Origin of the sequence: Geodermatophilus tzadiensis (assembly GCF_003002915.1) — a bacterium.
In the GTDB taxonomy this organism is placed as follows: domain Bacteria; phylum Actinomycetota; class Actinomycetes; order Mycobacteriales; family Geodermatophilaceae; genus Geodermatophilus; species Geodermatophilus tzadiensis.
The window spans coordinates 1-57,671 of sequence record NZ_PVTG01000024.1 but is presented as its reverse complement, the minus strand read 5'-3'; the positions used below and the strand labels follow the sequence as shown (position 1 = coordinate 57,671).

Here is a 57,671-nt window from a genome sequence, read left to right as displayed (position 1 = left end):
GCGCCGTCGGCGTCGAAGGGCGGGCGACCGGTGAGCAGGGTGAACAGGGTCGCCCCGAGGCCGTAGACGTCGGCCGCCGGTCCGGCGGCCTCACCGGCGATGACCTCCGGCGCCAGGAACGGCATGCTGCCCATGACCAGCCCGGTGCCGGTCAGCGAGGTGCCGCCGGCGCTGTCGGTGAGCCGGGCGATGCCGAGGTCGAGCAGCAGGCACGACCCGTCGGCGGCCAGCATCAGGTTGGCCGGCTTCACGTCCCGGTGCACGATGCCGGCGCCGTGCGCGGCGGCCAGGGCCTCGGCGACCTGCCGGCCGTGGCGGGCGACGTCGTCGACCGGCAGCGGCCCGTCGCGGTGGACCAGGGTCAGCAGGTCGGGGCCGGGGAGCAGCGGCATGACCAGCCAGGCCGCGTTCGCGTCGACGCCGAAGTCGAAGACGCTGACGACGAACGGGTGCTCGAGCGCGGCCAGGGTCTGGGCCTCGCGGCGGAAGCGGGCCATCCCGGCCTCGTCGGCGACGGCCAGGTCGAGCACCTTGACCGCGACCCGGCGGCCGAGGACGGCGTCGGTGGCGGCGTGCACGGTGCCCATGCCACCGCGTCCGAGCACGCTGTCGAGGCGGTAGCGCCCGCCCAGCGTCCGCCCGTCCACCGCTGCCCCCGTCGTCCCCGTGCCGTCCATCGGCTCCGAGCATGCCTGCTGCCGACGGCCGACCGGCGGACGCAGCGCCGGTGCGGGCCGGCCGCTCAGACCTCCAGGACCGCTCCACGGTCGGTCGGCCGGCCCACACCGCGGCCCAGCGGGGTCTTCTCGCCGGCCTCGACGGCCAGCGGGAGCCGGTTCTCGGCCGGGGGCGTCGGGCAGGTGGCCAGGTCGGTGTAGGCGCAGGGCAGGTTGGCCGCCCGGTTGAGGTCGACGAGCACGGAGCCGTCGGCGTCCGGCGGGGGCAGCTGCAGCGAGCGGAAGGGGTAGGTGGTGCGGCCGGAGGTCTCGTCGGAGAAGAGCACCGACAGCGCGCCGGGGGTGTGGCCGGGGAAGGCGGTGAGCGACAGCTGCCGGCCCTCAAGCTCGAACTCGATGCGCCCCGGGGCGTCGTAGACGTGCTGCACGCCCTCGAGGACGCCGGGGACCGGCGTCGGGCGGGGCGCGTCGAACGGGACGAACCGCCCGGGGACCGCCCAGCGGGGGTCTGCGGGGTAGGCCGGGGTGCCCGGGTAGCCCAGTCGCAGCGGGGACTGCGGGTCGCGCAGCCGGACGACGTAGCGGCCGCCGCGCTCGGCGACCTCGACGGCGCTGTCACCGGCGGTGGACAGCACGCTCTCGCGCAGGCCGAGGTGGCCGAACACGTGCTCGCCGGTGACCGGCTGCCCGTCGACGACGAGCTCCTCGCCGTCGGCCAGGGTGACGACGACCCCCTGCTCGCCGGCCGACCAGCGACCGGGCGCACCGGGCACCTCGGTCGGCTGCTCGTCGAGCCAGACCAGCGCGGTGACGGCCAGGAAGCCGTGCGGGGAGGCGAGGACGGCCTCCTTCTGCCGGTGCCACTCCTCCCACTCGCGGACGAAGGTCTCGGTCCCGGGGACGGTGGCGGTCATCGTGTTCCTCCGGAGGGGTCGACGGACGGCGTACCGGGGACAACCGGTGCGACGGCCGTCCTCTTCCGGGCGGGTCAGACCTCGCCCAGCCGCTGCACGCCGGCCGCGTGCCGGCGGGCGAGTTCCTGGTAGATCGACGGGTTGCCGTCGACCCAGACCGCGGCGCCCTCCGACAGCGGGCCGCGCACGCGGGCCGGGGCGCCGACCACGAGCACCTCGTCGGGCACCTCCATGCCGGGTGGGACGAGGCTGCCGGCGCCGACGAGTGCCCGGCGGCCGATGCGGGCGCCGTCCTGCACGGTCGAGCCGTTGCCGATGAGCGCCTCGGCGCCGATGACGCAGCCGTGGACGACGCAGACGTGCCCGATGGTCGCGCCGGGCCCGACCTCGGTGACCGGGTCCTCGCCGCCGTGCAGCACCGAGTTGTCCTGCACGTTGGCCCCGGCGCGGACGACGATCCGGCCGAAGTCGGCGCGCAGCACCGCGCCGTACCAGATCGACGCGCCGGCCTCGACGACGACGTCGCCGACCAGCGTGGCCGTCGGGGCCACCCACGCGTCGGGGTGGACCTGCGGGGATCGGCCTTCGAAGGAGAAGAGCGGCACGGTGCGGCAGCGTAGGCACGCCGTCCCGAGGACCCGGACCCGGCAGCGCCGACGGATGGGGGACGGCACGGCGACGCACGGGGGTCCGTAGCGTGGACCCCCGGTGGAGCGGTCCTCCCCCACGCCGCCCGACGCCCGCAGGAGGAGCCCGTGCCCACGACCGTCAAGGCCTACGCCGCCACGTCCGCCACGGAGCCGTTGACGCCGACGATGATCGAGCGCCGGGACGTCGGCCCGCACGACGTCCGCATCGACATCCGGTACTGCGGCGTCTGCCACTCCGACATCCACACCGCCCGCGGCGAGTGGGGGGCCACGGACTACCCGATCGTCCTCGGCCACGAGATCGCCGGGATCGTCGCCGAGGTCGGCGCGGAGGTGACCCGGTTCCGGGTCGGCGACCGCGTCGGCGTCGGTTGCCTGGTCGACTCCTGCCGCGAGTGCCGGTACTGCCGGCGCGGGGACGAGCAGTTCTGCGCCGAGGGCTACGTCGAGACCTACTCGGGCACCGGCCGGGACGGCCGGCCCACCCAGGGCGGCTACGCCGAGGCCATCGTGGTCACCGAGGACTTCGTCCTGCGCATCCCGGACGCGCTCGCCCTCGACGTCGCCGCGCCGCTGCTGTGCGCCGGCATCACCGCCTACTCCCCGCTGCGCCACTGGGGCGTCGGTCCCGGCACGCGGGTCGCTGTCGTCGGGCTCGGCGGACTGGGCCACATGGCCGTCCAGCTGGCCGCCGCCATGGGCGCCGAGGTCACCGTGCTGTCGCAGTCGCTGAAGAAGCAGGAGGACGGCCTGCGGCTCGGCGCCACCCACTACGCCGCCACCAGCGACCCCGACACCTTCGCCCGCCTGGCCGCCTCGTTCGACCTCGTCGTCAACACCGTCAGCGCGTCGATCGACGTCGACGCGTACCTGTCCCTGGTGGACGTGGACGGCACGATGGTCAACGTCGGCATCCCGGAGCACCCGCAGTCGCTCGACGTGCTCTCGCTGCTCATGCGGCGCGTCTCCTACGCCGCGTCGAACATCGGCGGCATCCGCGAGACCCAGGAGATGCTGGACTTCTGCGCCGAGCACGGCATCGCCGCGCTGGTCGAGACCATCGGCGTGGAGCAGGCCAACGAGGCCTACGAGCGGGTCGTGGCCTCCGACGTGCGCTACCGCTTCGTGATCGACACGGCCACGCTGGCCTGACGCGCCACGACGGGGCGGCTGGAGCGCCGTCCGGCACGGTGGGCCCCGTGGGGATCGAACCCACAACCCGCGGATTAAAAGTCCCAACCAGGGCATGTCGGACGGTGTCGCATGATGCCGTCTTCGCTGGTCAGAGCCATGTCCGGTGTTACCGGTTGCCGCCGCCTGACCACCCCCGTCACGCAGTGCGCGACCACAGCGCGACCACAGCGGTGCCTATCACCCCGGCGCGGGGCTGCGCATTGTCAACGGCGGGCGCCGAACTCAAGCTGCTGCCGCCGTATCGGCAGCAGGTCGGGACCTCGGGGCCGCCTGACTCCGGACGACGGTCGTCGTCCTGCCGTCGCTGGTGGTGCTCGTCGTCGTCATGCGGACCGCGACGGTTCTGCAGGTGGCGTTCGGCGGTGCGGCGTGAGCGCCCCACGGCATAACGTCCTACCTGCGGGCGCCGTCGAGCTGTGCGAGTCGAGGCTGTCGCTCGGCCAAGTTGGGGCCCGGCTGGGGATGTCGCAAACGGCGGTGAAGCACCGGCTGCGGGTGGCCGGCGTACGGCTCCGGTCGCCGTCGTCTCAGGCACCGCCGATGTGCCGGCTGGCGGAGCAGTTGGAGGAATCGATCCTGGCGGCGGAGCGACACCTACACTTGGCGGGCTTGCAGGCGGTGGCCCTGGGTCCGGCACCGGTTCCGTCACGGCAGCATGTGGCCCCTGAGCGGGCCGCTGTGGCGTTCACCGCCGCCCGCGGCTGGAACATGACCAAGGCGCCCCGGGCTGGTTCTGCGACCTGCTCGCCGAGCTCGACCGACCGACATGGTCCCGCCCCAACATGCCCCGGGGCGGCCGCGCCTTGGGTAAGGGCGCCGCGGCGCGAACCCGTCTACGTCGAACTGGGCAACTCTGGGACGGCGGCGCGGGGGCGCGGGGCACCCGCCTTCGATCTGGACGGCCGCCTGAGCTGGGCAAAAAAAGACCCGGCCCACAAGGGGCCGGGTGAGTAAGTGAGACCTAGTTTGCCCCTCTTGGTTCGCGCTGTCTACCCAGACTCGCCCTTGCGAGGTAGGTCACCAGCCCTGGGGTCGCGTGAAGGTTCCGGCGGGGTCAGGCAGCTGCGCCGAGCGGTAGGCGGCGGCGTTGAGCTTCCACCACCAGTGCCCGCCAACGCCATCCGTCGGCTTCCCCTGAAGGTCGCCAGCGGTGTACCCGGCCGAACGCGGATTGATGAGCCCGACGGGAACGCGGTCCCGCGCAGCGCGTATCGGGAAGGCCAGGTCGCTGTCGTTCGACACGACCACGGCCGCGTCGACGGCGTTCGTGAGGACATCGAGGAGGAGATGTGAAGCGACGTTGACGTCGCTGCCCTTCTCCTCGAGGTGCAGGTACTGGACCATGAACCGGGCGTTGGGGACCTTGGCGCCGTTGGCGTCCTGGATCATGATCGGCCAGGCCGAGCTGGCGATCTGCGGCTTCCTGGTCTGGGGGTCCTGAGTCGCTAGCAGGCCGGTCTTCGTGCGAGCGACGTAGTTTCCGTACTCGATCCAGTCCACGCTCCCTGTGGCCCTGAGGGCCTTGAGGTAGACGTCCTGGTCTGCGTGTGCGGACGGGTTGGTAGCCGCGTCGACACGGGCCGTGCAGTACACAACGCGGTGCAGGGAGGCGTTGGTCCAGCCGCCTTGCTTGGCGATGGCCGCGGCCACGAGAGCCCGAATGTCGAGCCACTTCCAGCCGGCACTTCCCCGACCTCCGCAGCAGTCCCGACCGCCGTAGTACAGGTTGTAGCCATCGACGTAGACCCCGACCCGCATCGGCGCAGGTTAGCGCCTCACTAGGACGCCCAGCCCGAGGGCTGGCTCATGCCAGCGACGCTGGGCTTGCGCTACCGCCGCCCACACCGCGGCCAACGTCGGACCCCGATCCGCGGTCATGCCGTCACCTGCCGTGATGGGCGCATACCGCTACCGTCCGGAGCATGGAGCGATGGGAGACCCTGCTCGTGCGTGCCGAGGCCGGGCACAACGCGCAGTTCGTGCTGCTGCCCTCTCAGCCCGACGTCGACGGGATGCAGACACCCAACTACGCCAGCACCGTTGCCTTGCTGAACCAGCTCGGTCAGCAGGGGTGGCGCTTGGTGAGCGCGGACATGTCCGACAACCGCGCCCGCACTGGCGTCTACTGGCTGAGCCGCCGCGTCCCCGAGCCGCCTCAGGCTGGGGGCGGCTGGGTCGCCAGCGTATGACACCTGACCTCGCGCACCCGACCTGGACGGCGCGACCACACTGCGACCACCAGCCAAATCGGTGCAGGCCAGCCGGTGGGCCTGAAAGGAGCTAGTCCCGACCAGGAGGCAGCGGCGCCTCGACGGACGGCCCGCCCGCCATGGAGCCACCTACAGTCCCCCGCCTGCATGACGCGCCTGGATCTCCTGCCAACGGCGACGAGGGGCAACCCCCGGTCGCCTGAGCCCTGGTCGCAACAAGTGAGAGCCACACCTAGGCGACCTCCAGGGCGAGCCAGCGGAAGGTCCCGTATGTCCCGTCAAGGATGCTGTAGTCCCGCCACTGGACCCGGTACGTGCCGGAGAGGGTGCGCGTGTTGCCTGGATACATGCCTTTCGCCCACTGGAGCGTCCCGGTGAGCGTCGTCCCTTCGGGCATGTGGAACTCCCGGTCGTTGCTACAGCGGCGCCTTGAGGGCGACCACAGGTTAGGCTCGTTGGTCAGCATGATGGCCAGGCCGTTCTCGGCGAGGCCCGCACGACAGAACTGCTCCAGCCGGGCTAGGTCGAAGACGAAGTTCCGCCGCGCCAAGTCGGTGGCCGCGTGGTAGCGCAGCCTGAACTCTTCGTCGGTGATGCCGTCCGTCCCCGTCCAGCGACGCGTGAAGTACTTCAACTCGATCGCCGTCCGAGCGCCTGGACGGAAGCACATGAGGTCGAGGTACTGGGAGCCCTTGAGGCCCTCCACCTCCCGCAGGGGGAGCTCCAGCCGGATTTGAACCTCCGGGTCAAGAGTGTCGACCGCGCGGGCGAAGGCGAACTGAAAGTCTGCCTCGGAATGAAACACCGGCCGCCGCCTAGCAAGTTCCTCGATCACCGCCGCGATTTGAACCTGCCCCGCTATCCGCGTCATGACGGAGACAGTCGCACGGTGCGCGGGAGGCCGCCCGGGTGGCCGATAACCGTCAGCGGCGCCAGAAGCGTCTCGGGAGATGATGTATGCGGTGCAAGACCGGGCCCGGGCCACCGCCTGCAAGAAGAGGACCGGAACCCTGCCTCCGGAGGCGAAGCGGCCGGCTCCCTACGTTGGGAGGGCTGGTGTCCCGCCGGACCGCCGGCGGAGGCGCCACCCCCATGGATGCCGCGACCACACCGCGACCACACCCTCAATTTGCGCAGGTCAGATCATGCGCCTGCGGATAGGTAATCCGCAGGCGAGCCCTCACATGGCCCCGCAACCCAGGCTGCGCCCCGGCGACCTCTTACACTGGCGTGCTCTTCGCGTGACGCACTGGGGCTTCGGGGCCACCAATGGGCTCGGGCAAGGCTTCACCCAGCCGCTGACGACTGGTAGCCCCGAACGCGAAGTCGTGGGCCGGGCGGGGACGCTGACCTCCGGCGCTCGCCGGTGCCTACTCGAGCTGCTGCCTGCAGTCATCAACCAGAGCTTCGACCGCTTCGTGCGAAACGCACCTGCCCTCCAGCAGAGCCCCTGACACCGCCGCGATGGCCGCCCAGACCCGCTGCAACTCCATCTGCCAGACGACCTCGGTTTGCCGGTCGAGCTGCCGGACGAGCTCGGGCGGCAACCCGGAGGCCCGCACTTCCGCGCCAGCCCTGCGAACAATCGCGGCGTCGTCCGGCTGCGCCAGCAGCGCGCCATGGACGTGGTCTTCAAAGGTGAGTCCGTCCTCGTCCTCGTCCTCGTCCTCGTCCTCCAGTCCACGATCGCCCCAGCGGTAACGGGCTTCCGCCCAAGGGCCTGCGTAAGCGATGAACGGCTCGTCCCCCGGCTTGCCGCGATGCCTCGTGAGACCTTCCCCGTGGCGGTCGCCGAGGGCGACTGAAACTAGCGTCGACTGCCCCCGCATGACGACGGCGACGGCGTGGCCGGCCTCATGCCAGGCCGCAAGGTGTCTCTCGTTCATGCACCGTCCTCGGTGATGACCCCAGGTCTGCGGGAGCGGACCGCAGACTACTGAGCGTCAGGCGCGCGCGAGCCCGAGCGGACAGCCGACGCCGGGACGGCGCGCCCGCGCCGCGACCACAGCGCCGACTCGCGTAGACGAAACGGTGCCGTGCCGAGATACCTAATCCGCAGGCACCGACCAAGCGAGGAGTCGACGGTCGAGGCCACCCGATGCCCACAAATTGTGTTTGTGCAGCTCGCTGTCGTACGTGGGGATCGGCGATCCTTGGGTCACCGAGCCCCTGGACATCCCCGACCAGTGATGCCGGCTCAGGAACACCGACAAATGCCCAAGGCGCTGGGGCGAACACCACAGGAAGGACACAGCGCGGCGTCCTGGGAGGTTCGACCTGTTCGAGCCGCTGAGGACACGTCATTGACTGGGACCGACGGTACTGATCTCGCGCTCGGGTGCGACCCTCGAGTCGAGGAGCGCAGTTGCCGGAGCACGGCCGCGACCTGGTCCTCAGTCACGGTGATCCCGCGGGAGCGGAGCAGTGAGAACAACTTCGGTACGCCGAGATGAGGATGGGTTGTGGCGGCGCGGCGGATCTTCTCCGTCTTTTCCCGCATCGAGGGGTCTCGCCTCGCGTGGGTACCGGTCCGCAGGGGCGACGTCGGCGCCGTTCTGACCGCGGTCACCTGGGCGGGGCTCACCGGTATGCCCTTCCTCGTGAGACTCGCCGCGAGGGTTTTGGCGGTAGCACCCGGATTGGCTTGAGCGGCGGCAAGGATGGCTTGCCGCAGGGTTCCCGAGATCGGCGGCACCGCCGCTCGTCCTGCCTCCGGCCCTGCGCCGGATCCTCCATACCCTTGCGCTGCCTGCTTCCTCTTTCCACGCGCTGAGGACGATCCCCGCCGCGACTTTGGACTGTTGGGGACGCCGACCTCACGACGCGCCGATCGGGTCGTGACCACGCCCGCCGACTGGACGTCCCAAGGCTGCTGGGCTTCGACAAACTCGTCCTCTGAGGAACCGCTCGGCTCACGCTCATGATCCGCGAACCAGTCCTCGATCGACCTCGCCACTGCGCCTCCCTCGACGGCTTCGACCGTGACCACACCGGTGCGAGAAGCGTTGACATGGTCTCGCTGACCGTCACATAAGGGCCGCTTCACGCAAGCACCCCACGCCAGCGGAACCTAAGTTCTCCCCACCATCGAGGACGAGACCCGCGGACGGTCTGATGACACCGCAGTCAACGTGTCAATCGAAGCAGGTCGAAGGCCTCTCGCCGAACGAGCAGGTGGACACGGCCGCCCTGCACACACCCGGTCAGCGCCAGCACAGGTTGTCGGGATCACTGAGCCCACGTCACGGGATGCGGCCCCACCCTCGCCGGCTGGGTGATGCAGGGGGACGCCTCCACGACATGGACCATCTTCGCCCAGCCGACCGCCGACACCGTCCGCAAGGCCGTCGGCGACGTCACGCGCCGTGGCGACGCCGCGAACCAGCGGTTGCTCGGCGCGCCGCCCGAATCAGCGTCGGTGCCACCCCAGCTGCGCCCGGGACAGCCTCCTTGCCGGGGAAGGCCTGCACTCTCCGGAGTGGCGGGAACGCGGTTGGTGACACGGTCCTGATACTGGCGTCCGAACCGGAGGTCCGTCAGCGGGCCGCATCGGAAGGGATGGCGCGAGTGAGCGGGGACAGCGGGGGCGTGAGCGCGGAGATCGTCCGCCCAGGTGGGGATCCGGATGAACTCGTCCCGGCGGCTGGCGGGATCGGCGCGACAATTCGTGCGCAGGACGACGATGGGGAGGCTTTCGCCCTGGCCTTCATGGGCAAGCTCCTGCGCCTGCGCGGCGTACGCATCGACCGGGAGCACTTCCTCACCGCCGAGCTGCGGAGGAGGCGCGTGGCGGAGGACGTCATCGCGCGAGCCGTCGCCGACCGCCCCGCCGCTGCAGGCGTGGCAGCCGAAGTCCTCGACGACGTAGCCCGCCACTCGATCGCCTTCGAGACGAAGAAATCCGCGACGATGGCGTTCGCCGCGGGACTGCCCGGAGGCTTCGCCCTCGTCGGCACCGTGCCGGCCGACATCGCCCAGTACTACGTCCACGCGTTCCGCGTCATGCAGAAGCTCGCCTACCTCTACGGGTGGCAGTCGTTCCTCGATGACTGCCACGAGGTGGACGACGAGACGCTGGGTGAACTGGGCGCGTTCCTGGGGGTGATGCTGGGTGTCGCCGGTGCCAGCACGGCCCTGACCGGCTTCGCCAACAACGTCGCCCGCCCCGCGCTGCAGAAGCAGCTGGCGGGCAAGGCGCTCACGCAGACCGCCTACTACCCACTGGTCAAGCAGACGCTGAAGCGGGTCGGCGTACAGATCAACAAGCAGATCTTCGCCAGGACGGTGACCAAGGTCGTGCCTCTGGTCGGTGGCATCGTGTCCGGGGGCCTCACCTATGCCAGCCTGCGGGCGGGGTCAGGCCGGCTCATGGAGCACCTGAGGACGTTGCCGCCGGCGTTCCCTGCCCCCGCGACGGAGGCGTAGCTCCAGCGGGCAACATCGACAACGTGCTGGCCTTGCTGTGCCGACCTAGACCCGAGGACGCGGCCGGCGACCTGGCAAGCTGTCGCACTTGGCCCTGCGTCAGGCCACCGGGCGACGCAAGACCTTCGCTGCGCCGTCATGATCGCTGGCACGCCGACCGAGCGTCGAGGTGGCGAGATCAGTCGGCAGTAGGTCGGCGAACTTAAGCTGCTTCAGTGACTCGTCCGACACGCTCGGCTCGACGCCCGCCAGGTCGTCGCTGAACCGCTTCCGCGCCTCGGCGACGGCCTCGCGTACCGCGCCGGCGGTCGCGTCGCCGCGCAGCTTCACGTACCGGTTGTCGTAACGCTCGAGCTCGTCGACCAGCCCGGGAGCCACAGCAGACAGTGCCGCGGCCAGGACGCCGTTCGCCCGGCCACCGGCCCACGTCCACCAGCGCACCAGGCCGCTGTCGTGCTGCAGCACCAGGCTGGTGTCCGTGGACACCGTCGGCTCGATGTCCTCACGCACCACGGCCAGCCGTTCGGTAGCGCGGCGGGTCAGCGACACCCCGGGCATGTCCGCGCCGAGCGCCACCCGACGCATGGCGTCGGTCAGCGCGAACGACAGCGGCTGCCCCAGGCCCGACCACTTCGAGTTCCCGGGCAGGTCCGTCGGCTCGACGAACGTCCGCCGCCGCTTCCAGTCGATGAACGTCACCTTCCACGGCCGCCCGCCGAGCACGAGAACGCGAGGTCCCTCGACCTTTCGAGTCATCACAAGCGGGTCGACGGTCCCGACCTCGACCCGGCCGTGCAGCACGGTGAACTCGGGGTCGGCGGTGAACGCCGACAGCAGTTCCAGAAAGTGCCGGTAGCCGTACCGCCGCTCGGTCTCCGGTCCGACAAAGAGCATCCCCGAGTCGGAGTCCAGGTGCCCGGTCTCAAGCATCCACTCGCTGATCCGCGCGGCCTCCTCCGCGGTGGCCAGTTCCAGCCCGGAGAGGCTCTGCGTCCAAGTCGATCCGCCCACGCGCCCCTTCTGCAGGCACAGCGCCAGCAGCTGCTGCCCCACCAGGTGCCGGGGCGCCGGCGGCGGCACCACCGGCTCGACGAAGCCCTCCGACCACAGCTGCAGCAGCCCGGCCGCCTGCAGCAACTGGTCGTCCTCGGTGGCCAGGAACAACATGCTGCGCGTCGTCCCGGGACGGCGACCGGTGCGGCCGAGCCGCTGCAGCAGCGAGGCAACCGTCCTGGGCGCGCCGACCTGCAGCACCCGGTCCAGGTCGCCGACGTCGATGCCCAGCTCCAGCGTCGAGGTCGACACGATCACGCAGTCGCGCGCCTCGGCGAACGCGCGCTCGGCCTGCCGCCGCTCGTCCCGGGACAGCGACGAGTGGGAGACGAACGTCGTCGTCCCCCGTGCGCGCAGCGCGACGGCCAGTGCCTCCACGGTGCGCCGGGAGTCGGCGAACACCAGCCGCTTCTCGCCGCGGTGCAGTGCCGAGATGACCGTGGCGGCGTTGGGCACGCTGGCGACGTAGTCCAGCTCCAGCTCGGGGGGTGGTCCGGCTGTGGCCGGAGGGGACACCACGGTCGCCGTGCGGACGGTCCGGGCCGGGCCCTGCAGCCAGTTCAGCAGCGCCTCCTGGTTCCCCACCGTCGCCGACAACCCGATGCGTTGCACCGGCCGGCCGGCGACCTCCGCCAGCCGCTCCAGGACGGCGAGCAGGTGCCAGCCGCGGTCGTCGCCGGCGAAGGCGTGCACCTCGTCGACGACAACCGCACGAAGATCACCGAACATCTGCGACGGGGTCACGCGGGTCGAGACCAGCATCGACTCCAGCGATTCCGGCGTGGTCAGAAGGATGTCCGGCCGGTCGACGAGCAGCCGGCGGCGCACCGAGTCCGAGGTATCTCCGTGCCAGAGGCCGACCCGCCGGCCCAGCCAGGATGTGTACCCGGCCAGCCGCGGCTCCAGGTTGTTGAGCAGCGCGCGTAGCGGGCAGACGTAGAGAACCGTCAGCCCGCGCCAGTTCTCCTGCGTCATCCGGGAGAGCAGCGGAAAGACGGCCGCCTCGGTCTTGCCCCCCGCAGTCGGCGCGAGCAGCAGCGCGTCGTTGCCCCGCAGCACCGGTTCGACGGACGCCTCTTGCAGCGGCCGCAGCGCGGGCCAGCCGAGGGAGTTGACGATGTGGTGCTGGACGACGGGGTCCAGCAGCTGCGCGGTCACAGGTCGAGCTGGACGTCGTCGGCACGGGCGGCCGGGGCGACGCTGAGCGACGCGCTCTCCCGCTCGACGTCGGTCAGCTCGGTGGCGCTCATGATCAGCGCGTAATCCCGTCGAGGATTAAAGTCCTCGTACAGGTCGACCCGGTCGAGGACGTCCCCGACCAGCTTCTTGAGGAAGACCCGCGGCGCAACCCCGACCCGCCCACCCAGCGATCCGCTCACCGCGCCGGCCAGGTCCCCCAGATAGCCGTCATCGACCGCGCGCGTGAGGCGGTCCGGATCGCCGGCCCCGCCGGCGAACAGGTCCCGCACCTTGGCGCCGAGCGCGGTCAGCGCGGCCAGGTCGAACCCGGGTAGCCGCAGCTGCACGGCGCGGGGGTTGTCGAAGCGGGCGTCGGTGGAGAAGTCGGTGGCCAATCGCTGGGCGAGCGGTGCCAGGCGGGGCACGCCGCTGGGCCCGTCGTAAAAGGCCGGTGTGCCGGTGATCACGAGGAACAGCCCCGGGAAGCGGCCGGAGTCGACCTCGTCGACGAGCTGCCTCAGCGCGTTGAGTGCCTTGTCCCGGACATCGCCGCGTACCCGCTGCAGCGTCTCCACCTCGTCGAGGACCAGCAGCAGCCCGGGGTGCCCGGCGTCGCGCAGCACGGTCAGCAGGCCCTGCAGAAAGCCCATGGCGCCGAAGTGGTCCAACTCTCCGCGGATGCCGGCAGCACGCTTGGCGGCGCCGGCGACGTGCGGCTGCCCGCCGAGCCAGCCGCCGAGTGCATCCGCGGCGGTGAGGTCGCCGGCGACGACGGCACTGCGGTAGGCACGCAGCGCCTGGGCGAACGCCGGGGTCCGCGCCGAGACGGCGGCCAGCCGCTGCTCGAGCAGAGTGAGCACGGCCTCGTCCAGGACGGCCGAGCCGGCGGCCAGGGACGGGTTGAGGGATGCGGCGTCGGACTCCAGCGTGTAAAGCCAGGAGTCCAGCACCGGGCGCAGCGCGCTGGGCGGGAAGCTAGCCGTCCGCAGCGATTCCCCCACCCGGCGGTAGACCGTCTCCAGCTTGTGCAGCGGGGTCTCGGTCTCCGAGATCTGCACCTCGGCAGTCGCCATGCCCCGGCGCAGCGCCCGCTCGGCCAGGAAGCGAGTGACGAAGGTCTTGCCCGCCCCGTACTCACCGCGGATGGCCTTGAACGCCGATCCGCCGGCCGCCACCGCGTCGAGGTCGGCGTCGAACGCGGGCACGAATCGCTCCAGCCCGACGGCGAGCAGGTCGAGTCCGGCGGCCGGCACGGTGCCGCGGCGCAGCGCATCGATGACCTCGCGCCGGCGGCGCGGCGAGACGTCGGTGCTCATGCGCGCAGCTCGAACTGCTCGCGTAGGAGCGGCTCGTCGAGCCGGACCGTCGAGCCGTCGACATCGACGCCGAGCACCGCGTATCCCTCCACGTTGAGCAGCCGCTGGGCGTGCAGTACCGCGCCGCGGAGGGCGGCCGGTGCGACGTCGAGCGCCCGAGCGGCCGCGGATGCGGGCAGCCGCCGGTCCGGCGCGGCGGCCAGCGCGTCGAGCAGCTGCCGCACCTGCTGATCGGTCACGGTCACCCGGCCGGCCAGCCGTCGCTGGTCGGCGTAGGTGGCCGAGGCGACCGTGACCGCACCGAGGGAGTCGGCGGCCGGCGCCGGCGCCGGCTCGGGTTCGAGATCGTCGAAGAGCGTCAGCAGGGAGCTCGGCGCGGCGGTCTTGCGCGGCCGGGGGGCAGGCGCCGATGGAACCGCCGGGGCGGCCGGCGGCCCCGCCACCGGGCCGACCCACCACTCCGGTTCCTGCGGGCGGGCCGGCACCAGGGATGTTCCGGCGGTCTGGCTGCCGGCGACGAGAACGTGCACCGGCACGACGATCTCGGCCGGTGCCGCGCCGCCGTGGTAGCCGGCCTTCAGCGGCCCGTAGCGCAGCCGCTCGTCGACCGCGAGCACGGCGCGGCCGTCGTGCTTGAGCACCCGTCGGCCGGTGACCAGCAGCTCACCATCCCCGACCGGGCCGTCGGGGCGGGACCGGGCGCTGGACAACGCGGGGGCGCTGCGCTGGGTGCCCTGCCGCCGCTCGACCACGTGCCCGTGGTCGGAGGTGAGGACGACGACGCGGCCGGCGAGCCGCGCTCGCTCCAGCAGCGGCCGCAGGTGCTTGATGGCCTCGGCGGTCCACTCGGTGCCGGCGGGGTCGGAGCGGTCGAGTGCGTCGTCAATGGTATTGAGCACGCAGGTGACCAGCGGTCGCCCGGACTGGTCGTCGATGGCCGCGCCGACGTCGCCGGCGACCGCAAACCCCATGGCCGTGCTGTCCAGCGGCTTCTTGTGGAACAGCTGGGCGCCGGGCAGCCGGTGCGCTCGGGCGAGCGCCGCGTAGCCGCGCTGCTCGACGTCCTGCCCGCCGACGGTCAGCTCCCCGCTGAGCAGGGAGGCGCGGCTGACCTCGGTGATGCTCGGCAGCACCGAGACGGCACCGATCCTGCGGGGTTGTCCCTCGGGCAGGGCCTCGGTCCAGTTGCCCGGGGAGCGCGCGACGATGTCGGCGAGCACCTCGGTGCCGACCGCGGCGCTCATCCCGTCGAGCACCAGCAGCAGGACCGGCGTGCGACGGGCGAGCGGCAGGACGACCTCGGGCAGCAACTCTTCGAGCAGCAGCATGGCGGGGCTGCCCGGCCGGTCGCTGCGGGTGTGGTCGGCCAGCGCGGCGGCGAATTGCTCGTCGTGCCGGTTGCGGCGCTGCTGCACGGCAGCGAGCACCGCGGCCAGGGCGGCACCGAGCTCAGGCTCGCCGACACCGGCGGCGGCGTCGTTGACGGCGGAGTCGACCCAGGCGTCCACGTCGAGGTGCCGGCGGTGCAGCGCGGGCAGCGTGCTCTCGGCCGCGGTGCTGTCAAGGGCCAGCCAGCGGGCCAGTCGCACGGCGGCGCGGAAGGCGGTCACCCGGGGGTCGCCGGGGGCGAGGGCGTGGTCCTGCACGGCGTGCCAGGCTGCCTCGACGTCGTCGAGCCGGCTCGCCGACACGGCTGGCCGGTCGACGGTTTCGGCCGGAGAGGAGGCGACGGCGCTGCGCAGCGCGGCGGCCAGGCGAGCGAGCCGGGCGGGCAGCGCGGCCGGCAGCAGCGCGGAGCACTCGGCCAGCGCGGTGGCCCGTGCCTCGGCCAGCAGCAGGTCGGCCTCGGCCAGCAGCCGCTCGGCGGCGGCGGCTTCGGCGCGGCTCTCGAGCTGGCGGCGCACCAGCCCGCCGGCCTGCGTGGCCCAGGCGTCCAGCGCGGTCGGCGGCACACCCGCGCCGCCGGTCCGCGGCTCCAGCCGCACCAGCGCCTCACGGGCGAGGACGACGTCATCGGCCCGTTGCCCGGCCCGGGCCTGCAGCAGCGTGTCGAGCACGACGCCCAGGGGAACGGCGTCCCCACCCTGGCCGCGGCGCAGCAACTGACGCACCGGGGCAGCGGCCGCACCGAGGTGCCCGGCGATCCAGTCGAGCACCGCGTCGGTGAGCGCGTCACCGGCGAGGGTGCGCAGGTCGGCGATCAGCCCGGAGGTGTGCGGGGCCGCCGTCCAGCGCAGGACGGCGTCGGCGGTGAGTTCCTCGGCCGGCAGCCCGAGGTGCCGGCGGGCGACCGAACCGAGGGCGTGGTCGCGGGTGAGCACACCGCCGGGGGCGGGCGGCCAGCCGCCGTCGGCCGGGGTGCAGGCCAGCAGGCCGAGGGCCAACTCGCGGTGGCCGGGAACGGTGGGCAGGGCCGGGTCGAGCGCGGTGGCGGCGAAGCGGCCCTGCACGGCGTCCCACGGGTCGGGGGTGCGCAGCCGGTGCCAGATCAGGTGGCTGCGGACGCCGGCGCCCAGGTCGCCGTCGTCCCGGTCGGTGAGGATGACCAGCCACCGGTCCGGGCCGCGCTGCCGGAGCGCCTCGCGGACGGCGAGGGTGGAGACGCACGGGACGACGGTGACCGGCACCCCCTGGTGCTCGAAGGTTCCCGCGCCCGGCCACTCGGGCCGGGCGCGGATGCCCAGCGCGCCGGCGGTGTAGTTCTTCCGCCGCGCCTCGTCGAGCAGGGCGCGGACGACCGGCACCGTGGCGACGCTCGGCGCGCCGGCCGTCACCCCTCCACCCGCCACTCCACGACGACCCGCTCATCGGGGTGCTCGGCGAGGAAGGCGCTGAGCTCGTCGAGCACCGGTTGCGGAGACTCACCCTTGGCCCGGGTCACCCGGCGAGCGTTGGGCACGGGCAGCGGCACGTCGTCTGGCCGGCGCGGCGGGTCCGGAACGGGGACCGGCTGCGGCCGGTGCCGAGCCAGCCAGGTGACGGCCGCCTCCTCGGCGGCCCGCAGTACCGGCTGCAGGCCCGACACGATCTCGTCGTGGCCCAGCGCCTCCCGCAGCCCGCGCAGCGCCGTGGTGGCGCTGGGATCAGTGGCCTCGGCATCGAGCAGGGGCTGCAGCAAGGTCCAGCGGTACTGGGACAGGGCCCCGGCGATGCTGGGCGCGGAGGACAACGAGCGAGAAAGCGCCGCATCCCGGGCCGAGTCGCCGAAACCGGCCAGCACCTGCACCAGCCGCACCCGGTCGCCGCTGCCGCGCAGCTGGGCGAGCAGCGAGTCGGCCTCGCGCGCGGTGGCCAGCCTCCCGCTGCTGTCGGGCAGCCCGAGCCGCCCGTAGGCGTCGCCGAGCTGCTGGATCAGCGCCGCGGCGAAGCCGGAGAGGTCCCCGGCGATGCTGCGGACCCGCTCGGTGAGGGCGGCCACGGCGGGGGCGGTCAGGAACGGGCTTGCCGGCACGCCGAACAGCGCGGCGGCCCGGCGCACCGCGACCTCCCACTCCTCGGGGGTGGGCAGCGGTTCGGGCCGCAGCTCCATCTCCGGGCGCAGCTGGCCCGGCCGAGGGGGCGGGACCAGCGGGGCGCCGTGGGCGTACCAGGCCCGCTGCCGCAGCGCGGCCCAGGCGAGGATCACCAGGTCGGCGACCTCGTCGCGCAGGCCGTTGGCCGGGCGCATGGCCTCGATCCAGCGGCGCACGTCACCGACGGTCACCGGGTCCTGGGGCTGCTTGCCGTCGCGGGGCATGGCCCGGGCGAACTCCGGCCCCCAGGCGGCGAACCGGTCGTCCCCGAACAGGTAGTGCGTCTCACCGGCCGACCCGACCTGCAGCGGGTTGGCCACGCGGCGCACCGCGTCCCGGTCGCTGCGCTCGAGCAGCACCCGGCCGTCCGGGTCGGCGACGGCCTTCTCCACGTACCCGTAGGTCGTCGACAGCTCCCGCGGCCCGATCTCGACGTCAGCCGGCTCGAACCGCGGATGCCCGGGGTACTGGGAGGTCAGCGCCTGGTCGACCAGGTTGCCGAAGGCCGCAGCGAGGTCGGCCCCGACCGGGCTGGCGACCCGCAGCGCGGGGTCGAGCGAGATCAGAACGCGGTCGTGGGCGGCGTCCTCCAGCAGGGTGCCGGGCGTGGGCGCGGCCGCGCCGTAGGCCTCCTGGACCGAGCGCCGCAGACCCTCCCGCAGGGCGGTGCGCTGCTGCTCGAGGATTGCCTTGGCCTGCACCCGGTCGACCTCGGAGAGGTGGTCGGCGTGCGAGGTCCACCGCTCCCCCGCACCGCCGAGCAGCCACTCGAGGATGACCAGCCGGCGGACGTCACGCAGCCGCTCCTCGGAGAGGAAGCGGGGCAGCCAGACGATGGTGCGAGCCTGGAATCCGCCGGCGATCAGCTGGTCGACCCGGGCGAGGTCCTCGGCGGCGGAGTGGCCGTGCTCGTCGAAGGGGTAGTCGACGACCAGCCGCCAGGTCTGCGGGCGGGCGCGGAAGTGGTCCTCGGTCAGCCAGCCGGCGTCGCGGACGTTGCCGAAGACGACGTCCACCTCGCGCCGCGAGCCGCGCCAGATCACGGTGTGCGCCTGGGCGCCGAAGACGTCGGTGTCGCGGGCCGGCATCCCGAAGGCGTCGCGGACGAGGTCCTTGAGCAGCTCCCGGCGGCGGCCCTCGTTGTCCTCGGACTTGGCCCGCTCCACGATCGACTCGTAGTCGACGTCGGAGAGCTGGACCCGGATGACCGGATTGCGGGGGTCGGGGCTGACGTGGATCTCCGGCACCCGCCGGGCCCACTCCTTGACCTTGGCCAGCACGATCTGCACCTCAGCGCCGGGCAGCGGCGACACGATCGAACCGTGGTTGAGGCTGGCCAGCCGGGAGGCGGTGAGCTCCTTGAGCGCCGGCACCTTGGGCGCCACCGCCGACAGCAGCAGCGACTTGGCCAGCCGGTCGTCGGCCAGGTAGCCAGCCGGCAGGTCCGTTCCGCCGGCGACCTGCTCGGCGGTGAGGCCGTGCTCGGCGAGCAGGATCGGTCGCAACTTGTCGCGGTAGAGCGCGGTCGCCGACCGGAACAGCGCGCCGACCTGGGGGTCGAGCACCTCCCGCCCCTCAACGACGTAGTCGAAGGCGTCCCCGACCGGAATGACGTCGTCCACGGTGAGCGCGTTCCGCCGGTCGACGAGCAGCTGCTGCATGACCTTGAGCGCGGTCCGCTCCCGCTGCATCACGCTGGCCAGCGAGCGCAGAGTGGAGACCAGCGCCGGCGAGAACGGGTAGGTCAGCCGAAAGGCCGCCTCGTCGGCGCCGCGGTGCCGCTCGTCGGTGTTGACCCCGTCGAGCAGCACGTCCCAGACCTCGCCGCGGCGGTCGAGGTTGCCGAAGGCGTCCCGCAGGATCCGGTCGGCGGCCTCGTCGCGGGGCCGCAGCAGCCGCTGGTGCGCCACGTAGGGCAGGTTGTCGTCCCCGAGGACGATCGTGGAGAACCGGCCCTCCTGGTGCCGGAACGCCTGGTCCAGGGCGTCCTGTTGGGCGCCGGAGGCGCCCGCGTCGGCGAACCACTGCCGTAGGTCCATCTGCCGGGCGACGAAGGAGATCAGCGGGATCTCCCGGCCGCCGACGGCGGACTCGACGAGCTTGGTGAGCTTCTGCGACTCCCGGCGGAAGAAGGCGCGGTCCTGCACGGAGAAGGCCAGCCAAAGCACCAGCTCGTCCAGGAACAGCACCACGGCGTCATAGCCGAGAACCGCGGCGTGGCCGGAGATGGCGCTCAGCCCGGTGTCGAGGTCGACGTAGGACGCCTGGGCGGTGTAGCTGGTGAAGTAGGTGCTCACCAGCGCGGTGACGAGCTGCTGCCGCTTGGGTTCCCCGGGGGCGGCGGCTCGGGCCGCGTCGTAGGTCTCGCGGTTCCAGGTGCCCGAGCCGAGAACGGCGGCCCACGGGTCGTCGCCCGCGTCGCCGGCGGTGCCGCCGTTGAGGCCGGCGAAGAACTGCTCGTCGCCGAGCAGGCCGCGCTGCCGCTCGGCGTCGGCGAGCAGGGCGTCGGACTGGTGGATCGCCGGCAGCGGTGCGCCGGGGTGCAGGGCGCGGATCTGCCGCAGGTAGCCGTCGAAGAGCGCCTTCTCCATCGACTCGGCGCCGAGCAGGTGGAAGGCCAGCGGCAGCACCTTCTTGCCCTGCAGCCCCGGGTCATGCTTGGCGACGACGGGCTGCAACTCGACCTTCTGCCGGGCCGCGGGCTCGCCGCGCAGCAGCGCGTACAGCACCGCCATAAAGTGACTCTTCCCGGACCCGAAGGAACCGGAGAGGAAGGCACCGCGGCTGACGCCCGACCCGATCGCCTCGGCGACCAGCCCGAGCGCCTGATCGAAGCCGTCGGCGAGTGACTCCGTGACCACGTACTCGGCGAGCGTCTGCGCCACCCGGTTGCCGCCGACGCTGTCTGTCAGCCGCAGGACGTAGTCCTCGGCCCCCGCGCGCTCTGGGATGGTCAGGACGTCGCGCAGCAGAACGCTCATCGGTGGTACCCCCGCATGGCCGCGAGGTTACGGCCGGCCGAGGTTCGCATGGCGCGCCAAGACCGGTGCGGACGGCCGCTCACGACCGAGCCCGGGGCTTGCGGCCGCGGGTGGCCGGAGGAGCTGGCCGCCAAGCGGCGAGCTGCTCGCGGGTCCTGCCGACCTGCCCGGCGCGAGCGGTGAGCTGCTCACGGCAGAAGGCGGCGAGGCTGACCCCGAAGGCTGGGTCGACCTCGGCGTGCCACTGCTCCACCCATGGCTGGAGCTCGGCCAGCCCTGCGACCAGCGGCACCAGCCGCTCATCCGCCCAGCCCTCGGCCTCCCGGGCGCCAATGATCACCGACAGTGCTAGCGACTGCTGGGCATGATCCCAGCCGGCCCAGCCCAGCAGCGGGGTCGGGTCGGTCTCCCGCCCGGCATCGGGGTAGAGGATGAACCGCTCCTTGGGAACGTCGAGCTTGCCGCGGGCCTGCCAGTAGGAGTTCTTGCGGAAGTCGGCGGAGGTGTACTTCGGCGGCACCGGGATCGGCTCCGCCGGGTGCTCGCCCGCGTCTTCCCGCCGCTGCAGCGCCCAGGTCTCCTCCCAGGCCTCGCGCTTGCGCAGGCCAGAGTCCTTGTACCGGTAGGCGGCCAAAAACGGCACCGCCTCCTCGGCCAGCAGCTTGACCAGCGACTGGACCACGGGGACGTCCGGCCGGCCCTCCCACAGCGCCAACACGCTGACCAGGTCCTCGTCCCGGGCGACCTCATCGGCCAGCTGCGCCACGCTCCGCGGCGCCGGACGCCCCTGCCGGTCCAGCCAGAACCTTCGGTCCTCCAGCCGGTTCAGCAACCAGTCCCGCAGTGCTGCGGCCTGCGACTTCTCCCACGAGTCAGCCGCCCAGCGCCTTTTGTTCTCTGGACGCTCCAACAAACGAATGTTCGGGTCGCGTTCGATAAGGTCGACCCGGCGCCGCACCAGTTCCTGGTAGGCAGCTGGCCAACGCGGGTCAATCTCAAGAATTGGCGTGGACCCATGCCGGGTAAACCACGTAGTCTCTTCACCTTCCATCGCAACCCTACGCCCCAGGGAAATCTCAAACGCCCGCTCACCTGACGCTAGCTCGGGAAGATCAGCGCCGGGGTACGTAAGATCCTCCTCAATCAACCCGTACAGGCGGTAGACCTCCCAATCCAGCTCCTCCTGATGCGCCACCATCTGGGAGCGGAGGCCAGTAGAGATATCTCTCGCCCTCTCCAGTGCATGACCGGTAGGGATAGAGCTCGCAGCCGCGGCCATAGGGGTGGAATGAGCGAGCCTATGCGCTAGCTCGTCAAGTCGCCGACCCCTTGCAATAGGAAGCACACTGGGCAACGGTAGGTTCGCAACGTTCGTACCATTGAACTGGAAGAACTCCTCCCAGTCGTCACCCCTGAACCCTTCATTGACGCCGCCATTACCCTTGCCATGACAGACCTGCTTGAGCCAGAAGCAGGCAGCAGAAGAGTTCAGAACGCCCAACAGCCCAACAGATTCGTCTTCACCAGACCCTGCAGGGATCTTGATTATCGGGGCCGTCTGATTGAACAACCTGCCACCTCGATCCAAGGCGAAGTGGTTATGGGTTGCAACCTCCGAGAAAGTGATCGTAAGAGGATGATCAAGGCGACTCTTATAGAACTCTCTGAACTCGTACCACCGAAAGCCGGGAATACTTTCGACGGGTACAGAGAAGCGTCGACGGGTCTGCAGGTACCGTCGACTCGGCCACAGGAACCTCAGTGTGCGTGGAATCTGGGACTCCTGCATCGCTGACAGATCTTCGCCGTACGGAAAAGGAACTACCATACTGGTCGTTATGACATGATCCCGGACCGCGTCTCCCATTACCATGGATCGACTGCGTTCGATCTCACGCCGCCTGGATGTCGCACCGTCCACCAGATAGGCACTGTCTTCGCCGGTTATAGCCGCGTAGCCCACCACGTCTACTACGTCCGCCAACTTGCGCCTCGAAGGGTCCTGTAGGGCGGCTAGCAAGTTAACGGCACCACCGCCGGAAAGGCTCCACGGATGGGAGGCCAGCAGGCTGCGCTCTAGGTCCGTAACGGTGATCCAGTCATCATTCCAACCTGCGGTCTCAACATGCTCGACGATCGAGCGCCATACGAGTCCCTTGCTTGGATCACTAGGGCGCTGCGGCTCGCCGCGAACGCCCAAGACCGCACGGACAGCCGCGCCCACAGGCTCACGGTTACGCCCGACAAGGACCAGCGTGGGCGTTCCATGTCCGGGGATATATGCCCCTGAAGTGTCGACCAAGAGCCGCAAGTCCTTGCGAACGAGGAACTTTTCAATCACATTTACGCCGAATCCGCGCTTCATGAACGAGTTGGACGTGATTTGCCCAACCCAGCCTGACGCTCGTCCAGCACTACCTCGCTTCGCGAGTTGAAAGAATCGCTCAATAAAGGGAGCGGTCATTGCATAGGTGCCACGACAGGTCTTGTACAGGGATCGATAAGCCTTGTTGAGCTCATTATCCTTCACCGTAATGTACGGGGGATTTCCTACTACGGTGTCGTATTGACCCTCAATCAGAATGTCCTGCAGAGCTGCTAGGTTTTCTGTCGAGTAGGTAAACCTGGAAAGGTCCTCGTCTTCCTGTAGCGTTCGCTGCGGCCCGTGCAATAGCGAGTCACCCGCGGCCAATCGGAAGCGGAACGCTGGGGCCTTCTCAAGTGACCGAAGCCCGGATGCCTTAAGCGCAGCAACCGTGAGCCGGAAGCGGGCGATGGCGACCGCAAACGGGTTGATGTCCACGCCATGGATGGCGTCCAGAGCCTGCTGTACCAGCGCCTGCCGCTCCGTGCCTGGTGCTTCTCGCTGCCAGCGGTTCAACAGCCGATCGAAGGCACCGAGCAGAAAGTGGCCCGATCCGCAGGTGGGGTCGATTAGTTTGAAGCCCTGCAGCGGCCGCTCCTTCAGCGCCAGCTCCAAGGTCTGATCGAGGATGAAGTCCTCGACGAAGTCAGGCGTCTGTAGCAACGCATAGGTCGCCTTCGCGTACTCGGAGAGGTCCTGGTACATGTCGCCGAGAAAGCGGGTGTCCAGCTCCGGGTCGGTGAGATCCCAGAGCAGCGCGCCGTCCTCGCCGCGCGCCCGCCAGAACTCGAGCAGCTTGGTGACCGCGTCGCCGGAGGGCTTCGTCAGGTGCAGCGCCGCGTGCTGGTCGACCAACGCCTCCGTCGCCGGCAGCGAGGCCAGGTGCTCGACCGCCTGAAGCAGCCAGTCCCGCGCGGTGACATCCTGCTCGCGGCTGCGAGCCCGGTAGAACTCCAGCTCCGCATCAAGCGCCTGCTGCCGCCGCTCGCCGGTCCCGGCGATCCAGACCGGCTCAACCAGCCGGTTGTCCTCGCAGAACCGCACGAACACCGTGGTCAGCACCCAGCCCACCGCGGCCTGGGTGACCCGGTCGTCTCGCCAGGCCTGCCACGACGCCGCCGTCCGCCGATGCGCCATCGCCTGACGGTGCTCCGCCTGCCACCGGCTCAGAGCCTCCGGATCCTGCTCCACCCGGCTCCGCAGGTCGTCCTCCAGAAGCAGGACCTGCTTCTGCAGCGCCACCGTCAACGCCTTGCCCGCGCTCATGAACTACTCCTCGCCCCCCAGCGGAGGCCGTCGTACTGATCCTGGGTCTGGTGTGCCGGCCTGCGCCGCCCGCAGGCTAGCCAGCGATATGCGGACGACCACGTTCCGGCGCGCCTCCCGCCCCGATCTGATGAGCCGGTCACCGGCCGGCGGGCGCGGTAAGCGGGGTCAGCCACTCCTCGTCCAGCCGGACGAACTGGCCCGGTGCGGCCAGCGGCAGCGGACGGCCGTCGATCATGGCGCCGGTGTTGCCGGAGAGCTGCGGCACGAGCAGCCAGATCGCCTGCTGCCGCGGCGCGGCCAGGTCAGTCCACCGGCTGAGCAGCGCCAGCTGGTCGTAGCGGGCCAGCGGTGCCGCCTCCACCAGCAGCACGGGCCGGGCGTCGTCCGCCTCCCCAGCCGCGTCCTCGATCGCGCGCTCGACACCGGGCAGGGCGAGGGCGACCAGCCGGGCCAGTCCCTCCGCCTCCCGGGTGCCGAGCGGGCGGGCGTCGGCGGCCACGACCGCCGGCCAGGGGATGCGCCCTTCGGCCTGCCGGTGCAGCTCGTCGATGAGTACGCCGGTGAGGTCAACGACGTGCGCGCCGTGCCGCTTGACCAGCGCCTCGACCGCCCGGTCCGCCCGGGGTGCCTCGACACCCAGCGCCAGGAACGACCGGGACCGGGCGCTCTCCGCCAGCCGGCGGTCCAGCTGACCGCCGGAGACCGACAGCGGCGCACCGGATGGAGCGACAGCCGTGACGACCCGCGACTCCAGCCCCGTCGTGTCGGCGGCCACGACCGGGGCGCGGAAGGCACGCAGCTGCTCGTCGTAGAGCAGCGGCAGGCCCGCCTCGTCGATCAGCGCGTCCAGCCGGGGGCGATCGGGCAACGGTGGCAGGGCCGGGAAGCGGGCGCGCACCCGGTCCCGGATCTCCTGCGCGGCGATCTCCTGCCCTCCCCCCACCCCGGCGAGGGCCAGCTGGAGGGCGGGAACCGGCTCGAGGTCGCGGGCGTGCAGCTCCCCGCGGCCGGAGATGGCGGCGGCCTGCGAGAAGGCAGCGGCCAACCGGAGCAGCCGCTCGTCCGCCGGCGCCGTCCGGACGTCGCCGGCTTGGTCAGCCATCTCCCGAAGCGCACCGACGGCCCGCCCCCGGGCCACGACCGGCTCTGCCGCGGATCGAGCCTCGAACACCAGCTCGTCGGCGCGCCGGCCGAGCGCGTCGGCGAGGTCGAGCAGCTCGGCCTCCGTCGCCACGGCCAGGACCCGGCCCTGCCGGCGGCGCTTGGTCAGCCCTGCCTCGTCGGCGTCGGCTCGCTGCAGCGCGTCCAACCGGTCGAGCGCGGCCCGGAGCAGGCCGGCGGCCAGGCGCTCTGGGAACACGCCGTCCGCGTCCCCAGCCGGGAGCGCGGCCAGGACGGCACCGGCGAGCTCCTCGACGGTCCCGACGCCGCCGAGGTCGGCCAGGGCCCGGGTCGCGACCGCCCCGACGTCCTGCAGGACGGCGCAGGTGGCCGGATTCGCCGCCCAAGCATCCTGCATCTCCGAGACCATCTGCGCGGCACGTGCCCGCGTGAAGCCGAGGGCCGCTGCCACCTCATCCTGGGTCGCGAAGGCGTCCAGGCCCCGTTCGAGCCCGAGCATCAGCCCGGCGGCCTTCCGGCGGCTCTGGGCGCGAGCCGACCCGACCGCGTCGAGCAGCAGCTGCGCCGCTCGCGTCGGCGTCGGGGACGTGCCGGCGTCGGCAGCCGGTGCCAAGCGGCTGCGCCCAGTAACGACCGAGCCGAAGCGGTCGCGCCATTGCTTGGCCCGCTGCTTGACCTCCCGGCGCGTCGGCTCGGCCACGCCGGAAAGCCGGTTGAGCCGGACGGGGTCGAGGGCCACCAGGTCACCGACGGTGCTGACCCCGAACGGTTCGAGTGCGGAGAGGGCTCGGGCGGACAGGCCCGCCTCGGCCAGCGGCGTCGACGGCTGGGCGGCCTCCACGCGGGCCTCAGCATCGTCCGGAACCGACATGGGCAGCGGGACGAACACCGACGTCCAGGCGCTGAGCATGTCGGCGGCGGTGTGGTGCCGCTGGGTGGCCTTCCGGGCCAGCGCGGTTCGGAAGAAGTCGACGAGAGCCGGGGCCACGGCGGGGTCGAACAGCGCCTCGTGGACCGCGGCCTCGTCGGGTACGGCGGCCGGGTCGCTGAGGCCGTCGCCGAACACCGGCGTCGCCCCCGTAGCCATCTCGAAGAGGACGACGGCGGCGGAGTACCGCTCGGCCGCCGAGTCGTACCGGCCGCGTCCGGGGCTCTCCAGGAACGGGTCCAGGTAGGGCGGCGTCCCGGCGTTGACCGCCGTCGCACCCGCCCGCGCCAGGGAGAAATCGAAGAGGACCAGGTGCTTGGCGCGGTCCCCGCGCTCTCCGCGCTCCTCACGGACGCCGAGGTTGGCCGGCTTGATGTCGCGGTGATCGATCCCGGCGCGGTCCAGCACGGTAAGGGCCTGCAGCAGGTCGGCGCCCCACCGCTCGAGCAGGTCCAGGGAGAGCCGGGGCCGCCCGTAGAGGACCTCGGCGAGGGTCTGGTCGCCGGCCGGGTGAAGCACGAGGGCGCGGCGGGTGCCCAGCTGGACGGGTCCCTCGGCCAGCCTCACGATCCGCGGGTGGTCGAGCGACCGGAGAACGTCGGCCTCGGCGTCCAGCCGTGCCACCGCGGCATCGTTGATGCCGACCTTGAGCACCCGGCGAGCCTCCGGCCCCGAGCCGGCCGTGAGGTCGGAGACGAGCAGGCCGACGGCGGTGGACCCGGCGCCGAGGCGGCGCTCGAGCTGCCAGCGGTCACCGACGACGTCGCCGGGGTTCGCCTCCAGCGGGTCGCTGACCTCGTCACCAGAGGTGAGCGCGCGCTCGGCCTGCGCGAGGCGGTCGAGGAAGGCCCCGACGTCGGGCAGCCGGTCGCTGACCGCGGGTCGGGTCGCCTCCAGGACCAGCGTGCGCAGGGCCGAGGACACCTGGGGCAGGTCCGCGGCGAGGTCCAATCCGCGGTCGCGTAACAGCCGGTCGCGCAGACCGGCGCGGTCCGGCGCCGGCGGGCGCCCGGCCAGGACGAAGTAGGTCAGCGCGCCGAGCGCGAAGACGTCCAGGCGCACCCGGTCGGCATCGCGGTTCCATACGCCCTCGGGCGCCTGGAACGCCTCCGCCGTCCGCCGGTCGGCATCGACGCCGGCCGGCTGCAGGATGGCGCCGAGCCGGTCGCGGACCTCGGTGGCCGCCAGGGCGGTGACCCCGCTGGTGGCCATCCCGGTGAGGGCCTCCCCCGACACGGAGCCGGAGCTCTGCCAGTCACCGACGAGAACCTGCAGGCCGGCGTCTCGGGTCGTCTTGACCGAGACGGCGAACGGCGTCAGGCCGCGGTGAACGACCCGGTGGCGGTGGGCGTAGCCGACCGCCTCGGCGACCTGGCGGACGAGGTTCAGCTGGTCGACCAGTGAGACGCCCTGCGGTCGCTCGGCCTGCCACAGGTCCAGCCGCTGGAAGTCCTCGTCGTAGGGGTAGACCAGGCCGATGCCCAGCTCGTCGTCGAGAAGGTCCCGCGGGCGCAGCAGCCCGTCGTGGGCGAGCCGGGTCATGACCCGGTACTCGTGCTCGACGACCTTGCGGATCCGATCGCGCTCGGCGCGCTCGGCACCCGGCGGAACGACGCGGACCCGGATGCGGGCGCGGTCGGCGCCGATGTGCCGGTGGGTGGCCGACCAGTCCTGCCAGCCCTCGCCCTCCCCGAGCGGCTCGTCGTCGATGACCCAGGAGCCAAGCTCGCGCTGACGGCGCTGGACCAGTCCGATGCGACCCATGAGGTCGACCAGCAGGCCTTCCAGCTCTCGGCTGACAGCCTGCCCGCCGGCCGGTGGTTCCAGCAGCCGGGTGGAGATGCCGGGCAGTCCAGAGGTGGCCTCGCGGTCGTCGAGACCGAAGAGGTCGACCTGAGAGGCGCGCGGTAAGGCGCAGCGCAGGCCGGGGTGGTGCAGGAAGACCGACTCCTGGACCCAGGGAACGAGGTGCCGAACCTCCTCCGGGCGCACGCCGCGCTCCTCGGCCCAGCGCACCAGCTCGTCGCGGAGCCGGCTGGCCAGCCGCTGCGCCTTGCGTCGGGCCAGCTTGAGCGGGGAGTCCTCGGCGCGGTGGCCGTCGCGGAGCCAGCGTAGGTCGTCGCCGCGAAGTGTGCCGCTGTAGTACTTCAGCTCGACGAGATGCAGCCGGCGCTGGCCGAGGACGATGAGGTCGACCTCGTGCCACTTGCCCTGGCCGTCGCGGAACTCGACGTTCGACCAGGCGCGGTAAGGGGAGGTCTGCGGGAGGAGGTCGCGGACCGTTCGTAGGCCCTCCGCCTCGTGCGTGAAGGGCGACGGGGTGACCTCAACCCACCGCGGAGCGTGCGGCACACCCTCTCCTTCTCCGTCGAGCGACCGTGCGGCGTCGCGCAAGTCTCCCAGGCGCCCAATCCTTGGCAGCGCACCGCGTGGCCCACGCGCGTCGGCCAGGTCGGACGAGCACCTACGGAGAGCTAATCCGCGGGCGAGACGCCGTTGATGTAGGTCGCCGGGCTGTTGGCGTTACGCCACACGCCGTCCGGACCGATGCGCAGGTACTCCTCATCGGAGTAGCCGTAGACGGTGACGGTCTCCGCCGAGCGGTTGCACAACTCCAGACTGTCGCCGAATCCGCCATCTGCAGCTCCACTCCGGGAACGGGCACGGACGTCCGCGGATGCTCCCGGCATGTAGTCGCTGGCGGCCACGCCCCGGTTGGTGTGCGCGGTCGCAGAGCCGGCGCCAGTCAACAGCAGTGTCGCGACAGCGAGCAGAACCATCAACGCCCGACCGAAGACGCGACGGCTGGGGGACGTCGGCATCCGGCCACGGTAAGTCGCCTCAGCGTTCCCATCAGGCATCCCGGGTCGACAAGGCTTCGACGCTCAGTTGCGGCAGGGCACGGCCGTAATACACAGCAGGACGGTTCCGTCCGCAGGATTGAGCCGCGGCGTTCTACGGCCCGCCCTGAAGCAGTGGCACACAGCGGGACGAACAGTGAGGTCAGCACCCCTGCTCGCATAGGGTCGAGCACGCGGACGCGACCGCGCCACATACCCGCTCAGCCCCAAGCGTGCCGAGTTCCGGCCCTTTCGGCCTTCCCCCTACGCGCGCCTGCACGAAGGACTGTTGCGGATCTCGCGGATCTCGCGACTGCGGATCATGTTTCGGGAGTTTCGGGGGCGCCCCACGCGCCCGGGCGCGAGGCCAGCCCCGTCGGCGTACTCATCGAAGTTGCAGTGACCACTACCTGACACGCGCCGGCGGCAGTGCCGCCGCACTCGCCCGGACGTCGCCGAGTGGAGCGGCGACCCTCCGATCCGTCCTCGAGGTACAGCAGGTCCATGAGATCCAGACCTCCGGCGCCGCCGCGGTCGGCGCGGTGGCCACTCGGGCAGCCGGGAGGTGTCAGCGGAGGGGTGTCAGCAGGAGGTGTCCCGTATATAGGTGTCAGCTGACGCTGACACCCCCTGTCAGGGGGTGTCAGATGACGTGTCAGGTGACAGTGCTGACAGGTCGGGCGGGATAGCCCGGGGCGGCGACGTCCTGCCGCACCCGGTACCAGAGCCGCTCGCGTCCGGCGCCAGCGCCTGTGTGGTCGGCGAGGCCTCGGGCACGGAGCTTGTTCAGCTCCGTGGAGCAGGTGGGTCGCTTCAGCGGGTGGCCGTGAGTGGCGACGACGTGGTCGACGAGGACGGACAAGGGCACGGGCTTGTCCTGTGCGTCGAGTGCGGCGAGGAGCTTGGCGGCGGCCGGGGTGAGGCCGCTGCCGGCGCCTGCCGGGGTGTGGTCAACGGTGTCGGGCGCGTCGACGCGGTACTCGAGGGGGCTGTCGAGGTCGTCCGGGTCGATCGCGCGGATGGTGCGCCGGAGCCGCACGGTGGTGTCGGGGACCTCGCCGCCTCGGACGTCGAGCTCGGTGAGGACAGTGGTGGCCTGGGTGGTCGGGTCGGTGTGCCGGGAGACGACGCCGGCGGAGATGAGCACGCGGCCCCACTCGGCGGGGCCGGCGCCGGTGATGCGGGCGGCGCCCTTGAGGTCGCGGGCGCGGTTGAAGTGGGTGACGACGATGAGGGCGGCGCCGGCTGCTTCGCAGAGGTGCTGGGGCCGCTCGAGGAGCTGGCCCATGGCGTAGAGGTCGGCGCCGTTCGCCCCGCCGGCGGCGAGGTAGAGGGGGTCGAGGACGACGAGGACGGGGCGAGCCTGGGCGAGGTGGTCGGCCATGGCCTTGAGGTGCACCTCGTCGGCGAGGTGGGGTGCACGGGTGCACACGCTGATCGCGAGGTTGTCGGCGGAGATGTCGCGGTCGGCAGCGATCGCGCGGACGCGACGGACGACGTTGCCGTCGCCGCCTTCGCCGGCGAACACGACGACGGGGCCGACGGTGTCGATCGGGTGCTGTCCGAGCCAAGGCGTGCCGGAGGCGACGGAGACGGCCAGGTCGAGGGCGTTCCAGGTCTTCCCGGCCTTGGGCTCGGCGGCGTGAACACCGTAGGCACCGGCGGGCCAGATGCCGCGGATGAGCCAGCGCCGGGGTCCGGCGGCGTCGGCGTCGGCCGCGAGCTGCGCGAAGGACCGGAACTGCAGGGCGGGTCCGGCCTGTGTCGTGGCGGGCTGTCGGCGGGGGCCGACTGGCTGCTTACCGGACGGGTGCAGGGGTGGCGGCACCCACTCTGCGGGTGCGACGAGGCGGGGGGCGCTCACCGGTCGACCGCCGTGAGCTCGACGGGGCGGCGGTGGCGCCACTCGAGGGCGGCGAGGACATCTCCGACACGGTCGAGGGGGCAGACAAGCGCCTCGTCGGATGCAGGCTGGCCGGGGACACCGAGCTCCCGAAGCAGGCGGACGAGGTCGGCACCGTAGAGCCAGCAGGTGATCCGTCCGACCTCGATGCGGACGGTGGCCCGGTCGTCGGTGCTGTCTCGGATGGTGGGCCCGTAGGTCACGCCGCGCCCTCCTGCAGCGGGAAGGCGTCGGCGATGGCCGCGGCCTGCCGGCCGGCGCGGGCCGCAGCCACGGGGTCCTTCCGTCGTCGGGCGAGCTCGCCCTGGGAGGGCCCGGAGCGCGAGTACGCAGCGGCCTGCTGTCGGGTGAGCGTCGGCGTCCAGTCGTCCAAGTCCTGTTCGAGTCGGTCGAGCTCGCGCGCCTCGTCGATCTCCAGGCGGAGACGGCGGGCGACCTCGGCGGGGTCGGTGTAGGTGCGCCAGGCGGCAGCGGCGAGAACGCACGCGGCGACGCGGATGGCCGAGTTCTCGGGGAGGGCGTGCCAGTCACAGCTGCCGTATGCGGGGATCGGCTGGTCGCCGACGACCGCGATCAGCCGGCGTTCCCAGTCGAGGGCCCATGGGAGGGGCAGCGGCAGGGGACGGGTCACCGGACGACGACCAGGCGACGCGAGCGGCGGCGTGGCCGGCCTGCAGCGAGCGCGAGGACGGCCGCCGAGGCGCTGTCGAGGTAGCCGGTCCCGGTAAGGTGGTTCACGGCGGACTGCAGGGCGTCGAGCGCCCGGGCGTCCAGGGGCCCCTCGGACTGCGGTGCCGGGCGGCCCGGGTTCGGTAGCGTCATGGGAGTCGGCTCCAGGTGAAGTGGAGTTGGCGGTGGTGGCGACGGCCGGGTCTGTGGCGGACCCGGCCGCGCTGTCGTCACAGGCCGGGGACCGGCCGCAAGGTCGGTGCGTTCACCGTGGCGGTGTCGGTCCCTCGTTCGACGCCGAGGACGGCGAGCAGACCGCTGGTGACGACCCGGTAGCGCGTGCCGAGGCGCAGCACCGGGACGGGGAAGTTCCCGGCGCGCGCGAGCTGGTAGGCGAGCGTCCTGCCGATCGACAGCGCGCGTGCAGCGGTGACCAAGTCGACCGTGGTGGGCAGCGCGAGCAACTCGGTGCGCGTCATGCCGTTCATCCCGTGGCCTGCTGCAGCGCCTCGAGCAGGTTCCGGTAGGCGATGGCCTTCTCCCGGCGGGGTTCGAAGATGCCCCGCTCCCACCGCTGGACCGTGACGGCCGAGACGTTCAACTCCGCAGCGACCTCGGCGAGGCTGACGCGTGCCTCGGAGCGGATCCTGTGCCGCGCCGCGGGGGGTGGCAGCTGCGCCGCTCGGACCTGTTCCGCCAGGGTCATGGCCGGACTCCTTCTAGATGAACACACTCAGACCTTGCCCGACGAGTGTGGGCATGTAACGGCCACTACGTCAACCGAGACACACTCAGAGTCTGGGAGTGTCCTCGTGGACGGAACGGCCAGGGTCGGTTAGCGTCACGCCCGTGTCCAGCCACTTCTCCGAGCTCCGACCCAGGGGCACGTTCGTCGTGCCTGTGACCACCGGACCCAGGGGCGTCGTGATCGAGTGGGTAAGCTTCCGGCCCGGACACGACGGGTGGGCCGTCTACCGGTCCCAGCAGTTCGACGCCGAAGGCTCCTGGCTCTTCCTGCGCTTCGGGCTCGACCGCGGCATCGACACAGAGCCGGCCACCGTCGACGGCCGACCCGCCGCCGTGGCACGCCCCAACGACGAGCTCCCCCAGGCCTTCATCGAGGTTCGCGAGGTACTGGTGTCGTTCAAGGGCGGTGGCGTGGCCGCGCGCGTTCTGCGCGACATCCCGCTCACCCGCATCGAGGCCGCTGTCAACCAACCCGACTACCGGGCCAAGCTCATCCACCGACTCCCCGGCCCCGACGTCTCTCAGCGGCCGTTCGAGTGGGACAGTCCCGAGAACAGCGGCTGGTGGTTCGCCCACCCGCACCCGTACGCCTCGCCGAAGATCACGGTCGAGGTGCCCGAGGGGCGGGGACGACCGGACGAGTTCTACGAAGCGGTCGCTCGCGCCTACGGCTACCTGAACGCGGTGAGCACTCGACCCGCCTCGGAGATGGCCGAAGCGAACGACGTGCCCGTCAGCACCATCCACGGCTGGGTCAAGGAAGCCCGCAGACGCGGCTTTCTGCCCGCCGGCGAGCGATCGAAGGGCAGGGGACAGTGATGGACCGCCGCGGCCGGGTGTACCGCCGCTGCTCCTGCCGCGACGAGGCCGGCAAGCAGCTGGGCCAGACGTGTCCCCGGCTGGCCACCGACGGGAAGCACGGCACCTGGTACTTCGCCGTGGACATGCCGACCACCGCCGGCAAGCGCAGCACCTTGCGCCGAGGGGGCTTCCCGACCAAGGCCGGGGCGAACCGGGCGCTGGCCGACGTCGCCAACCGCACCGCCCAGGGGGTTCGCGTCGATGATCGCGAGACCGTCGCGTCCTTCCTGGCGCGCTGGCTGCAGGTGAAGGCCAGCGAGGCCAAGCCGACGACGCTCCGCTCCTACCGGGCGCACGTCGAGCGCGTCATCGTCCCGGCCATCGGCCACGTCCCGATCGAGAAGTTGCGTGCCGAGCACGTCGAGCAGCTGCTGGTCGACGCCGCGGACGGCCGCGGGCCGGTAACCGTCCGGCGGATCCACGCGACACTCCGGTCGGCGCTCAGCTACGGCGTGAAGACCCGCCGGCTGCCGTTCAACGTCGCGAGCAACGTCACCCCGCCGAACGGCGCCCGCCCGGAAGTGCAGCCGTGGTCCGCGGCCGAGCTCGCGGCGTTCCTCCGGCACGCCGAGACCGACCGCCTCGGCCCGCTGTTCGAGGTCATCGCCGCCTGCGGTCTCCGTCGCGGTGAGGCGCTGGGCCTACGGTGGTCCGACCTGGACCTCACCAACCGCACCGCACGGATCCGGCAGACCGTGGTCGACGTCGGCGGCCGCCTGCAGTTCTCGACGCCCAAGACCCGGTCGTCGGAGGCGACCGTGCCGCTGACCGAGCGCGCCGTCCAGGCGCTGCTGCAGGTCCGACTCGGCCAAGACCTCGATCGGCAGGGCTGGGGCGACGCCTACCAGGCGCATGACCTGGTGTTCGCCCGGGAGAACGGTGCCCCGCTGCGGCCGGAGTACGTCACCCGCCGCTTCGTCGCCCTGGCCAAGGCCGCGGGCCTGCGCCAGGTCCGGCTGCACGACCTGCGCCACGGCGCCGCGTCGCTGATGCTCGCCGCCGGCGTCCCGATGGCGATCGTGTCGAAGATGCTGCGGCACTCGTCGATCGGCATCACGGTCGACACCTACGGCCACCTGTCCGAGGACACCGCGCGCACCGCGTCGGACGCCATGGCGGCGGCACTGGAGCAGGCCTTCAAGAGCACTGCCGCCGCGGCGGGCGACCACACTGCGACCACCGCTGCTGCCGGTGCTGCCACCCAGGCCGACCCGATAGGAAAACCTGCTGGTCAGCACGGTGGGCCCCGTGGGGATCGAACCCACAACCCGCGGATTAAAAGTCCGCTGCTCTGCCAGTTGAGCTAGAGGCCCGGCGGCCCGAGTCTCCCAGACCGGCCGAGGTGACCGCCCCGCGACGACGCGCCGTCCGCTGGTGGTCGCCCGGGCTCACAGGACGTCGAAGGCCACCAGCAGGAGCAGGGTCAGCAGGGCGGAGACCAGGAGGCTGCCGAGGCAGCCGAGGCGGCTGGAGAAGAGGAAGAACACCGGTCGGGGGTGCCCCACACCGGTCGGCAGGAACCCTCCGTGACGCACTGCACCACCCGGACGAGGGGCGGCACCCGTTCAGGGGATCGCGGCGGGCAGCGCCCGTTACATAGCGTCATCGACAGCGCGGGGCCGACGCCTCCGCGCCCAGACCCCGGTCCGGTCGCCCGTTCCCCCCGGGCGGCCGGACCGGACCTGTGTCCGGGGCCGGTCAGCAGCCGCGGTCGACCAGCGCCGCGAGCTGGTCCCGGTCGGTCTGGTCCAGCGGCAGGTCCACCGGCACCTCCTCGTCGCCCCCCACCTGCAGGCCGAGCAGGAAGAGATAGGGCTGCTTGGCCTCGGCGAGGGCGTGCGGGTCGCAGCGGGCCATCGTGAAGCGCAGCCCGATCTCCAGCGTCGACTCCCCGGCCCGCAGCGTCCGGGGCAGGTCGGCGGCGACGGAGTAGTGCACGTTGCCCTGCAGCCGCGTCACGGTCACCGGCCGATCGTCGTCGCCGGTGCGGGTGAGGGTCAGCGTCCCGGTCACCGCGTCCCCGTCCGGGGCCAGGCCGACGACGTCCACCCCCGCCACGGCGAGGACGGTCCGCGCCGCGCACTCCTCGCCGTGGATGCGGGTCAGCACCTCGGCCGACAGCGGCACCCGCAGCCGCTCGGTGCGCCCGTCGGGACGGACGACGGTCAGCCGCGCCGCCGCCGGCTCGGCCTCCTGCCCGCAGTCGACCTCCCCGTACTGCGCGGGGACGTCGATGGTCCGCCCGGGCGCGAACGCGGCGTCCACCGGCCGGTCGGGCAGCGGCGCGAAGCCGGGCGACTCCAGGGCCACCGAGGTGACCGTGAACGGCTCCTCGCCGGTGTCGGTGACGGTCACCTGCACCTGGCCGCCCACGGCCTCGTCGGTGCGCCACTGCCGCACCTCGGCCTCGATCCCCGGGACGTCGGCCGCGGACGGCATGGTCGGGCGGGTCGCGGCGGGCGGCGTGCCGGCGGCGTCGGAGCACGCGGCGCACAGCAGGACGGCGAGCACCACCGCCGTCCGCCGCATGCCGCGGCAGCGTAGGCGCCCCGGGCGGCTACTGGTGCCGGCTGGGCAGCCGCGCCATGACCCGGCCGGCCTCCATCCGGACCTCGAGCTTCTCCTGCGGGTTGGCCGCCGGCCCACGCCGCGGCTCGCCGTTGTCCAGGTCGAAGGCCGAGTCGTGCCACGGGCAGACCAGGCAGGTGCGCCCGCGGACCTCCTCGACGCTGCCCTCGTACAGCGGCCCGGCCAGGTGCGAGCAGGAACCGACGAAGACGTCGACCCGCCCACCCCGGCGGACGGCGGCCAGCGGGGCGGCCACGCCGCTGCCGCCCGCGGTCCGCAGCGCCGGCCGGCCCTCGGGCAGGTCGTCGAGCGGGCCGAGGTCGATCCAGTCCGACGTCAGCGCCCGGGCCGCCGTCGCCGCGTGCGAGGCACCCGACGACTGGGCGTAGGACATGTGCCCGCCGACGGCGGCCGACCCGGTGGCGATGCCCAGCCCGGCGTAGGACAGGACCCGCCCCAGCGTGCCGCGCCCCTTCGCGCGGGCCACCAGCGAGCCGACGTAGAGCCCCAGCGCCACGGTGTTCGACACCGCGTGCAGCGCGCCGAGCCGGCGGACGCCGATCTCCTGCTCCGACCAGTCCGCCGCCCCGGCCATCGCGGCGGGCACCGAGACGGCGACCCCGGTGCCGATGAGCACGGTCGCGGCCGGCCGCAGCGGCGGGATGGCGTCGAGCAGGCCGGCGGAGGCCCAGCTCCCGACGGGCACCTGCACCAGCACCGGGTGCAGCGGGTGTCCGAGCCACGTCCCGTGCAGGGCGTCCTTGACCGCCCCCGGCTTGAGCACCGCCTGCACGCCCTTGCGGGCCGACTCGATGGCCCGGTCGAAGGTGTTCACGTCCGCGAGTCGGTCGAGGATCCCCATCAGGCTCATGGGCGGCCCCTACCCGCCCGGAGCTGCGGTGATGCCGCCGGGACGTGGTGGATCACACACGCTCCGTGCCGACTGTCAGGGCATGCGTGGGCGGCTGACGGGGAACTGTCAGCGACCGACGAGAAATTGCTCGCCGAACGGTCGGAAGAGCGAGACGCTGGACGCGAAGGAGGAGCTGCCGTGACCTGCCCGTCGTTGTCCCGCCCCGTGGCGGTCGCCGACCTGGTCGGCGATCTCGCTGCACGCGTGCGCTCGGACGACGGCCTGGGCCAGTTCTCCCGGTTCGTCCTCGTCGGCGGGTTCTCCAGCGCCGTCTACAGCGTGCTGTTCGTCGTCCTCCGCGGCCTCGGCGAGGTGCCCGCCAACCTGGTCGGCGCGGCGCTGTCGTCGGTGCTGGCCAACGAGCTGCACCGCCGGCTGACCTTCCGTGCCGGTGAGCGCGTGAGCTGGTTCGCCGCACAGTGGGAGGGCGGCGCGCTCGCCGTCGCCGGGATGGTCGCCACCAGCCTGGCGCTGTCGTGGTTCAACGCCTCGGTCCACGAGCCCGCCGTCGTCGCCGAGGTGCTCGTCATCGCCGCGGTGACCGCCACGATCGGCACGCTGCGCTTCCTCGCGCTGCGCTGGGTCTTCCGCCCGCACCCCGTCTGATCCGCCCCGACCGGGTTTACGACACCCGGAACACGAGCACTCAGGACCCTGTTGTTGAACTCGCAACGATCCGTGCAGTTCGTGTTCCGAGAGTCGAGGCCCCCCGTGACCAAGATCGCCGTCATCTACTACTCGTCCACCGGCAACGTGCACCAGCTGGCCGCAGCCGTGGCCCAGGGTGCCGAGGAGGCCGGCGCCGAGGTGCGCCTGCGCCGGGTGCCCGAGCTGGCGCCCGAGGAGGCCATCGACTCCAACCCGCTGTGGCGGGCGCACGTCGACGCCACCGCCGACGAGGTCCAGGAGGCCACCCCGGCCGACCTGGAGTGGGCCGACGGCTACGCCCTGGGCTCGCCCACCCGCTTCGGCACCCCGGCCGCGCAGATGAAGCAGTTCATCGACACCCTCGGCGGCCTGTGGTTCACCGGCAAGCTCGCGAACAAGGGCGCCACCGCCTTCACCAGCGCGCAGAACGTCCACGGCGGCAACGAGACGACCGTCCTCACGTTCTTCAACATCTTCTCGCACTTCGGTGCCGTCATCGTCCCGCCCGGCTACACCGACCCGCTGCTGTTCGAGGCCGGCGGCAACCCCTACGGCACCTCGAACGCCTCGGGCGGCAAGTCGGCGACCGCCACCGAGGCCGAGCTGGCCGCCGCCCGCTACCAGGGCCGCAGGCTGGCCGAGGTCTCCGCGAAGCTCGCCGCCTGACGCCTTTGCGCGTGCCGCGCCACGATCAGGTGACCTGATCCCCGCGCGTCCTACCCGACGGTGCACGGTCGGGTGGGACGCGCTGCGGTGCGGTAGGACGACGTGCGGGGTGAGCCGGATCGCCGGGACGGGCCGGTCACTAGCCTCGGTGCGGTGAGCGAGCCGTCGCCGTCCCCGGTCCCCGGCCGCGCGCGCCGGTGGGCCCGCGTCGGCGGCCGCTGGGCCTTCCGCCTGCTCGTCGTGCTCGGAGGCGCACTGGTCGGCATCCTCCTGCTCGGCCGGGTCGATGCGCCGATCGGGCCCTTCGACGCCTCCCTCGCCCTCACCCCCACCGGCGGCGGCGCCACGGTCGAGGTCCCGCCGCTCGGCTCGCTCGCCGTCGACGCCTACGACGGGCCGCTGGGCCTCGACGTCCAGCTGCGCCGGGTGGACGAGGCCCGCATCCAGGCGCTGGTCGCCGACCCCGTGCGGCTCGACGGCCTGGTCGACCAGGTGAGCGACGACCTGCGCGACGGCGTCGTCCGGCTGGCCTGGAGGACGGCCGCGGCCGGCGTCGGCGGCGCCGTCCTGACCTCGCTGCTCGTCTTCCGCCGGCGACGGGAGCCGCTCGTCGCCGCCGGCGCGTCGGTGCTGCTGCTGGCCGGCACCGCCGGGCTGGGTGCGGCCACCTGGCGGCCCGAGGCGCTCTCCCAGCCCACCTACACCGGGCTGCTGGTCAACGCGACCAGCCTCATCGGCAGTGCCGAGGACATCGTGGCCCGTTTCAGCGCCTACCGGGCCTCGCTGGAGGACCTGGTCGCCAACGTGGGCACGCTCTACTCGACCCTGTCGGCCCTGCCGGCGCCCGGCGGCCCGACCGACACCGTCGCCTTGCTCCACGTCTCCGACCTGCACCTCAACCCGGCCGGCTTCGACCTCGTCCGCCAGGTGGCCGACCAGTTCGGCGTCGACGCCGTGCTCGACACCGGCGACATCACCGACTGGGGCAGCGAGCCGGAGAACCAGCTCATCTCCTCGATCGGGCAGCTCGGCGTGCCCTACGTCTTCATCCGCGGCAACCACGACTCGGCGATCACCGCCGGCCTGGTGGCCGCCCAGCCCAACGCCACGGTGCTCGACGACTCCGCCACGACCGTCGCCGGACTGACCGTCGTGGGCGCCCGCGACCCCCGCTTCACCCCCGACCAGGACGCCTCCGGCGACACCGAGTCGCTCGAGCAGACCGGTGAGGACCTCGCCGAGCTCGCCGAGGAGCAGCCCGCGCCGCCGGCGATCGCGATGGTGCACGACCCGGAGCAGGCCCCGCCGCTGGACGGCGTCGTGCCGCTGGTGCTCGCCGGGCACACGCACGACCGCGAGGTGGAGACCCTCGACGGCGGGACGCTGCTCATGGTGCAGGGCTCCACCGGCGGCGCCGGCCTCCGGGCGCTGCAGGGCGAGTACCCCGAGCCGCTGACCTGCACGGTGCTCTACCTCGACCCGGACGACGGCGCGCTGGTGGCCTACGACGACATCACGCTGGGCGGGCTCGGCGAGACGGAGGCGACGATCGTGCGCACCGTCGTCCCCGAAGAGGCCGCGACCGACGGCAGCACCGAGGGCGGCACGGACGGCGGCACGGACGGCGGCACGGACGGCGGCACGGACGTCCCGGCCTCCCCGACCGGCTGAACCCCGCGGCCTACGCTCGCGGCCATGGTCCCCACGACGCGCACCGCCCGCCTGACCGCCGGCCTGCTGGCCGGGGGGATCGCCCTGGCGCCGCTGGCCGGCTGCTCGTTCACCTCGGACAACTTCTCCTGCACCACCTCCTCCTGCACCGTCTCCCTCGACGGGCAGGGCTCCGAGGTGGAGGTCCTCGGCACCACGGTGACCCTCGGCGGCGTGCAGGACGGCCGGGCGACCATCAGCGTGGGCGGCGCGAGCGTGTCCTGCGGGGAGGGCGAGAGCGTCGCCGCCGGGCCGCTGGCCCTGGAGTGCACGAGCGTGAGCGGCGACTCCGTCGAGCTGCGGGCCACACTCAACTGAGGAAGGACCCCGCTGCCCCCCACCACTCGCTCCGCTCGCGGCGGGCCCCTGCAGCGGGGCCGTTCCACCTCCTCATCGACCTCAGGCCTGGTCGGCCACCTCGACGACCAGCCGGGAGGGGTCCTCGAGCAGGTAGACCCGGAACGGCGCCTGCGAGCTCGTGCCGATGAACGCGACCGTCGTCCCCTCGTAGGTCGCGTCGAAGGCGACCTCGGTGACCGTCCTGGTGCCCTCGCCGGGCAGCGGGTCGGCACCCGCGTACTCCTCGGCGCCGGTGTCGTACGGGTAGCCGGCGCCGGTGACCGTGACCTGCAGGACGGCGTCCCCGGCGACCTCGACCGGGTCGCCGCTGCCCTGGGACGACGCCGCGTCGACGTAGCGCACGTCCCAGCCCGGGGTCCCGGCGCCCTCGACCTCGAGGACCACCCGGTCGAAGCCGTCGTGGCGGCCGGTGCGGATGTCGGTGACCGTGACCCGGGCGTCGGCGGACGCCTCGGCGCTGTCGGGCTCGGTGTCCGCGGGGAGGGCCGCGCCCTCCGCGGGAGCGCTGCCGGTCGGTGCCGAGGAGGTCGAGGAGGCGCTCGCCGACGAGGACGACGCGGACTCCGGCGACGAGGACGCGGGGTTCGACGACGAGGCGGTGGCGGCCTGCTGCTGGGCGCACCCGGTGAGCAGGACCGCTGCCGCGAGGACGGCGGCGGGGAGGGAGGTGCGGCGGTTCACCGCGACAGCGTCGCAGCCGCCCCGCCCCGGGCCGGGCACCCGGCGACCGTGTCGCGGCGTCCCCCGGGCACCGGGGAGGCGCACGCCCCGGAGGGAGGAGGGGGTGCGAGGACGCCGCCGGGTGCCGTGTAGAGTCCTCCCTGCCCCCGGCGAGCACGAGCCCCCATCGTCTAGCGGTCCAGGACGCCGCCCTTTCAAGGCGGTAGCACGGGTTCGAACCCCGTTGGGGGCACGCACCACCAGCACGACACAGCACGACCACAGCAAGGCCCTGTAGCGCAGTTGGTTAGCGCGCCGCCCTGTCACGGCGGAGGTCGCGGGTTCGAGTCCCGTCAGGGTCGCTCACCCGGTGCCCGGCACCGGGAGGGGCAGGTAGCTCAGTCGGTACGAGCGCTCGCCTGAAAAGCGAGAGGTCGGCGGTTCGACCCCGCCCCTGCCCACACACTCCCTCCCCCGGACGGTGCCCGGTGGCGCTGCACCGCCGCGACCCGGCCGCCGACGAGGCCCTCGCCGTCCGGCTCCTCGCCCTCCAGCGCGCCGCCTACGCCGTCGAGGCACGGCTCATCGGCGACGACCGCATCCCCGCCCTGCACGAGGACCTCGCCGCGCTCCGCGCCGCCGGCCTCCGGTGGCTGGTCGCCGGCGACGACGGTGCCCTCAGCGGGGCGATCGCGTGGCGGGCCACGGCGGACGGGCTCGACGTCGACCGGCTGGTGGTCGACCCGGCCTCCGCCCGCCGCGGCACCGGCCGGGCGCTGGTGGCCGCCGTCCTGGCCGAGGCCGCCGGGTCCCCGGTCACCGTCTCCACCGGCCGCGACAACACCCCCGCCCGCCGGCTGTACGCGGGGGCCGGCTTCCGGGAGACCGGTGAGCGCGAGGTGTTGCCCGGCCTGTGGGTGGTCGACGCCGTCCACGACGGGACGGCCTAGACGCCGACCACCCGGTCGGCCACCACCTGCTCGTAGACCTGGGCGTGCACCGCCCGCACCGCCGCGAGCTGCCCGGCCCGCCACGCGCGGTCGGCCGGCCGCGGCATCGGCCGGGTCAGCGCCGCACCCACCGCCGCGGTGAGCGACACCGGGTCGAGTCCGCACTCCTCGTCGTCGCCGTACACGACGACGTCGGACCACTGGTCGGCGAACCAGCCGCAACTGGGCGCCACCACCCGGGTGCCGACGTCGCGGCAGACCTCCAGGTCGCGCGAGTGCGTGCCGCACCGCTCGGGCAGCACCGCGACGTGCAGCTCCTGCAGCTGCCGGTCCCAGCGCGCCGGGTCGCGGGTCACCACCTCGAGACCCTCGGCGATCGCCAGGTCGGGGTCGGGGGGCAGGTGCTCCCCGGGCTCGACGTACACCCGCAGCCGCCCGCCGCCGGACACCGCGCCCGACAGCGCCGCGCGGACGAGGGCCGCCCGGTCGGGCCGCGCCGCCCCGGCGGTCCCCAGCGCCAGCCCGACCAGGCCGCGCTCGGCGCCGCCGTCGGGGTCGGCCCGCGCCACCGACGGGTGGGCGACCACGATGGCCGTCCGCCCGAAGCGCTCGGCGATCTCGTCGGCGGCCCCGGGCGTGAGGGTGAGGACGACCTCGGCGGTGGCCATCAGCGCGGCCAGGTGCGCGTCGTGGCGCCGCCGGCCCGGCCGGCCGGGGTCGCGCAGCTGGTGCACGGTCACCACGAGCGGGGTGCCGGTGCGCCGCACCGCCTCGGTCCAGCAGACGACCTCGTCCTCGGGCAGGTGGCCGAAACCGCTGTGCACGTGGACGACGTCGACCCGGGCGGCGTGCGCGGTCAGGTAGGCCGGGTCCAGCCACGGGCTCGGGTCGTGCGCCGGCCCGACACGGACCGCGTCCGGCGGCAGCACCGCGTCGACGTAGGGGTCGGCGTGCGGCACCGTCGCGACGCGGACCCGTGGCGACGACGGAAGTGCGGGGACCACGCGCGCGAGCACTCCTCCTGCGGTCGAGCACTGCGACAGCAGGGCGGTGCTCCTCGATGGACTCCGTGGGTTCCGATACCCCGACCCGGTGCCACACAACCGTCTGTGGCCCCACCGGGTGGCCCGAGGTCGCCCGGAGGGTTCAGGCGCTGCGGCCCTCGCGCGCGGCGGCGTACGCGGGCGCCCGAAGACGGGCCATCGGGCCGTCGGCGAGCAGTCCCGGCGGCGGGTTGCGGACGGCGTCGAAGCGCACGTCGGGGTCGAGCCCGTCCACCGGGTCGCCGAGGGTGAGCCGCGCGAAGGGCACCCAGTCCCCCGCGCCCCGGGCGACGAGCAGCCGGAACACCGTCCCGGGCGCCCGCTCCGCGATCGGCCCGGGGTCGGAGGGCACCCGCCGCGGGCCGTCGGGGACCGCGGCCAGCCGCAGCGTCCCGGCCACCGAGCGGTAGCCCATGATCGAGCCGTACGTGGTCGCGGCGTCGACGCGCGGCACCGGCAGGAAGCGGGTCCAGCGCCCCCTGCCCGCCGTCGACAGCAGGAGGTCCACCGGCCGGTCGCCGGCCGGCAGCCGCACGGCCAGGCCGAGGACGTCGGGCAGCGGCACGGGCAGACCCGCGCCCCGGGACAGCCGGACGACGGCCGGCTCGTGGCCCGGCCCGGCCAGCCAGCGCACGCCCCAGTCGGGTCCACCGGACCGCTCGAGGACGGCGTCGAGGACGGCGCCCCGCGGGTGCATCGGCTTGCCCTGCCGCCGCCGGGCCAGGGTGCCCAGCGGCACCGCCGCCAGCCGGCCGGCCAGCCTCGCTGCGTCCTGCACGGCGTCCTCCTCGCGGCACGGGTCCGTCCGCACCCGGGGACCGCCCCCTACCCGGACGGCGGCGGCCGCACCCGGGCCGCAGCGTGCGCGTGGTCACCGCACCGGCCCACGGGGGCGCCGTTCCCTCGCGCCGACGAGGACAGCGCGCGACGCGCCGTCAACGGGCGACACCTGCCCGTGTCGGCCGCGATGTCCGTCGTCTTCTGCCCTGGGGAACGGACCGTTCCACTACCTACCGTGATGAGGTGCTCACGACGCTATTGGTCATCGGCGGGGTCCTGGTCGGACTCGTGGTCCTGCTCGCCCTGATCGTGTCGCTGAGCGCCCGGCCCGCCACCCGCCCGGGCAACCGGGCCGCCGACTGGCGCGCCGACGCCGGCCGCAGGCACCCCGACGCGTGGTCTCCGCTGACCGGCACCTCCACCGAGGAGATGCGCGCGGTCTGACCGCCCCGGACACCGGCGTCCCGGCGGCTGCGGGCAGCGCGCCGCCGGGACAGCCCGGTCCCCGCCGCTCAGCGCAGCGGCTGCCCCCACTCGGTCTCCGAGCGCAGCACCGGCTTGAGCACCTTGCCCCCGGGGTTGCGGGGCAGCACCGCCGGCCGCACCGACACGTACTGCGGCACCTTGAAGTCGGCCAGGTGCGCCCGGGCGTGGCCCAGCACGGCGTCGACGTCGAGCTCGGTGCCCGGCAGCGGCACGAGGACGGCGCCCACCTTCTCGCCCATCACCGGGTCGGGCACCCCGACCACGGCGACCTCGAACACCCCCGGCGCGCCGGCCAGCGCGTTCTCCACCTCCACGCAGTACACGTTCTCGCCACCGCGGTTGATCATGTCCTTGGCCCGGTCGACGACGTAGGTGAAGCCCTCGTCGTCGATGCGCGCGAGGTCGCCGGTGTGCAGCCAGCCGTCGACGAACGTCTCCGCCGTCGCCTCGGGCTTGTCCCAGTACCCCTGGACGACGTTCGCCCCGCGGATGAGCAGCTCCCCCACCCCGGTCTCCGGGTCGGGGTCGGCCACCTGCAGGTCGACCACGGGCGCCGGGAAGCCCACCGAGTCGGCGTGCGTGCCGGCGTACTCGTGCGGCAGGAACGTCGAGATCGACGAGGTCTCCGACAGGCCGAAGCCGTTGCCCACCCGTGCCGACGGGAAGGACGCCTTGATCCGCTGCACGAGGTCGGGGGCGATGGGCGCCCCGCCGTAGGTGGCGAACCGGACGCCGCTGACGTCGACGTCGGCGAAGCCGGCCTGGCTGATCGCCAGCCAGAACACCGCCGGCACGGAGGTGACGACGGCGATCCGCTCCTCGGGGATCGCCCGCAGGAACCGCCCGACCTCGAAGGCCGGCATGACCACCGCGGCCGCGCCGCCCTGCAGCGCCACCAGCAGCTGGCTGTTGCAGCCGGTGACGTGGAACAGCGGCACGCTGACGAGGTTGCGCAGCGACGGGTCGTGGCCGGCGAGGCCGACCACCCGGCGGGCGGTCTCGGTGTTGCTCAGGAAGTTCTCGTGGCTGGTCATCGCGCCCTTGGGGAAGCCCGTCGTCCCCGAGGTGTAGAAGACCGCCGCGAGGTCGGAGCGCTGCAGGCCGTCCTCGACGTGTGGCTCGCCGTCCGGCAGGGGGTCGCCGGGCGCGAGCACCACCGTCGCGCCGCTGTCGTCGACCACGTACTGCGCCTCGGCGTCGGTGAAGCGGGTGTTCACCGGCACCGCGACCGCGCCGGCCATCAGGGTCCCGAAGAAGGCGAGCACCCAGTCGGCGCCGTTGCCCAGCCGGATCGCCACCCGGTCGCCGCGGTGCACGCCCGCCGCGCGCAGCCCGCCCGACACCCGGGCGGCGGCGTCCCACAGCTGCCGGAAGGTCAGCCGCGGCCCGTCCAGCTCGACGACGGCCTCGCCGCCGGGGTCGCGCTCCACCGAGGTGCGCAGCATCGCGACCACGGAGTCGGGCAGGTCGGTGTAGTGCTTGACCCCGGCGGCGTCGCGCTCGACACCGCTCTCGTCGAACGGGTGGAGGGCCATCAGTACGTCCCGACGTTCTCGAAGTACCGGCGCGGGTTGTCGACCAGCATCGTGGTGATCTGCTCCTCGGTCACCCCCTGCTCGCGCAGGTAGGGCAGCACGTCCTCGTGGATGTGCGTGTAGTGCCACTGCGGCAGCAGGTCCATCACGCCCGGGGCCAGCCAGTCGATGTAGCAGGAGGCGTCCTGCGAGAGCACCATCTGGCCGGCGAAGCCCCGGCGGCACATCTCCACCACGATGTCGGCCCGCGCCTCGAACGTCGTGTCCAGGTTGATGCCGAAGCGGTCCATGCCGAGCACGAAGCCGGCCTCGGCGAGCTCGGTGAGGTGGTCGGCGTCGGTGGTGTCCCCGCTGTGCCCGAGGACGACGCGGCCCGGGTCGACGCCCTCGTCCGCCATCACCTTGTGCACCTCGAGCCCGGTGCGGCTGCCCGGGTGGGTGTGCACGGTGATCGGGGCGCCGGTGGCGCGGTGCGCCTGGGCGACGGCGCGCATGACCCGCTCCACGCCGGGGGTCAGGCCCTGGTGGTCGATGGCGCACTTGAGGAAGGCCGCCCGCACCCCCGTGCCCGCGATCCCGTCCCGGATGTCGCCGACGAACATGTCGACCATCGGGTCGGGGACCTCGGCGCCGACGGCCGCGTTGAGGGCGGGGCCGCGGTGGTGGAAGAAGAACGGGACGTCGTCGTAGGTGTAGCAGCCGGTGGCGACGACGATGTTGAGGTCCACCTGCTCGGCGATCCGCTGGATCCGCGGGATGTAGCGGCCGAGGCCGATCACGGTCGGGTCGACGATGGTACGCACGCCGGTCGCGGCGAGCTTCCTCAGCTTCTCGACCGCGTCGGCGACGCGGTCGTCCTCGCTGCCCCACTCCCCGGGGTAGTTCTGCTGCACGTCGGCGGTGAGCACGAACACGTGCTCGTGCATGAGCGTCGGGCCGAGCTCGGCGGTGTCGACGGGGCCTCGGACGGTCTGGACCTGCGGCACGGGCGGTGACCTCCTGGATCGGGCGGCTGCAACACGGACGGCAGACGTTAACCTGCCTGTGACGCAGGCCACGAGGGGGTCACCCGTCCTCCGTGCACTTCCGCGGAGTTGCCCGGCGCACTTTCGCGGAGTTGCCTGGCGCACTTCCGCGGAGTTGGCCGGTCGCGGGTCAGGCCATGAGCTCCGCGGCGCGCTCGCCCACCATCACCGCGGTCGCGGCAGGTCCGCGGGTGGGCACCTCGGGCAGCGCGGACAGGTCGGCCACCCGCAGGCCGCCGACGCCGCGCACCCGCAGGTGCTGGTCGAGCACCGCGTCCGGGTCGCCGTCGGGGCCCATCCGGGCGCTGCCGGCCGTGTGCTGGGCCGTGGCCAGGTGCGCGGCCACCCAGGCGTCGAGCGCCCGGTCGTCGGCCAGCACGTCGTCGGCGGGGCCGCCGCGGCCGGCCACCAGCGGCGCCATCGCTCGCGTGCGCAGCACGGCGGCGGCCAGCCGGACGGCCTCGCGCAGCCGCCGCCGGTCGGCCGCGGCCGCCAGGTAACCGTGCCGGACCTGCGGCGGGACGGCCGGGTCGGCGGCGGCGAGGGTGAGCTCCCCCCGGCTCTCCTCACGGTGCAGGCCGGCGGCCAGCGACAGCGTCTCGTCGTCCCCGCCGCCGCCGGGGACCACCCGCCCCCACGGCCGCAGCCAGGGCAGCACCTCGAGGTCGCCGGGCACCGGGGAGCCCGCCGAGGTGGCGTGCAGCGCGCTGTGCAGCGGCAGCGGCCAGTCGCCGTCGGGCAGGCCGGGGACCGGCGTCCAGGGCAGGTAGACCAGCGGGTGGTCGGACAGGCCGGCGCCCACGCCCGGCGCGTCGACGACGACGTCCAGCCCGTGCGCGCGCAGCGCCCCGGCGGGGCCGATGCCCGACAGCAGCAGCAGGTGCGGCGAGCCGATCGCGCCCGCGGCCAGTACCACCTCGTCGGCGGGCAGGCGCCCGGCGTCGGTGTCCACGCCCACGGCCCGGCCCCGCTGCACCAGCACGCGCCGCACCCGCACGCCGCCGCGCACGGTGAGGCCGGGGTGCCCGCGCCGCGGCGAGAGGTAGGCCATCGCGGTGTTGACCCGCACGCCGTCCCGCACGGTGAACGGCACCGGCCCCCAGCCGGGCGGGCCGCCGGCGTTCTTGTCCGGCTCGTCGGGGACGCCGAGCTCGGCCGCGGCGGCGGCGAGGGCGTCGGTCAGCGGCGAGCCGGCGGTCGGGCGGCTGACGGGGAGCGGCCCGTCGGCGCCGTGCCCGGGCCGGCCGCCGTACTGCTGGTCGGCCTCGAGCCGGCACCAGGCGGGCAGGGTGGCCGCGAGGCTCCACCGGTCGTTGCCCGCCGCGGCCCAGCCGGCGTGGTCGGCGGGGGTGGCGCGGACGAAGTAGCCGCCGTTGACGGCGCTGGACCCGCCCACCCCGCGGCCGCGCGGCAGCGGCACCCGGCTGCCCGGGACGAGCTCGCTGGTGAAGGACCAGTTGGCCGGGTGCCCGGGCACGGTGGCGCCCAGGGTGGCAGCGTCGCGCAGGTCGGGCGGGAAGTCGGCGGGCCGGGGGTGGTCGGGGCCGGCCTCGAGCAGCAGCACGCGGCGGCCGGCGTCGGCCAGGCGGGCGGCCAGCGCGCAGCCGGAGGACCCGGCGCCCACCACGACGACGTCCCAGCCGGCGGTCACAGCCCCAGCGCCCCCGGCAGGTCCAGCCGGCGCACCTTGCCGGTGGAGGTGCGCGGCAGCTCGCCGACCGCGTGCAGGCTCTTGGGCCGCTTCGCCGGCGACAGGCGCTCGCGGGCCCAGGCGGCGAGCTCCGCGGGGTCGGCGTCGCCGACGTAGGCCGCGACCACCCGCTGCCCCCACTCGTCGTCGGGGACGCCGACCACCGCGCTCTCCACCACGCCGGGGTGCGCGTCGAGCACGGCCTCGACCTCGGCCGGGTAGACGTTCACCCCGCCGGAGATGACCAGGTCCTCGCGCCGGCCGTCGAGCCAGACCGTGCCGTCGTCGTCCACCCGGCCGAGGTCGCCCACCGTGACCCGGTCGCCGCGCCGGGCGGCCGCGGTCCTCTCCGGCGCGCGCCAGTACTCGAAGCGCGCCCACCGCGGCACCGCGCACCACAGCTGCCCGCCCGCGTCGGTCTCCAGCCGCCGCCCCGGGCGGGCCCGGCCGACCGAGCCGGGGTGCGCCAGCCAGTCCTCCGGCGAGCAGACGGTGAACTGCGCCTCGGTGGAGCCGTAGAACTCCCACACGCTGCCCTCCGGCGCCACGGCGAGCACCGCCCGCTTGAGCGGCTCGGGGCAGGGGGCGCCGGCGTGCACCAGCCGGCGGAACGACGACCAGTCGACGCCGCCGTGCGCCAGCAGCCGCTGCAGGTGGGTGGGCACGCAGAACGTCGTCGTCGGCCGCGCCGCGCCGATCACCCCGGCGGCGCGGGCGGTGTCGAACGGGCCGGGCAGCAGCACCTCCCCGCCGGCGAGCAGCGTGTGGACGGCGAAGCGCAGCGGCGCCGAGTGGTGCAGCGGGGACAGGACCAGGTGCCGGTCGGCCGGCCCGAAGCCCCACAGCGCGATCTCCTCGGCGGCCAGCGCCCGGGCGTCGTCCTCGGCCAGCACGCCCGACCACACGCCCTTGCGCCGGCCGGTGGTGCCCGACGTGTAGTGCATCGGCCGGGCCAGCGGCACGTCGGCGAGGTCGGCCTGCTCGTCGGCGGCCAGCAGCCGGGCGGGGTCGGCGCCGACGTCGAGCGCCGGGTCGGCGTCCTCGGCCAGGGCCGCCCGCTCGGCCGCCGGCAGCGCCGGGTCGAGGACGACGGGCACCACGCCGGTGCGCAGCGCCCCCAGCACGACGGCGAGCAGCGCCGGGGAGGACGCCGCCGAGACCAGCAGCCGGTCTCCGGCCCGCAGCCCGGCCGCCCGCAGCGCCGCCGCGGCCCGCCGCTGGTCGCGCTCGCCGTCGGCGGCCCGGACGACCGGCACCTCCGTCACGGCGCTCTCACGGCAGCGCGACCCGGTCGCCGTCCAGCAGGACGTGCCCCTCGGTGGCGAGCTTGGCCAGCGTGGCGCGGGTGGACTGGGCGGCGGCCGGCCACAGGTCCTGCGGCACCGCCGCGTAGACGTCGGCCACCAGGTCGTCGACGGTGCGGGCGCCGCGGACCATCGCCGCGAGCAGCTGCGCCTCCCGGAAGGCGCGGTGGGCGAGGTAGAAGTCGAGGACGGCGGTCGGGTCCTCGGTCAGCTCCGGGCCGTGCCCGCAGTACAGCGCGCTCGGGCCCAGGTCGTGCACCCGGCGCAGCGACTCGAGGTAGGCGACCACGTCGCCCTCGGGGTGGGTGACCACCGAGGTGCCGCGGCCCAGCACGTGGTCGCCGACGAGCACCGCGCCGGACTCCAGCCGGAAGGCGAGGTGGTCGTGGGTGTGCCCGGGCGTGGGGACGACGCCCAGCACGGTGCCGGCCAGCCGCAGCTGCTCTCCCGGCTCGAGCAGCCGCCCGCCCGGCCCGGCCACCGCGGCGTCGGCGGCCCCGACCGGTGCGCCGAAGCGGGCGCCCCAGGGCCGCGCGGCCTCGGCGTGGTCGCCGTGGTGGTGGGTGACCAGGACGGCGACGCAGCGCGCGCCGCGGGCGGCCAGTGCCTGCTCGACCGCGGCCAGGTGGGCGGGGTCGTCGGGCCCGGGGTCGACCAGGACCGCCTGCCCACTGCCCGGTGCACCGACGACGTAGGTGTTGGTCCCGTCGAGGGTCATCCCCGACGGGTTGGGCGCGAGCACCCGCGTGACCAGCGGCTCGAGCTCCGCCGTCCGCGTCATCTCGCCGGGGGCGGGCAGGGCCCAGCTGGTGCGCGGGTCGACCGGGGCGTGCACACCCGGCACCGTAGCCGCGCGCCGGGGCGGGCCGCCCGCCCGGCGGTTAGCCTCCCCGCATGCGCTCCGTGCTGTCCCGGTCCCGTCCCGTGCTCGTCGCCGTGGCCGGCGCCCTGCTCCTCACCGCCGGCTCCTGCGGGGGCGGCGGCGAGGGGTCGCAGGCCGAGGAGTCCGCGGAGGTCACCAGCGCCGAGACCAGCTCGAGCGCGGCGTCGTCCACCGGCGCGAGCAGCGGCTCGCCCAGCGACGACCCCGCCGTCGCCGAGTTCTGCACCGCGGCCGAGCAGTTCGCGACGACGATCAGCACCGCCCAGTCGAGCACCACCCCGGAGGAGGTCGTCCCCGTGCTGCAGCAGGCGGCCACCGACTTCGAGTCGGCCACGCCGCCGCAGGAGATCGCCTCCGACTGGGACGTCCTCGGCGGTGCGCTGCGGACGTGGGCCGACACGGCCGGCAGCGTCGACCTCGCCACCCCGGACGGGCAGCAGCAGTTCCAGCAGCGCGGCCAGGAGTTCATCACGGCCTTCCAGGGACCGTCGGGCACCAGCGTCGAGGAGTACCTGAACGCCAACTGCCCGGGCGCCTGACCCGCCCGGCGCCGTCCCGGCCCCGGGCCGGGGTGCACGAGGACGGCTAGCCTCGGCGCCATGCGCTCCGTGTGGTCCCGGTCCCGTCCCGTGCTGGTCGCCGCGGTCGGCGCCCTGCTGCTCACCGCCGGCTCCTGCGGGGGCGGCGGCGAGGGGTCGCAGGCCGAGGAGTCCGCGGAGGTCACCAGCGCCGAGACCAGCTCGAGCGCGGCGTCGTCCACCGGCGCGAGCAGCGGCTCGGCCAGCGACGACCCCGCCGTCGCCCAGTTCTGCGCCCAGTCCGCCGAGTTCGAGGAGCTCGGCAACCAGCTGGGCGCAGCCACCCCGGAGGAGCTGCCCGGCCTGCTCCAGCAGGCCGCGGGCGCCTTCGACGCCGTCCAGCCGCCGGCCGAGATCGCGAGCTCCTGGCAGGTCGTCGGGGACGCCGTCCAGAAGTTCTCCGACACCGCCAACTCCGTGGACGGCACCACCCCGGAGGGCCAGCAGCAGCTGCAGGCCGCGGTGCAGGAGTTCCTCGCGGTCGCCGGCGGCCCCGACGGCACCGCCGTCCAGCAGTTCGACGAGGAGAACTGCGGCTCGGCCGCCCCCACCAGCTGACGACGGCGGCCCGCCACCCCTCCCGGGGGTGGCGGGCCGCGCCCTCGCCGTCCGGCTGCCTAGCAGCCGCTGATGCTCACGCCGCGGGCGCGCAGCCACGGCACCGGGTCGACCTGGCCGCCGTACATGGACCCCGACGGGTGCACCTCGAAGTGCAGGTGCGGGCCGGTGGACTGGCCACGGTTGCCGACCTCGGCGATCAGCTCGCCGGCGTCGACCCGCTCACCCGTGTCGACGTACTCGGTGTTGACGTGCCCGTAGACGGTGATCGCGCCGTCGTTGCCGCGGATGTAGACCGCCAGGCCGAAGCCGGTGGCCGGGCCGGTGCGGACGACGGTGCCCGAGGTGGCCGCGTAGATCGGCGTCCCGATGGGGGCGGCGATGTCGACGCCGCCGTGCAGGGTGCCCCAGCGGAAGCCGTAGCAGCTCGACGTACGGCCAGAGGTGGGCTTGACGTAGCCGTAGCCGCCGGCGCTCGCCGCCTCGGCGGACCCGGAGTCCTCCGACGAGGAGGACGAGGCGGACGAGGAGGAGGCGGACGAGGACGCGCTCGCGGCAGCGGCGCGGGCGGCGGCCGCGGCGGCGGCGGCCTCCTCGGCGGCGCGGGCGGCGGCCGCGGCGGCGGCGGCCTCCTCGGCGGCCTTCTGCCGCTGCCACTCCTGGTAGGCGTCGCGGGCGCCCTGCAGCTCGAGCAGCTGGATCTGGGCGGCCTGCAGCTGGGCGTCGAGGTCGGCCTTGTGCGCGGTGGCCGCCTGGACGGCGCTCTCCTGCGCGGCCACCTGCTCGTCGGCGGCCTCCTTGGCGGCGGCGGCCTGCTCCTCGGCGGCGGCCATCTCGTCGCGGGTGACCCGGGCGGCGGACTCGGCGTTGGCCTGCTGCACCCGGGCGACCTCGAGCTGGTCGAGGACGTCGACCTGCGTGGAGGCGACGTAGTCGAGCATCGCCGCCCGCTGCACCAGCTCGCCGGGACCGGCGGAGTCCAGCAGCGCGGCCGCGGTGGTCAGGGTGGCGCCGTTGACGTAGCTGTCGCGGGCGAAGCCGGCGATGCGGCCGAGCGCGGCGTCGACGGCGCCGGTGGCGGCCTCGAGGTCGGCGGCGGCCTGCTCGGCGGCGGCCTGGGCCAGCGTCAGGGCCTCCTCGGCGGCCAGGTAGGCGGTGCCGGCGGCCTCGGCCTGCAGGGCGAGGCGCTCGAGCTCGGTCTGGGCGACGGCGAGCTCGGCCTGCAGCCGGCCGACCTCCGCGGCGGCGGCGTCCTGCGCGCCCTGCGCGTCGGCGATCTGCTCGTCGCTCGGGTTGACCGGAGGCGCGGGAGCGGCGAGCGCCGGACCGGCGCCACCCACCAGCAGGGCACCCGCGAGCAGGCCGGCGAGTGCGCCACGGCGCGCGCGGGCCGCGGTGGCGGAGCCGGGCGTGCGCCGGCCGGATCGGCCCTGCGACATGGATCGCTCCCTGGGGAAGAGGGGTGGCGGGGACCGGCGCAGCATCGCACCGGGGACGGGACGTCCCTGGGGCAACACGCGCCACCGTCGTCACTCCGTGACCCGGGTCCCCCATCCGTCACATCTCTTGTCGTCACCCCGACGGAGGACCTTGAGGGCTCCGCCGGTGTTTCCCGCGTCACGGTCGTCCCCCGCGCGTGTCTAGGCTCGGAGACCGTGGTGGACGTCTTCGCAGCCGGTGCCGAACAGGTCGTCTTCTGCTCCGACCCCGCGTCGGGGCTGCGGGCGGTGATCGCCGTCCACTCCACGGCCCTCGGTCCCGCCCTCGGCGGCACTCGGTTCCACCCCTACCCCAGTGAGGACGACGCGGTCGCCGACGCGCTGCGGCTGGCCCGCGCGATGTCGTACAAGAACAGCCTCGCCGGGCTCGACCTCGGCGGCGGCAAGGCCGTCGTCATCGGCGACCCGCGCACCGACAAGACCGAGCCGCTGCTGCGGGCCTACGGCCGCTTCGTCGAGTCGCTGGGCGGGCGCTACCTCACCGCCTGCGACGTGGGCACCACCAACGCCGACCTCGACCTCGTCGCCCGCGAGACCCGCTTCGCCCACGGCCGCTCCGAGGTGCTCGGCGGGTGCGGCGACTCCTCGGTGCTCACCGCCTTCGGCGTGTTCCAGGGCATGCGGGCGGCCGCGCAGCACCGCTGGGGCTCCCCCACGCTGGCCGGGCGGACGGTGGCCGTCGCCGGGGTGGGCAAGGTGGGCAGCTGGCTGGTCGACCGGCTGGTGGCCGACGGCGCCGACGTGGTGGTCACCGACGTCGACCAGGCCGCCGTCGAGCGCGTGCTGGCCCGCCACCCCGGCGTCGACGCCGCGACCGACACCGCGACGCTGGTGCGCACGCCGGCCGACGTCTACGCGCCGTGCGCCCTCGGCGGCGCGCTCGACGACGACACCGTCGACGTGCTGCAGGCCGAGGTGGTCTGCGGCGGGGCGAACAACCAGCTCGCCCACGAGGCCATCGCCGACAAGCTGGTGGCCCGCGGCGTCCTGTACGCCCCCGACTACCTGGTCAACGCCGGCGGCGTGATCCAGGTCGAGGACGAGCGGCACGGCTTCTCGTTCGCGCGCGCCGAGGCCAAGGCGGCGGGCATCTTCGACACCGCGCTGCGGGTGTTCGAGACGGCCGCGGCCGAGGGGATCTCCCCCGCCGTGGCCGCCGACCGGCTCGCCGAGCAGCGGATCGCCGCGGTCGGGCGGCTGGCCACCATCCGCCTCCCCCGCTGAGGGCGCTCCGGGCAGTGGGCCTCGCCACGGTCGGGGGACCGCGAGGGGGAGGACCCGTGCCCGCCGTGCATCCGTGTCGTAGGCTCAGTCCAGACACAGTCACTCAGTCGGGGTCGCCACGCGGGCCGTCCAGCCCGCGAGCTGGGCTCCCGTTCTCCGTTATGAGGGGGTCGAGCCGATGGGGCGCGGCCGAGCGAAGGCCAAGCAGACACGCGTGGCCCGTGAGCTCAAGTACAGCTCACCCAACACCGACCTCTCCGCGCTGCAGCGCGAGCTGGCCGGTTCTCCGTCGACGTACACCGCTCCGGCGGCCAAGGACGACGACGGGGACGACGACGAGTACACCGACCGCTGGGCGGACGACGACGACGACTGGGCTGCCAGTCGCTGACCTGCGCCTGAGCGCAGGCGTCCCTGCCTGATCCCGCGCCGTCGTCCCTCCCGGGGGACGACGGCGCGGTGCGGCGTGTCCGCGACCGGTCGGGGTCGTCGTCCTCCCGCACCGCAGCGCGTCCTCCCTCACCGCAGCGCGTCCTCCCGCACCGCCCACGGTCGGGTGGGACGCGCCGGGATCAGGTCACCTGGTCGTCGCGGGGCCCCGCTCAGCGGTAGGAGCCCACCAGGCGCGCGCCCGCGTCCCCGGTGCCGACCGTGCCGGCCACCCACGCGGGCACCCCGCGGGCGGTGAGCAGCGCGACCGCCCGGTCGGCCGCCTCGGCCGCGACGACGGCGACCATGCCGACGCCGCAGTTGAACGCCCGCTCGGACTCCGCCCGCGGCACGCCGTGCTCCTCGAGCAGGTGCACCGCCGCCGGCAGCGCCCACGTGCCGCGGTCGAGCACGGCCTGCAGGCCCTCGGGGAGCACCCGCGCGGTGTTGCCGGCCAGTCCGCCCCCCGTGATGTGCGCGAGGGCGTGCACGCCGTCCACGCCGAGCTCGGCCACCAGCGCGAGGCAGTCCAGCGCATAGATACGGGTGGGCTCGAGCAGCACGTCGCCCAGCGGGCGGTCCAGCCCGGCCGGGGTGGCGGCGAGGTGCAGCCCGGCGGCCGACACCACGCGGCGCACCAGCGAGTAGCCGTTGGAGTGGAACCCGCTCGAGGCCATCGCGACGACGGCGTCCCCGTCGCGGACCCGCTCGGGGCCCAGCACCGCGTCGGCCTCGACCACGCCCACCGCGGTGGCGGCCAGGTCGTACTCGTCGGCGTCCATGAGGTCGCCGTGCTCGGCGGTCTCCCCGCCCACCAGCGAGGCGCCGGCCTGCTCGCAGCCGGCCGCGATGCCGGTGACGATCGCCGCGATGCGCTCGGGGACGACCTTCCCGCAGGCCACGTAGTCCTGCAGGAACAGCGGCTCGGCGCCGCAGGCCACCAGGTCGTCGACGACCATCGCGACCAGGTCGATGCCGACCGTGTCGTGCCGGTCCAGCGCGCGGGCGAGCGCGATCTTGGTGCCGACGCCGTCGGTGGAGCTCGCCAGCAGCGGCCGGCGGTACCGGGCGGTGTCCAGCGCGAACAGCCCGGCGAAGCCGCCGAGGCCGCCGACCACCTCGGGCCGCCGCGTGCGCTCGACCGCCGTCCGCATGAGCGTGACGGCCCGCTCCCCGGCGTCGATGTCGACGCCGGACGCCGCGTAGGTGAACCCGCCGGCACCCACGGACGGCTGGGTCACGGACGGCGGAGCGCGTCGTCGGCGCCGCCCGGCACCGAGGGGCTGCCGGCCTGCTGCCCCGTCCAGCCGCTGACCGCCCGCTCCGCGTCGGAGATCTTCGGCATCGGCGTGCGACCGATGCCCTCGAGCAGGTGCTTGCCCAGCACCCCGGAGTCGCCGAGCGGGATCGGGTACTCCCCGGTGAAGCAGGCGGTGCACAGCCGGCTGGCCGGCTGCTCGGTGGCCGCGATCAGCCCCTGCTCGGAGACGTAGGCGAGTGAGTCGGCGTTGATCGAGGCCCGCACGCCGTCGACGTCGAGGCCGTTGGCGATCAGCTCGGCGCGGCTGGCGAAGTCGATGCCGTAGAAGCACGGCCACTTCACCGGGGGGCTCGAGATGCGCACGTGCACCTCGACCGCGCCGGCCTCGCGCAGCATCCGGATCAGCGCGCGCTGGGTGTTGCCGCGCACGATCGAGTCGTCGACGACGACCAGCCGCTTGCCCCGGATGACGTCGCGCAGCGGGTTGAGCTTGAGCCGGATGCCCAGCTGCCGGATGGTCTGCGAGGGCTGGATGAAGGTGCGCCCGACGTAGGAGTTCTTGACCAGGCCCAGGCCGTAGGGGATGCCGCTGGCCTCGGCGTAGCCGACCGCGGCCGGGGTGCCCGACTCCGGCACCGGGATGACCAGGTCGGCGTCGGCGGGGTGCTCCTTCGCCAGCCTCCGGCCGATCTCGACGCGGGCGGCGTGCACCCCGCGGCCGCCGATCGTGGTGTCGGGCCGGGCGAGGTAGACGTACTCGAACACGCAGCCCTTGGGCTGGCTGTGCGCGAAGTGCTGGCTGCGCAGGCCGTTCGCGTCGATGGCCAGCAGCTCGCCGGGCTCGACCTCGCGGACGACGGAGGCGCCGACGATGTCCAGCGCGGCGGTCTCGCTCGCCACGACCCACCCGCGCTCGAGCCGGCCGAGGACCAGCGGGCGCACGCCCTGCGGGTCGCGGGCGGCGTAGAGCGTGTCCTCGTCCATGAAGGTGAGGCTGAACGCGCCGCGCAGCTGCGGCAGCACCTCCATGGCCGCCGCCTCGACGCTCATGTCCGGCCGCGCGGCGATCAGCGAGGTGACCAGGTCGGAGTCGGTGCTCGCGCTGAACGCACCGGGGACGCCGGCGTCGGCGGCGCGGCTGGCCAGCTCGGCGGTGTTCACCAGGTTGCCGTTGTGGCACAGCGCCAGCCCGGTCCCGGCGTCGGTGGTCCGGAACGTCGGCTGGGCGTTCTCCCAGGTGGAGGAGCCGGTCGTCGAGTACCGGGTGTGGCCGACGGCGAGGTGGCCGCGCAGGCTGCCCAGCGTCGACTCGTCGAACACCTGGCTGACCAGGCCGAGGTCCTTGTAGACCACCACCGAGGCACCGTCGGAGACCGCGATGCCGGCTGCCTCCTGACCGCGGTGCTGGAGGGCGTACAGGCCGAAGTAGCTCAGCTTCGCGACCTCCTCCCCCGGCGCCCAGACCCCGAAGACGCCGCAGGCGTCCTGGGGACCGGGAGCAGAGGGGTCGAGGGCGTGCGTCAGCCGTCCGTCACCGCGAGGCACACCCCTCAGCGTACCGGCGCCGCGCGCCCGGGCCGGGGTGGCGCCCGACACCCCGGCCCGTCGTTCCGGAACGGTCCCCACGCCTGCCGGAACCGGGGGCGGGGTACGGGCGTTGGGCGTCCGTACGTCGAGAGGAGCCGACATGCCCAGCGACCGGCCCGACCCCCAGGAGTTCCTGGAGATGGCCCAGCGCATGCTGCGCGGGCTGTTCGACCAGCCGCGCGGCGGGGACGACGCGCGCGACGACCCGTGGGCGCGGGCGACGCAGGAGCGCCGCCGCGAGCCCAGCCCGGAGGAGCGGCGCGAGAACCTCACGTTCGCCCTGGCCACGCGCGCCGTCGAGGCGCTCGAGGACCTGGCGCTCAACGTCGCGGCGATCCGCCAGCGCCTGGAGCGCACCGCGGTGCCGGAGCCGCAGCCGGAGGACGAGGCCGGCCGGGACTGAGCCCGGCCGGCCGTCGCTCAGGTGACGGTGCCGAGTTCCGCGGAGATGCGGGTGTCCGGGCCGTGGCCGGTGTGCACCACCGTGTCGCCGTGCAGG

Annotated in this window: 46 protein-coding genes, 4 tRNA genes and 1 pseudogene (1 of these 51 running past the window's edge); 19 read left to right on the top strand and 32 right to left on the bottom strand. The window is 73.5% G+C overall.

Annotated elements, in window-relative coordinates:
- The 3 genes from LY71_RS22415 to LY71_RS22405 form a co-directional block, all read right to left on the bottom strand.
- A protein-coding gene (locus tag LY71_RS22415) for a serine/threonine-protein kinase (RefSeq protein ID WP_106282001.1) crosses the window boundary here: on the bottom strand, window positions 1–677 show its 5' portion. It extends 802 nt beyond the left edge of the window; only the first 677 of its 1,479 coding nucleotides appear in the window; its start codon is at window positions 675–677; its stop codon lies off the left edge, out of view.
- Window positions 678–742: 65 nt separating this feature from the next.
- Window positions 743–1,591, bottom strand: a complete 849-nt coding sequence (locus tag LY71_RS22410) for a DUF1684 domain-containing protein (protein ID WP_106281999.1) — start codon at window positions 1,589–1,591, stop codon at window positions 743–745.
- Between the two features lie 74 nt (window positions 1,592–1,665).
- Window positions 1,666–2,196: a gamma carbonic anhydrase family protein gene (locus LY71_RS22405; protein WP_106281997.1), complete on the bottom strand. Its 531-nt coding sequence runs from the start codon at window positions 2,194–2,196 to the stop codon at window positions 1,666–1,668.
- A gap of 150 nt (window positions 2,197–2,346) precedes the next feature.
- Between LY71_RS22405 and LY71_RS22400 the strand changes: the two genes are divergently transcribed.
- Window positions 2,347–3,393, top strand: coding sequence for an NAD(P)-dependent alcohol dehydrogenase (locus tag LY71_RS22400; RefSeq protein WP_281261630.1), 1,047 nt, complete (start codon window positions 2,347–2,349; stop codon window positions 3,391–3,393).
- A gap of 1,059 nt (window positions 3,394–4,452) precedes the next feature.
- Here LY71_RS22400 and LY71_RS22395 read toward each other — a convergent pair.
- Window positions 4,453–5,193 (bottom strand): PIN domain-containing protein, encoded by a 741-nt coding sequence (locus LY71_RS22395; protein ID WP_106281994.1) that lies wholly within the window; start codon window positions 5,191–5,193, stop codon window positions 4,453–4,455.
- 164 nt (window positions 5,194–5,357) lie between these two features.
- Between LY71_RS22395 and LY71_RS22390 the strand changes: the two genes are divergently transcribed.
- Window positions 5,358–5,624 carry a hypothetical protein gene (locus LY71_RS22390; protein WP_106281992.1) on the top strand — a complete coding sequence of 89 codons (267 nt, stop codon included), beginning with the start codon at window positions 5,358–5,360 and terminating at the stop codon, window positions 5,622–5,624.
- A 253-nt stretch (window positions 5,625–5,877) separates the two neighbouring features.
- Here the strand turns inward: LY71_RS22390 and LY71_RS22385 are convergent, their stop codons facing one another.
- Both LY71_RS22385 and LY71_RS22380 read right to left on the bottom strand, forming a co-directional pair.
- Entirely contained in the window at window positions 5,878–6,480 is a 603-nt protein-coding gene (locus LY71_RS22385; RefSeq protein ID WP_211297492.1) for a hypothetical protein, read from the bottom strand.
- 535 nt (window positions 6,481–7,015) lie between these two features.
- Window positions 7,016–7,531 (bottom strand): hypothetical protein, encoded by a 516-nt coding sequence (locus LY71_RS22380; RefSeq protein ID WP_106281990.1) that lies wholly within the window; start codon window positions 7,529–7,531, stop codon window positions 7,016–7,018.
- Window positions 7,532–9,233: 1,702 nt separating this feature from the next.
- Here LY71_RS22380 and LY71_RS22370 point away from each other — a divergent pair.
- A complete protein-coding gene (locus LY71_RS22370) occupies window positions 9,234–10,070 on the top strand; it encodes a hypothetical protein (protein WP_146146215.1) in 837 nt (278 codons plus the stop codon).
- Between the two features lie 99 nt (window positions 10,071–10,169).
- On the opposite strand, the gene LY71_RS22365 is transcribed toward LY71_RS22370, so the two are convergent.
- The 12 genes from LY71_RS22365 to LY71_RS22315 all read right to left on the bottom strand — a co-directional run bounded on the left by LY71_RS22365 (window position 10,170) and on the right by LY71_RS22315 (window position 31,913).
- A complete protein-coding gene (locus LY71_RS22365; RefSeq protein WP_106281984.1) occupies window positions 10,170–12,281 on the bottom strand; it encodes a DEAD/DEAH box helicase in 2,112 nt (703 codons plus the stop codon).
- Complete coding sequence (gene brxD, locus LY71_RS22360; RefSeq protein WP_106281982.1) at window positions 12,278–13,618, bottom strand: BREX system ATP-binding protein BrxD; 1,341 nt, start codon at window positions 13,616–13,618, stop codon at window positions 12,278–12,280. Before brxD ends, LY71_RS22365 begins: the two co-directional genes overlap by 4 nt.
- Complete coding sequence (gene pglZ, locus LY71_RS22355; protein WP_170121448.1) at window positions 13,615–16,392, bottom strand: BREX-2 system phosphatase PglZ; 2,778 nt, start codon at window positions 16,390–16,392, stop codon at window positions 13,615–13,617. The genes brxD and pglZ overlap by 4 nt, the downstream gene beginning before the upstream one ends.
- Window positions 16,389–20,111 (bottom strand): BREX-2 system ATPase PglY family protein, encoded by a 3,723-nt coding sequence (locus tag LY71_RS22350; RefSeq protein ID WP_106281978.1) that lies wholly within the window; start codon window positions 20,109–20,111, stop codon window positions 16,389–16,391. The genes pglZ and LY71_RS22350 overlap by 4 nt, the downstream gene beginning before the upstream one ends.
- Window positions 20,112–20,190: 79 nt before the next feature.
- Window positions 20,191–23,742 (bottom strand): BREX-2 system adenine-specific DNA-methyltransferase PglX, encoded by a 3,552-nt coding sequence (pglX, locus tag LY71_RS22345; RefSeq protein ID WP_106281976.1) that lies wholly within the window; start codon window positions 23,740–23,742, stop codon window positions 20,191–20,193.
- A 139-nt stretch (window positions 23,743–23,881) separates the two neighbouring features.
- Window positions 23,882–28,147 carry a BREX system serine/threonine kinase PglW gene (pglW, locus tag LY71_RS22340; RefSeq protein ID WP_170121447.1) on the bottom strand — a complete coding sequence of 1,422 codons (4,266 nt, stop codon included), beginning with the start codon at window positions 28,145–28,147 and terminating at the stop codon, window positions 23,882–23,884.
- Window positions 28,148–28,269: 122 nt separating this feature from the next.
- Window positions 28,270–28,617: a hypothetical protein gene (locus tag LY71_RS22335; protein WP_106281972.1), complete on the bottom strand. Its 348-nt coding sequence runs from the start codon at window positions 28,615–28,617 to the stop codon at window positions 28,270–28,272.
- Between the two features lie 673 nt (window positions 28,618–29,290).
- Window positions 29,291–30,499: an AAA family ATPase gene (locus LY71_RS22330; protein ID WP_170121446.1), complete on the bottom strand. Its 1,209-nt coding sequence runs from the start codon at window positions 30,497–30,499 to the stop codon at window positions 29,291–29,293.
- Window positions 30,496–30,741, bottom strand: coding sequence for a hypothetical protein (locus tag LY71_RS23655; protein WP_170121445.1), 246 nt, complete (start codon window positions 30,739–30,741; stop codon window positions 30,496–30,498). Before LY71_RS23655 ends, LY71_RS22330 begins: the two co-directional genes overlap by 4 nt.
- Entirely contained in the window at window positions 30,738–31,169 is a 432-nt protein-coding gene (locus tag LY71_RS23650) for a hypothetical protein (RefSeq protein ID WP_170121444.1), read from the bottom strand. The genes LY71_RS23655 and LY71_RS23650 overlap by 4 nt, the downstream gene beginning before the upstream one ends.
- A 268-nt stretch (window positions 31,170–31,437) precedes the next feature.
- Window positions 31,438–31,686: a hypothetical protein gene (locus tag LY71_RS22320; protein ID WP_211297491.1), complete on the bottom strand. Its 249-nt coding sequence runs from the start codon at window positions 31,684–31,686 to the stop codon at window positions 31,438–31,440.
- Between the two features lie 5 nt (window positions 31,687–31,691).
- The gene (locus LY71_RS22315; RefSeq protein ID WP_106281962.1) at window positions 31,692–31,913 is read right to left on the bottom strand and encodes a helix-turn-helix domain-containing protein; all 222 of its coding nucleotides are present in this window, start codon (window positions 31,911–31,913) and stop codon (window positions 31,692–31,694) included.
- Between the two features lie 143 nt (window positions 31,914–32,056).
- Between LY71_RS22315 and LY71_RS22310 the strand changes: the two genes are divergently transcribed.
- Together LY71_RS22310 and LY71_RS24765 are read left to right on the top strand one after the other, a co-directional pair.
- Entirely contained in the window at window positions 32,057–32,773 is a 717-nt protein-coding gene (locus LY71_RS22310; protein WP_106281960.1) for a hypothetical protein, read from the top strand.
- Window positions 32,773–33,837 (top strand): annotated as a pseudogene (locus tag LY71_RS24765) (tyrosine-type recombinase/integrase); the annotation flags it as partial. The gene LY71_RS22310 and the pseudogene LY71_RS24765, both read left to right, overlap by 1 nt.
- 218 nt (window positions 33,838–34,055) lie before the next feature.
- Here LY71_RS24765 and LY71_RS22295 read toward each other — a convergent pair.
- From LY71_RS22295 to LY71_RS22285, 3 genes are all read right to left on the bottom strand, one after another.
- Window positions 34,056–34,128, bottom strand: a tRNA-Lys gene (locus LY71_RS22295).
- Between the two features lie 385 nt (window positions 34,129–34,513).
- Complete coding sequence (locus tag LY71_RS22290) at window positions 34,514–35,344, bottom strand: hypothetical protein (protein ID WP_146146213.1); 831 nt, start codon at window positions 35,342–35,344, stop codon at window positions 34,514–34,516.
- A gap of 28 nt (window positions 35,345–35,372) precedes the next feature.
- Window positions 35,373–36,254: a Rieske (2Fe-2S) protein gene (locus LY71_RS22285; protein ID WP_106281954.1), complete on the bottom strand. Its 882-nt coding sequence runs from the start codon at window positions 36,252–36,254 to the stop codon at window positions 35,373–35,375.
- A gap of 180 nt (window positions 36,255–36,434) precedes the next feature.
- On the opposite strand from LY71_RS22285, the gene LY71_RS22280 reads away from it, so the two are divergent.
- The 4 genes from LY71_RS22280 to LY71_RS22265 all read left to right on the top strand — a co-directional run bounded on the left by LY71_RS22280 (window position 36,435) and on the right by LY71_RS22265 (window position 39,638).
- Window positions 36,435–36,902, top strand: coding sequence for a GtrA family protein (locus LY71_RS22280; RefSeq protein WP_245888240.1), 468 nt, complete (start codon window positions 36,435–36,437; stop codon window positions 36,900–36,902).
- A gap of 105 nt (window positions 36,903–37,007) precedes the next feature.
- Entirely contained in the window at window positions 37,008–37,610 is a 603-nt protein-coding gene (gene wrbA / locus LY71_RS22275) for an NAD(P)H:quinone oxidoreductase (protein WP_211297490.1), read from the top strand.
- 153 nt (window positions 37,611–37,763) lie between these two features.
- Complete coding sequence (locus LY71_RS22270; protein ID WP_106281950.1) at window positions 37,764–39,281, top strand: metallophosphoesterase; 1,518 nt, start codon at window positions 37,764–37,766, stop codon at window positions 39,279–39,281.
- Window positions 39,282–39,305: 24 nt separating this feature from the next.
- On the top strand, window positions 39,306–39,638 hold the full coding sequence (locus tag LY71_RS22265) for a hypothetical protein (protein ID WP_106281947.1): 333 nt from the start codon (window positions 39,306–39,308) through the stop codon (window positions 39,636–39,638).
- Between the two features lie 81 nt (window positions 39,639–39,719).
- On the opposite strand, the gene LY71_RS23645 is transcribed toward LY71_RS22265, so the two are convergent.
- The gene (locus tag LY71_RS23645) at window positions 39,720–40,361 is read right to left on the bottom strand and encodes an AMIN-like domain-containing (lipo)protein (protein ID WP_170121443.1); all 642 of its coding nucleotides are present in this window, start codon (window positions 40,359–40,361) and stop codon (window positions 39,720–39,722) included.
- A 159-nt stretch (window positions 40,362–40,520) separates the two neighbouring features.
- Between LY71_RS23645 and LY71_RS22255 the strand changes: the two genes are divergently transcribed.
- The 4 genes from LY71_RS22255 (at window position 40,521) to LY71_RS22240 (ending at window position 41,290) form a co-directional block, all read left to right on the top strand.
- Window positions 40,521–40,593: transfer RNA gene (locus LY71_RS22255), tRNA-Glu, on the top strand.
- 35 nt (window positions 40,594–40,628) lie between these two features.
- A tRNA-Asp gene (locus LY71_RS22250) sits at window positions 40,629–40,702 on the top strand.
- 25 nt (window positions 40,703–40,727) lie between these two features.
- Window positions 40,728–40,801 (top strand) — tRNA-Phe (locus LY71_RS22245).
- A 27-nt stretch (window positions 40,802–40,828) separates the two neighbouring features.
- Window positions 40,829–41,290 carry a GNAT family N-acetyltransferase gene (locus LY71_RS22240; RefSeq protein ID WP_211297489.1) on the top strand — a complete coding sequence of 154 codons (462 nt, stop codon included), beginning with the start codon at window positions 40,829–40,831 and terminating at the stop codon, window positions 41,288–41,290.
- Here the strand turns inward: LY71_RS22240 and LY71_RS22235 are convergent.
- On the bottom strand, window positions 41,287–42,294 hold the full coding sequence (locus LY71_RS22235; RefSeq protein WP_106282007.1) for a glycosyltransferase: 1,008 nt from the start codon (window positions 42,292–42,294) through the stop codon (window positions 41,287–41,289). The genes LY71_RS22240 and LY71_RS22235 overlap by 4 nt on opposite strands.
- 142 nt (window positions 42,295–42,436) lie before the next feature.
- A complete protein-coding gene (locus tag LY71_RS22230; RefSeq protein WP_106282005.1) occupies window positions 42,437–43,111 on the bottom strand; it encodes a phosphodiesterase in 675 nt (224 codons plus the stop codon).
- 245 nt (window positions 43,112–43,356) lie between these two features.
- On the opposite strand from LY71_RS22230, the gene LY71_RS22225 reads away from it, so the two are divergent.
- Entirely contained in the window at window positions 43,357–43,557 is a 201-nt protein-coding gene (locus LY71_RS22225) for a hypothetical protein (RefSeq protein ID WP_106281945.1), read from the top strand.
- Between the two features lie 68 nt (window positions 43,558–43,625).
- On the opposite strand, the gene LY71_RS22220 is transcribed toward LY71_RS22225, so the two are convergent.
- From LY71_RS22220 to LY71_RS22200, 5 genes are all read right to left on the bottom strand, one after another.
- Complete coding sequence (locus tag LY71_RS22220; RefSeq protein ID WP_106281943.1) at window positions 43,626–45,134, bottom strand: class I adenylate-forming enzyme family protein; 1,509 nt, start codon at window positions 45,132–45,134, stop codon at window positions 43,626–43,628.
- Window positions 45,134–46,120, bottom strand: a complete 987-nt coding sequence (locus tag LY71_RS22215; protein ID WP_106281941.1) for a phosphotriesterase family protein — start codon at window positions 46,118–46,120, stop codon at window positions 45,134–45,136. The genes LY71_RS22220 and LY71_RS22215 overlap by 1 nt, the downstream gene beginning before the upstream one ends.
- Window positions 46,121–46,289: 169 nt before the next feature.
- Window positions 46,290–47,810 (bottom strand): mycofactocin dehydrogenase MftG, encoded by a 1,521-nt coding sequence (gene mftG, locus LY71_RS22210; protein WP_106281939.1) that lies wholly within the window; start codon window positions 47,808–47,810, stop codon window positions 46,290–46,292.
- Window positions 47,807–49,114 (bottom strand): class I adenylate-forming enzyme family protein, encoded by a 1,308-nt coding sequence (locus tag LY71_RS22205; RefSeq protein ID WP_106281936.1) that lies wholly within the window; start codon window positions 49,112–49,114, stop codon window positions 47,807–47,809. The genes mftG and LY71_RS22205 overlap by 4 nt, the downstream gene beginning before the upstream one ends.
- A gap of 7 nt (window positions 49,115–49,121) precedes the next feature.
- Window positions 49,122–49,988 carry an MBL fold metallo-hydrolase gene (locus tag LY71_RS22200; RefSeq protein WP_106281934.1) on the bottom strand — a complete coding sequence of 289 codons (867 nt, stop codon included), beginning with the start codon at window positions 49,986–49,988 and terminating at the stop codon, window positions 49,122–49,124.
- Between the two features lie 59 nt (window positions 49,989–50,047).
- On the opposite strand from LY71_RS22200, the gene LY71_RS22195 reads away from it, so the two are divergent.
- Complete coding sequence (locus LY71_RS22195) at window positions 50,048–50,575, top strand: hypothetical protein (protein WP_106281931.1); 528 nt, start codon at window positions 50,048–50,050, stop codon at window positions 50,573–50,575.
- 60 nt (window positions 50,576–50,635) lie between these two features.
- Window positions 50,636–51,172, top strand: coding sequence for a hypothetical protein (locus tag LY71_RS22190; RefSeq protein WP_106281929.1), 537 nt, complete (start codon window positions 50,636–50,638; stop codon window positions 51,170–51,172).
- A 59-nt stretch (window positions 51,173–51,231) separates the two neighbouring features.
- Here the strand turns inward: LY71_RS22190 and LY71_RS22185 are convergent, their stop codons facing one another.
- Window positions 51,232–52,611, bottom strand: coding sequence for a M23 family metallopeptidase (locus LY71_RS22185; RefSeq protein ID WP_106281927.1), 1,380 nt, complete (start codon window positions 52,609–52,611; stop codon window positions 51,232–51,234).
- Between the two features lie 219 nt (window positions 52,612–52,830).
- Between LY71_RS22185 and LY71_RS22180 the strand changes: the two genes are divergently transcribed.
- Complete coding sequence (locus tag LY71_RS22180; protein WP_106281924.1) at window positions 52,831–53,895, top strand: Glu/Leu/Phe/Val family dehydrogenase; 1,065 nt, start codon at window positions 52,831–52,833, stop codon at window positions 53,893–53,895.
- A gap of 178 nt (window positions 53,896–54,073) precedes the next feature.
- Entirely contained in the window at window positions 54,074–54,286 is a 213-nt protein-coding gene (locus tag LY71_RS22175; protein ID WP_106281922.1) for a DUF3073 domain-containing protein, read from the top strand.
- Window positions 54,287–54,497: 211 nt separating this feature from the next.
- Here the strand turns inward: LY71_RS22175 and purM are convergent, their stop codons facing one another.
- Window positions 54,498–55,565: a phosphoribosylformylglycinamidine cyclo-ligase gene (gene purM, locus LY71_RS22170; protein WP_245888239.1), complete on the bottom strand. Its 1,068-nt coding sequence runs from the start codon at window positions 55,563–55,565 to the stop codon at window positions 54,498–54,500.
- Window positions 55,562–57,130 (bottom strand): amidophosphoribosyltransferase, encoded by a 1,569-nt coding sequence (gene purF, locus LY71_RS22165; RefSeq protein ID WP_106281920.1) that lies wholly within the window; start codon window positions 57,128–57,130, stop codon window positions 55,562–55,564. The genes purM and purF overlap by 4 nt, the downstream gene beginning before the upstream one ends.
- A 142-nt stretch (window positions 57,131–57,272) precedes the next feature.
- Between purF and LY71_RS22160 the strand changes: the two genes are divergently transcribed.
- The gene (locus LY71_RS22160) at window positions 57,273–57,575 is read left to right on the top strand and encodes a hypothetical protein (protein ID WP_106281918.1); all 303 of its coding nucleotides are present in this window, start codon (window positions 57,273–57,275) and stop codon (window positions 57,573–57,575) included.
- The last annotated feature ends 96 nt before the right edge of the window (window positions 57,576–57,671 follow it).

Coding starts and splice junctions, on each gene's coding strand:
- LY71_RS22290 (WP_146146213.1), bottom strand. CDS start 35,344: ATGCGGCGGACGGCGGTGGTGCTCGCCGTCCTGCTGTGCGCCGCGTGC.
- LY71_RS22220 (WP_106281943.1), bottom strand. CDS start 45,134: ATGGCCCTCCACCCGTTCGACGAGAGCGGTGTCGAGCGCGACGCCGCC.
- LY71_RS22320 (WP_211297491.1), bottom strand. CDS start 31,686: ATGACGCGCACCGAGTTGCTCGCGCTGCCCACCACGGTCGACTTGGTC.
- LY71_RS22175 (WP_106281922.1), top strand. CDS start 54,074: ATGGGGCGCGGCCGAGCGAAGGCCAAGCAGACACGCGTGGCCCGTGAG.
- LY71_RS22410 (WP_106281999.1), bottom strand. CDS start 1,591: ATGACCGCCACCGTCCCCGGGACCGAGACCTTCGTCCGCGAGTGGGAG.
- LY71_RS22350 (WP_106281978.1), bottom strand. CDS start 20,111: ATGAGCGTTCTGCTGCGCGACGTCCTGACCATCCCAGAGCGCGCGGGG.
- LY71_RS22265 (WP_106281947.1), top strand. CDS start 39,306: ATGGTCCCCACGACGCGCACCGCCCGCCTGACCGCCGGCCTGCTGGCC.
- LY71_RS22285 (WP_106281954.1), bottom strand. CDS start 36,254: ATGAGCCTGATGGGGATCCTCGACCGACTCGCGGACGTGAACACCTTC.
- LY71_RS22195 (WP_106281931.1), top strand. CDS start 50,048: ATGCGCTCCGTGCTGTCCCGGTCCCGTCCCGTGCTCGTCGCCGTGGCC.
- pglX (WP_106281976.1), bottom strand. CDS start 23,742: ATGAGCGCGGGCAAGGCGTTGACGGTGGCGCTGCAGAAGCAGGTCCTG.
- LY71_RS22390 (WP_106281992.1), top strand. CDS start 5,358: ATGGAGCGATGGGAGACCCTGCTCGTGCGTGCCGAGGCCGGGCACAAC.
- brxD (WP_106281982.1), bottom strand. CDS start 13,618: ATGAGCACCGACGTCTCGCCGCGCCGCCGGCGCGAGGTCATCGATGCG.
- LY71_RS22395 (WP_106281994.1), bottom strand. CDS start 5,193: ATGCGGGTCGGGGTCTACGTCGATGGCTACAACCTGTACTACGGCGGT.
- LY71_RS22160 (WP_106281918.1), top strand. CDS start 57,273: ATGCCCAGCGACCGGCCCGACCCCCAGGAGTTCCTGGAGATGGCCCAG.
- LY71_RS22185 (WP_106281927.1), bottom strand. CDS start 52,611: ATGTCGCAGGGCCGATCCGGCCGGCGCACGCCCGGCTCCGCCACCGCG.
- LY71_RS22315 (WP_106281962.1), bottom strand. CDS start 31,913: ATGACCCTGGCGGAACAGGTCCGAGCGGCGCAGCTGCCACCCCCCGCG.
- LY71_RS22335 (WP_106281972.1), bottom strand. CDS start 28,617: ATGCCGACGTCCCCCAGCCGTCGCGTCTTCGGTCGGGCGTTGATGGTT.
- LY71_RS22380 (WP_106281990.1), bottom strand. CDS start 7,531: ATGAACGAGAGACACCTTGCGGCCTGGCATGAGGCCGGCCACGCCGTC.
- LY71_RS22190 (WP_106281929.1), top strand. CDS start 50,636: ATGCGCTCCGTGTGGTCCCGGTCCCGTCCCGTGCTGGTCGCCGCGGTC.